At 74.0% G+C, this 57055-nt stretch carries 51 protein-coding genes (2 of these 51 only partly in view); 20 read left to right on the forward strand and 31 right to left on the reverse strand.

The features are described 5' to 3' along the window. The 8 genes from ACI792_RS09895 to ACI792_RS09930 all read left to right on the forward strand — a co-directional run. Positions 1-83, forward strand: the final stretch of a protein-coding gene (locus ACI792_RS09895) for a cupin domain-containing protein (protein ID WP_456602448.1). It extends 280 nt beyond the left edge of the window; the window shows 83 of its 363 coding nt (coding positions 281-363); the start codon falls outside the window, past its left edge; the stop codon is at positions 81-83. A 5-nt stretch (positions 84-88) separates the two neighbouring features. Further along, positions 89-619: a dimethylamine monooxygenase subunit DmmA family protein gene (locus ACI792_RS09900; RefSeq protein ID WP_456602449.1), complete on the forward strand. Its 531-nt coding sequence runs from the start codon at positions 89-91 to the stop codon at positions 617-619. Further along, positions 616-1602, forward strand: coding sequence for a PDR/VanB family oxidoreductase (locus tag ACI792_RS09905; RefSeq protein ID WP_456602450.1), 987 nt, complete (start codon positions 616-618; stop codon positions 1600-1602). Before ACI792_RS09900 ends, ACI792_RS09905 begins: the two co-directional genes overlap by 4 nt. After that, entirely contained in the window at positions 1599-2591 is a 993-nt protein-coding gene (locus ACI792_RS09910) for a heme-dependent oxidative N-demethylase family protein (RefSeq protein WP_456602451.1), read from the forward strand. Before ACI792_RS09905 ends, ACI792_RS09910 begins: the two co-directional genes overlap by 4 nt. Continuing rightward, positions 2588-3133 carry a dimethylamine monooxygenase subunit DmmA family protein gene (locus ACI792_RS09915; RefSeq protein ID WP_456602452.1) on the forward strand — a complete coding sequence of 182 codons (546 nt, stop codon included), beginning with the start codon at positions 2588-2590 and terminating at the stop codon, positions 3131-3133. The genes ACI792_RS09910 and ACI792_RS09915 overlap by 4 nt, the downstream gene beginning before the upstream one ends. Then, positions 3130-4074 (forward strand): PDR/VanB family oxidoreductase, encoded by a 945-nt coding sequence (locus ACI792_RS09920; protein WP_456602453.1) that lies wholly within the window; start codon positions 3130-3132, stop codon positions 4072-4074. Before ACI792_RS09915 ends, ACI792_RS09920 begins: the two co-directional genes overlap by 4 nt. Next, positions 4071-5060, forward strand: a complete 990-nt coding sequence (locus tag ACI792_RS09925; protein ID WP_456602454.1) for a heme-dependent oxidative N-demethylase family protein — start codon at positions 4071-4073, stop codon at positions 5058-5060. Before ACI792_RS09920 ends, ACI792_RS09925 begins: the two co-directional genes overlap by 4 nt. A 181-nt stretch (positions 5061-5241) precedes the next feature. Then, on the forward strand, positions 5242-7770 hold the full coding sequence (locus ACI792_RS09930) for an HAD-IC family P-type ATPase (protein WP_456602455.1): 2529 nt from the start codon (positions 5242-5244) through the stop codon (positions 7768-7770). A gap of 88 nt (positions 7771-7858) precedes the next feature. On the opposite strand, the gene ACI792_RS09935 is transcribed toward ACI792_RS09930, so the two are convergent. Next, a complete protein-coding gene (locus tag ACI792_RS09935) occupies positions 7859-8515 on the reverse strand; it encodes a response regulator (protein WP_456602456.1) in 657 nt (218 codons plus the stop codon). Then, positions 8512-10575, reverse strand: a complete 2064-nt coding sequence (locus tag ACI792_RS09940; protein WP_456602457.1) for a sensor histidine kinase — start codon at positions 10573-10575, stop codon at positions 8512-8514. The genes ACI792_RS09935 and ACI792_RS09940 overlap by 4 nt, the downstream gene beginning before the upstream one ends. 157 nt (positions 10576-10732) lie before the next feature. Here ACI792_RS09940 and ACI792_RS09945 point away from each other — a divergent pair, with 157 nt between their 5' ends. After that, positions 10733-11488: a hypothetical protein gene (locus ACI792_RS09945; RefSeq protein WP_456580546.1), complete on the forward strand. Its 756-nt coding sequence runs from the start codon at positions 10733-10735 to the stop codon at positions 11486-11488. A gap of 100 nt (positions 11489-11588) precedes the next feature. On the opposite strand, the gene ngg is transcribed toward ACI792_RS09945, so the two are convergent. The 4 genes from ngg to ACI792_RS09965 all read right to left on the reverse strand — a co-directional run bounded on the left by ngg (position 11589) and on the right by ACI792_RS09965 (position 18233). After that, positions 11589-13337 (reverse strand): N-acetylglutaminylglutamine synthetase, encoded by a 1749-nt coding sequence (gene ngg / locus ACI792_RS09950; RefSeq protein WP_456602458.1) that lies wholly within the window; start codon positions 13335-13337, stop codon positions 11589-11591. A gap of 588 nt (positions 13338-13925) precedes the next feature. Next, positions 13926-14675 carry an alpha/beta fold hydrolase gene (locus tag ACI792_RS09955; protein ID WP_456602459.1) on the reverse strand — a complete coding sequence of 250 codons (750 nt, stop codon included), beginning with the start codon at positions 14673-14675 and terminating at the stop codon, positions 13926-13928. A 133-nt stretch (positions 14676-14808) separates the two neighbouring features. Then, positions 14809-17520: an ATP-binding protein gene (locus ACI792_RS09960; protein ID WP_456602460.1), complete on the reverse strand. Its 2712-nt coding sequence runs from the start codon at positions 17518-17520 to the stop codon at positions 14809-14811. 359 nt (positions 17521-17879) lie between these two features. After that, the gene (locus ACI792_RS09965) at positions 17880-18233 is read right to left on the reverse strand and encodes a nuclear transport factor 2 family protein (protein WP_456602461.1); all 354 of its coding nucleotides are present in this window, start codon (positions 18231-18233) and stop codon (positions 17880-17882) included. 78 nt (positions 18234-18311) lie between these two features. Between ACI792_RS09965 and ACI792_RS09970 the strand changes: the two genes are divergently transcribed. Continuing rightward, positions 18312-19109 (forward strand): MerR family transcriptional regulator, encoded by a 798-nt coding sequence (locus ACI792_RS09970; protein WP_456602462.1) that lies wholly within the window; start codon positions 18312-18314, stop codon positions 19107-19109. A 346-nt stretch (positions 19110-19455) separates the two neighbouring features. Here ACI792_RS09970 and ACI792_RS09975 read toward each other — a convergent pair whose 3' ends face one another. The 4 genes from ACI792_RS09975 to ACI792_RS09990 all read right to left on the reverse strand — a co-directional run bounded on the left by ACI792_RS09975 (position 19456) and on the right by ACI792_RS09990 (position 23649). Continuing rightward, positions 19456-20286, reverse strand: coding sequence for a DUF2182 domain-containing protein (locus tag ACI792_RS09975; RefSeq protein ID WP_456602463.1), 831 nt, complete (start codon positions 20284-20286; stop codon positions 19456-19458). Positions 20287-20291: 5 nt separating this feature from the next. Then, positions 20292-20894, reverse strand: coding sequence for a DUF1326 domain-containing protein (locus ACI792_RS09980; RefSeq protein WP_456580541.1), 603 nt, complete (start codon positions 20892-20894; stop codon positions 20292-20294). Positions 20895-21491: 597 nt separating this feature from the next. Next, on the reverse strand, positions 21492-23003 hold the full coding sequence (locus tag ACI792_RS09985) for an amidase (protein ID WP_456602464.1): 1512 nt from the start codon (positions 23001-23003) through the stop codon (positions 21492-21494). Continuing rightward, a complete protein-coding gene (locus tag ACI792_RS09990; protein WP_456602465.1) occupies positions 22981-23649 on the reverse strand; it encodes a threonine/serine exporter family protein in 669 nt (222 codons plus the stop codon). Before ACI792_RS09990 ends, ACI792_RS09985 begins: the two co-directional genes overlap by 23 nt. Before the next feature lie 399 nt (positions 23650-24048). On the opposite strand from ACI792_RS09990, the gene ACI792_RS09995 reads away from it, so the two are divergent. Continuing rightward, positions 24049-24204, forward strand: a complete 156-nt coding sequence (locus tag ACI792_RS09995) for a Zn-dependent oxidoreductase (RefSeq protein ID WP_456602466.1) — start codon at positions 24049-24051, stop codon at positions 24202-24204. Positions 24205-24432: 228 nt separating this feature from the next. Then, positions 24433-26169 carry a DUF429 domain-containing protein gene (locus ACI792_RS10000; RefSeq protein ID WP_456602467.1) on the forward strand — a complete coding sequence of 579 codons (1737 nt, stop codon included), beginning with the start codon at positions 24433-24435 and terminating at the stop codon, positions 26167-26169. A 12-nt stretch (positions 26170-26181) separates the two neighbouring features. Here the strand turns inward: ACI792_RS10000 and ACI792_RS10005 are convergent, their stop codons facing one another. Then, positions 26182-27000: a hypothetical protein gene (locus ACI792_RS10005; protein ID WP_456602468.1), complete on the reverse strand. Its 819-nt coding sequence runs from the start codon at positions 26998-27000 to the stop codon at positions 26182-26184. Between the two features lie 317 nt (positions 27001-27317). Here ACI792_RS10005 and ACI792_RS10010 point away from each other — a divergent pair, with 317 nt between their 5' ends. After that, positions 27318-28289, forward strand: a complete 972-nt coding sequence (locus ACI792_RS10010) for a quinone oxidoreductase family protein (protein ID WP_456602469.1) — start codon at positions 27318-27320, stop codon at positions 28287-28289. Between the two features lie 71 nt (positions 28290-28360). On the opposite strand, the gene ACI792_RS10015 is transcribed toward ACI792_RS10010, so the two are convergent. From ACI792_RS10015 to ACI792_RS10045, 7 genes are all read right to left on the reverse strand, one after another. Continuing rightward, the gene (locus tag ACI792_RS10015) at positions 28361-29317 is read right to left on the reverse strand and encodes a VWA domain-containing protein (RefSeq protein WP_456602470.1); all 957 of its coding nucleotides are present in this window, start codon (positions 29315-29317) and stop codon (positions 28361-28363) included. Continuing rightward, positions 29314-30342, reverse strand: a complete 1029-nt coding sequence (locus tag ACI792_RS10020; protein ID WP_456602471.1) for a DUF58 domain-containing protein — start codon at positions 30340-30342, stop codon at positions 29314-29316. Before ACI792_RS10020 ends, ACI792_RS10015 begins: the two co-directional genes overlap by 4 nt. Further along, complete coding sequence (locus ACI792_RS10025; protein ID WP_456602472.1) at positions 30339-31610, reverse strand: AAA family ATPase; 1272 nt, start codon at positions 31608-31610, stop codon at positions 30339-30341. The genes ACI792_RS10020 and ACI792_RS10025 overlap by 4 nt, the downstream gene beginning before the upstream one ends. 268 nt (positions 31611-31878) lie before the next feature. Beyond that, the gene (locus ACI792_RS10030; RefSeq protein ID WP_456602473.1) at positions 31879-33192 is read right to left on the reverse strand and encodes an NlpC/P60 family protein; all 1314 of its coding nucleotides are present in this window, start codon (positions 33190-33192) and stop codon (positions 31879-31881) included. Between the two features lie 155 nt (positions 33193-33347). Next, on the reverse strand, positions 33348-34883 hold the full coding sequence (locus ACI792_RS10035) for a long-chain-fatty-acid--CoA ligase (protein ID WP_456602474.1): 1536 nt from the start codon (positions 34881-34883) through the stop codon (positions 33348-33350). Between the two features lie 204 nt (positions 34884-35087). Beyond that, positions 35088-35846 carry an SIR2 family NAD-dependent protein deacylase gene (locus ACI792_RS10040; RefSeq protein WP_456602475.1) on the reverse strand — a complete coding sequence of 253 codons (759 nt, stop codon included), beginning with the start codon at positions 35844-35846 and terminating at the stop codon, positions 35088-35090. Further along, positions 35843-36856, reverse strand: coding sequence for a phosphatase PAP2 family protein (locus ACI792_RS10045; protein WP_456602476.1), 1014 nt, complete (start codon positions 36854-36856; stop codon positions 35843-35845). The genes ACI792_RS10040 and ACI792_RS10045 overlap by 4 nt, the downstream gene beginning before the upstream one ends. A gap of 263 nt (positions 36857-37119) precedes the next feature. Between ACI792_RS10045 and ACI792_RS10050 the strand changes: the two genes are divergently transcribed. The 3 genes from ACI792_RS10050 to ACI792_RS10060 are packed head-to-tail and all read left to right on the forward strand — an operon-like array spanning position 37120 to position 41455. Then, positions 37120-39987, forward strand: coding sequence for an aconitate hydratase (locus ACI792_RS10050; RefSeq protein WP_456602477.1), 2868 nt, complete (start codon positions 37120-37122; stop codon positions 39985-39987). Then, the gene (locus ACI792_RS10055) at positions 39987-40748 is read left to right on the forward strand and encodes an SDR family oxidoreductase (RefSeq protein WP_456602478.1); all 762 of its coding nucleotides are present in this window, start codon (positions 39987-39989) and stop codon (positions 40746-40748) included. The genes ACI792_RS10050 and ACI792_RS10055 overlap by 1 nt, the downstream gene beginning before the upstream one ends. Beyond that, positions 40745-41455 carry a sirohydrochlorin chelatase gene (locus tag ACI792_RS10060; protein ID WP_456602479.1) on the forward strand — a complete coding sequence of 237 codons (711 nt, stop codon included), beginning with the start codon at positions 40745-40747 and terminating at the stop codon, positions 41453-41455. The genes ACI792_RS10055 and ACI792_RS10060 overlap by 4 nt, the downstream gene beginning before the upstream one ends. Before the next feature lie 190 nt (positions 41456-41645). On the opposite strand, the gene ACI792_RS10065 is transcribed toward ACI792_RS10060, so the two are convergent. After that, positions 41646-41924 (reverse strand): hypothetical protein, encoded by a 279-nt coding sequence (locus ACI792_RS10065; RefSeq protein WP_456602480.1) that lies wholly within the window; start codon positions 41922-41924, stop codon positions 41646-41648. Positions 41925-42053: 129 nt separating this feature from the next. Here ACI792_RS10065 and ACI792_RS10070 point away from each other — a divergent pair, with 129 nt between their 5' ends. Next, positions 42054-42878 carry a DUF881 domain-containing protein gene (locus ACI792_RS10070; protein WP_456602481.1) on the forward strand — a complete coding sequence of 275 codons (825 nt, stop codon included), beginning with the start codon at positions 42054-42056 and terminating at the stop codon, positions 42876-42878. A gap of 7 nt (positions 42879-42885) precedes the next feature. Here the strand turns inward: ACI792_RS10070 and ACI792_RS10075 are convergent, their stop codons facing one another. From ACI792_RS10075 to ACI792_RS10095, 5 genes are all read right to left on the reverse strand, one after another. Beyond that, positions 42886-43350: an SgcJ/EcaC family oxidoreductase gene (locus ACI792_RS10075; RefSeq protein WP_456602482.1), complete on the reverse strand. Its 465-nt coding sequence runs from the start codon at positions 43348-43350 to the stop codon at positions 42886-42888. A 256-nt stretch (positions 43351-43606) separates the two neighbouring features. Further along, positions 43607-45505: an ABC transporter ATP-binding protein gene (locus tag ACI792_RS10080; RefSeq protein WP_456602483.1), complete on the reverse strand. Its 1899-nt coding sequence runs from the start codon at positions 45503-45505 to the stop codon at positions 43607-43609. Positions 45506-45584: 79 nt separating this feature from the next. Further along, complete coding sequence (locus ACI792_RS10085) at positions 45585-46373, reverse strand: enoyl-CoA hydratase/isomerase family protein (protein WP_456602484.1); 789 nt, start codon at positions 46371-46373, stop codon at positions 45585-45587. Then, a complete protein-coding gene (locus ACI792_RS10090) occupies positions 46370-46597 on the reverse strand; it encodes a helix-turn-helix domain-containing protein (protein ID WP_347057180.1) in 228 nt (75 codons plus the stop codon). Before ACI792_RS10090 ends, ACI792_RS10085 begins: the two co-directional genes overlap by 4 nt. A 252-nt stretch (positions 46598-46849) precedes the next feature. Beyond that, entirely contained in the window at positions 46850-48451 is a 1602-nt protein-coding gene (locus tag ACI792_RS10095; RefSeq protein ID WP_456602485.1) for an ABC-F family ATP-binding cassette domain-containing protein, read from the reverse strand. Between the two features lie 84 nt (positions 48452-48535). Here ACI792_RS10095 and ACI792_RS10100 point away from each other — a divergent pair, with 84 nt between their 5' ends. The 3 genes from ACI792_RS10100 (at position 48536) to ACI792_RS10110 (ending at position 51893) form a co-directional block, all read left to right on the forward strand. Then, positions 48536-50347 (forward strand): SCO7613 C-terminal domain-containing membrane protein, encoded by a 1812-nt coding sequence (locus tag ACI792_RS10100; RefSeq protein ID WP_456602486.1) that lies wholly within the window; start codon positions 48536-48538, stop codon positions 50345-50347. A 142-nt stretch (positions 50348-50489) separates the two neighbouring features. Beyond that, positions 50490-50726 carry a hypothetical protein gene (locus ACI792_RS10105; RefSeq protein ID WP_456602544.1) on the forward strand — a complete coding sequence of 79 codons (237 nt, stop codon included), beginning with the start codon at positions 50490-50492 and terminating at the stop codon, positions 50724-50726. Positions 50727-50843: 117 nt separating this feature from the next. Continuing rightward, on the forward strand, positions 50844-51893 hold the full coding sequence (locus tag ACI792_RS10110; protein WP_456602487.1) for a Gfo/Idh/MocA family oxidoreductase: 1050 nt from the start codon (positions 50844-50846) through the stop codon (positions 51891-51893). Positions 51894-51966: 73 nt separating this feature from the next. On the opposite strand, the gene ACI792_RS10115 is transcribed toward ACI792_RS10110, so the two are convergent. The 7 genes in view from ACI792_RS10115 to sufB are tightly spaced (at most 28 nt apart) and all read right to left on the reverse strand, a layout consistent with a single transcriptional unit that may run on beyond the window. Then, complete coding sequence (locus ACI792_RS10115) at positions 51967-52374, reverse strand: metal-sulfur cluster assembly factor (RefSeq protein WP_456580507.1); 408 nt, start codon at positions 52372-52374, stop codon at positions 51967-51969. Next, positions 52374-52862 carry a Fe-S cluster assembly sulfur transfer protein SufU gene (gene sufU, locus ACI792_RS10120; protein WP_236830023.1) on the reverse strand — a complete coding sequence of 163 codons (489 nt, stop codon included), beginning with the start codon at positions 52860-52862 and terminating at the stop codon, positions 52374-52376. The genes ACI792_RS10115 and sufU overlap by 1 nt, the downstream gene beginning before the upstream one ends. A 28-nt stretch (positions 52863-52890) precedes the next feature. Further along, positions 52891-54204 (reverse strand): cysteine desulfurase, encoded by a 1314-nt coding sequence (locus ACI792_RS10125; RefSeq protein ID WP_456602488.1) that lies wholly within the window; start codon positions 54202-54204, stop codon positions 52891-52893. Then, positions 54201-54974, reverse strand: a complete 774-nt coding sequence (sufC, locus tag ACI792_RS10130; RefSeq protein ID WP_456602489.1) for a Fe-S cluster assembly ATPase SufC — start codon at positions 54972-54974, stop codon at positions 54201-54203. Before sufC ends, ACI792_RS10125 begins: the two co-directional genes overlap by 4 nt. Before the next feature lie 13 nt (positions 54975-54987). Continuing rightward, positions 54988-55341, reverse strand: a complete 354-nt coding sequence (locus tag ACI792_RS10135; protein ID WP_456602490.1) for a Rieske (2Fe-2S) protein — start codon at positions 55339-55341, stop codon at positions 54988-54990. Between the two features lie 3 nt (positions 55342-55344). Continuing rightward, complete coding sequence (sufD, locus tag ACI792_RS10140) at positions 55345-56661, reverse strand: Fe-S cluster assembly protein SufD (protein ID WP_456602491.1); 1317 nt, start codon at positions 56659-56661, stop codon at positions 55345-55347. Further along, positions 56661-57055 carry the final stretch of a Fe-S cluster assembly protein SufB gene (gene sufB, locus ACI792_RS10145; RefSeq protein ID WP_456580501.1) on the reverse strand. The gene runs 1045 nt beyond the window's last position, so only the last 395 of its 1440 coding nucleotides appear in the window; its start codon lies beyond the right edge, outside the window — the gene reads right to left on this strand; its stop codon occupies positions 56661-56663. Before sufB ends, sufD begins: the two co-directional genes overlap by 1 nt.

Consider the following 57055-nt stretch of genomic DNA (forward strand, 5'->3'; position numbering starts at 1 on the left):
TCCCGAAGGGCTCGCGGATCCGCTTCGAGACCCCCGACCGGGCGCTGGGCTTCTACACCGGCCAGCGGTCCTTCGCTCCCTGATCGGCATGGGGATCGAGCACACCAGCGTGCCGCGGTGGGCAGCCGCTCCGCCGGCCATCCCCCACGGCATCCGCAGCGCCGCCGTCCTCGGCCTGGACGAGGCCGCCGGCCCCGTCGTCTCCGCCTGGGCGGCGGAGGCGGCGGCCGCTGGGGCGGCGGTGAGCGTGCTCCGGGCGCGCAGCACCACCGAGGCCCTGGCCTGGGTGGACGCCCGCGCGAGCGAGGCCCTGGTCGGCTGGCGGCTGCTCGTGGCGGGCCCGGAGGACGGCGTCCTCCGGGCCCGTGCCCGCGCCCTCCGGCTTGGGGCCGTCCCGGCCGAGGTGCTCACCCACGTGACGGGGATCCCCACCCGCCGGGTCCACTGCGCCCACTGCGCGCACGAGACGGGGACCTCCGCCGCGATCGGCGCGACCTGCACCTGTGGGGGGTGCGGGCGGACGCTGCACGTCTACCACCACGTCTCCCGGCGGCTGGGCGCCTACCTCGGCTTCATGGTGGACGCCGAGGACGCCGCGACGACGGAGGTGCCGGCATGACCGTGGTGGCCCCGCCGGCGCCCGCGGACACCGCGGTGCACGCCCGGCCGGGCACCCGCCGGCTCCGGGTGACCGACGTGCGGGACGCGGCAGCCGGCATCCGGACGGTCGAGTTCGTCCCCGCCGACGGCGGACCGCTGGCCGCCCACCCCCCCGGCAGCCACCTGGTGCTGCACTGCGGCGAGCGGCGCAACGCCTACTCGCTGACCGGCTCGGGCATCGCGCCGGAGAGCTACTCGGTCTCGGTGCTGCTCTGCCCCGACGGGTCCGGCGGCTCGCGGTGGGTCCACGGGCTGGCGGTCGGCGACGTCGTGGCCGCCGATGGGCCGCGCAGCGCGTTCGCTCCGGTCGCCACCGCCCGGCACCACCTGCTCGTCGCCGGCGGCATCGGCATCACCCCGCTGCTGTCGCACGCCCGCGCCGCGGCCCGCTGGCACCGGGACTTCACGCTGCTCTACGGCTACCGCCCTGGCGCCGGGGCGCACCTGGGCGAGCTGCGAGCCCTCTGCGGTCCGCGCTTGGAGGAGCACCCGGACGTGGCCGCCTTCGTGGAACGCATCGAGGGCGCCCTCGCCGCCGCCCCGCTCGGCACACACCTCTACGCCTGCGGGCCTGCAGCCCTCCTCGACACGGTGCTCGGGACGGCGGAACGGCTGGGCTGGCCGGAGGCGCGGGTGCACACCGAGCGCTTCTCCGCCGCCGCGCTCGACCCGGGCGACCCCTTCGAGGTCACCCTCACCCGGTCCGGCAGGCGGATCGCGGTCCCCACGGGGGTGACCCTGCTGGAGGCCCTCGAGACCTCCGGCGTCCCCGTGCCGAACCTGTGCCGGCAGGGGGTCTGCGGCGAGTGCCGCGTCCCCGTCGTCTCCGGCTCCCCCCTGCACCGCGATCTCTTCCTCAGCGAGGCCGAGAAGGCCGCCGCCGACAGCGTCATGTGCTGCGTCTCCCGCAGCACCGGCCCCACCCTGGAGCTCGACCTGTGACAGCCACCGACATCCCCGACCGGACCCTGCCCGCCCGCATCACCTCGTTCCCCTTCCCCTTCCCGACCGATGCCTACCGGTACAGCACCAACGTGGAGCCGGCGCTCGCGCCGCGGCCGACCGCCGCCGGCAGCTGGGGCGAGCACGTGCTGCACGTCGACGAGCACTACGCCTCGGACAGCGCCGAGTGCGCCGCCCTGCTGGCCGCGGACCCGACCCGCCTGCAGGAGCTGCCGCACATGAGGCCGGCCGCCTGGGACGCGATGCTCTACGTCATGGGGGAGCTCCAGCGGGCCCGCCCGGACGCGTTCGCGCTCGACCGCATCGGCGGGGACCGCTGGCGCTGGCGCAACGCGCTGCTGGACGTGGAGCAGGAGTTCACCTTCGGCGACGACGCGACGCTGCCGTCCGGCCCGCTGGAGTTCGTCGCGCCGCAGGTCCAGGACGACCTCGTGCTCCTGGACCAGCGCGAGGGCGCGCTGTGGGCCGACGCCGGCGTCGTCACCGCGGCCGCGGACTGGTCGATGCGCTTCGACGTGGGCATGAGCTTCCCCGAGATCCACGGCCCGGTCCCGCGCGTGCACCCGGAGGGCGTCATCGACCGCGCGCACCAGTTCCTCATGCGGCTGCAGCCCGGTGAGGCCTACCGGCGCACGAACTGGACCATGACCGTCGGCCGGCGGCTGGACACCGCGACCGAGACCTATCCAGAGTGGGGCCCCGACCGGCGCCTGGTACTCGAGCAGGACCTCGGCGCCCGGCTGCACCTGCGCGTGGAGGTCCAGCACCTGGTCCGCCTGCCCAGCTCGGGGACGGTGCTGTTCCTCATCCGCACCTACCTGCTGCCGCTGGAGGACCTGGCGCGGGTGCCCGCGTGGCGGGACCGGTTCGCCGCCGTCCTCGAGGAGCTGCCGGACGACATGGCCGACTACAAGGGCCTCACCCGCTTCCGCTCCGCCGCGGTCGCGTGGCTGCGCGGTGCGGCGTGACCGCCGTCCTGACCGGTGAGCAGCTCCGGCCGCGCCGCACGAGCGTGCCGTCGTGGCCGACGCAGCCGCCGGCGCTGGACCCCGCAGGCCGCGTGTTTCTCCTCGTGCAGGTCGGCGGCCGCGCCGCGGAGGTCATCGACCGGTGGGCGGCCGAGGCGCGGGAGCACGGCCGGCCGGTACGGCGCTGGGGGCTCCCGGGCGTGGACGCGTCGTCCGCTCCCGCGCTCGCCCGCCGCCTCGACGGGATGCACGTCGGCGGCCGGGTGCTGGTGGCGGGGCCCGAGGCCGATGTCCTCGCTCTCGTCGCCCTGGCCCGCGGGATGGGGCTGCTGCCCGAGGAGATCACCGCCTTCGCCGTCGATCGGGGGCTGATCCCGGTGTTCTGCGTCCACTGCGAGACCACCGCGCGGCTGGCGGTCGCGCCCGGTGCGGAGGTCGGCTGCCCCGGGTGCGGCCTGCGGCTCGAGGTGCACGAGCACGCCTCGGGGCACCGGGGCAGCTACCTCGCCTCCGCGGTGACCGGGGCGGGGCACGCCGGATGAGCCTCCTGGCGACGCGTCCGCTGCGGGTCGCACGGGTCGAGGCGGTGACCGACCGGGTGCGGCAGATCGTGCTGGCCGACCCGGACGACCGGCCGCTGCCCGGGTACGCGCCCGGCAGCCACCTGGTGGTCACCGCCGGCGGCACCCGCAACGCATACTCCCTCACCGGCTCGGGCATCGCCCCGCGCGACTACCGGATCTCGGTGCTGCGCACCGGGGACGACGGGGGTTCGGCCTGGCTGCACGACGCCCTGCAGGTCGGCGACCTGCTGCCGGTCGAGCCGCCGCGCTCGGCGTTCCGGCCGGAACTGGCCGCGCGGAAGGCGTTCCTCGTCGCGGCGGGCATCGGAGTCACGCCGATCCTGTCGCACCTGGCGGCTGCCCGGGCGTGGGGACGCCCCGTGGAGGTGGTCTACGGCTACCGACCGGGCGAGGCCGCCCACCTGGAGGAGGTGCGTGAGCTCGCCGGCCCGGACCTGGTGGAGGCGCAGGGCCGGGCGGCCCTCACCGGCGCGCTGCGCGAGCGGATGGCCGTCCAGCCCTGGGGCACGCACGCCTACGCCTGCGGCCCGGCGGCCGTCCTGGACCTGTTCACGGCGACGGCGCGGTCGGCCGGCTGGCCACCGGCCCGGGTGCACCTCGAGCACTTCCAGGCCCCGGAGCGCTCCCCCGGCCGGCCGTTCACCGCCCGGCTGCGGCGCAGCGGCCGGGAGCTCCCCGTGCCCAGCGGCACGAGCCTGCTCGACGCGGTGCTCGGCGCCGGCGTCGACGTCCCGAACATGTGCCGGCAGGGCGTCTGCGGCCAGTGCCTGGTTCCCGTGGCTGCCGGCCGCGTGGAGCACCGGGACCTGGTCCTGGACGAGTCCGACCGGCAGTCCTCGACCCATCTGCTCGCCTGCGTGTCGCGGGCGGCCGACACCCACCTGGAGCTGGACCTGTGAGCGATCTGACGCGGCTGCCCTGGCCCTTCGCCCCCGCCGACCGGACCTTCCGGTACACGGTCAACGTCGAGCCCGCCCGCCGGCGCGTCGAGACGCCCGCCGGGTCCTGGGGCGAGCACGTCGTCGACCTGGGCGACGACTACGTCGAGCAGATGGCGGTGCGCCGCGACGTGCTCGCCCGCGACCCGGGGCGGCGGCAGGTGCTCCCGCACATGGAGCCGGCGTGCTGGGACATGCTCCTGCACCTGCTCGGTGAGCTGGTGGTCGCCCGCCCCGACGCCATGCAGCTGACCGACCTCGGTTCCGGGGCGTTCGGCTGGCGCAACGACCTCCTCGGCATCGAGCAGTCGTTCGTCCTGGGCGACGCCGCCACGCTGCCGACCGACCCGCTCACCTGGATCGGCTGCCAGGTACCCGACGACATCCTCATGGTGAGCGACCGCGGCGGCCGGCTGTGGTTCGACGCCGCGCTGGTGACCTGGGCCGCCGCGTGGTCGGTGAAGTTCGACATCGGCATGCACCTCGACGAGATCCACGGACCCGTGCCGCGGCTCAACGAGGACGGCGTGACCAGCCGCGCCACGCGGTTCATGCGCGGCATCACGGCCGACCAGACCTACCGCCGGGTCAACTGGACCTTCTCCGCGCATGGGTCCCCGCGCCGGGACATCAGCCTGGAGGTCAAGCCGGAGTGGGACGCCGACATCCCCCGACTGGTGCGCGACGGCGACTTCGGGCGGCTGCAGCTGCGCATCGAGCTGGAGCACCTGACTCGTCTGCCCCTGACCGGCACGCTGACGTTCAACATCCGCACGTACATGGCGCCGCTGGACGAGATCGTCATGGTCCCCGGCTGGGGCGAGCAGCTGGCGGCGATCGTCGACGAGCTCCCGGCCGACATCGCGGAATACAAGGGCATCGCCCCCTACCGCGACGAGGTCGTGGCCTGGCTCGGCGACGCCACGCGCGCCACCGCCGCGGCCTGACCTTCTTCCGCCCACGGCTCGAGGAGGACTTCGGTCGTCCGAGCCGGAGGAAGTGGACGTCCCCTCCCCCCGTGCCGGCGCACACCGGCCGAGAACCGGCGCCGGGCGGCGGCTGCCTGCCGCGCCCGGCAGACTCGGGAGGAGCGCGGCCGGTCGGGCCGGATGACGGAGGTCGAGCCGCATGGCTGTGCAGGAGTCGGGCTCCGCGCTGGGCGACGACGTCTCCCTGGGCCTGACCCAGCGGGAGGCCGAGGCCCGACGGCGGCGGGGCGAGGGCAACGTCGCCGTGAGCGCCTCGTCCCGCGGCTACGCCCGGATCATCCGCACGAACGTCTTCTCCTTCTTCAACATCATCCTGTTCGTCATCGGCGCCGCGCTGCTCGCGCTGGGCCGCTACAGCGACGCCTTCACCAGCGTCGGCCTCGGCCTGCTCAACGCCGCGATCAGCGCCGTGCAGGAGATCCGCGCCCGGCGCAAGCTCGACCGGCTGCAACTGCTCGACCGCAGCCGGGTCACCGTCGTGCGCGACGGGCGGGACGTCGAGGTGGCCCCGGAGGACGTCGTCCGCGGTGACGCCGTCCACGTGCGCCCCGGCGACCAGCTCGTCGTCGACGGGCGGGTGCTCGACGGCGGCCGGGTCGACGTCGACGAGTCACTGCTGACCGGGGAGTCCGAACCGCTGCACAAGGTTCCGGGTGACGACCTCCTGTCGGGGAGCTTCTGCGTCGGCGGCGAGGGGTACCAGCTGGCGCGGGACGTCGGCGCGGCCAGCTACGCCAGCCGGCTGACCGCGGACGCACGGCGGTCCAGCACCGACCGGACGCCCCTGCAGGACCGCATCGACTTCGTCGTCCGGCTGGTGATGCTCCTCGTCGCGCTGATGAGCGTGACGATCCTGTTCCAGGCGGCGCTCGAAGGGTTCTCCCTGGTCCGGGTCGTGCAGACCACCGCGGTGCTCTCGGGGCTGGTCCCCTACGGCTTGTTCTTCCTCGTGACCGTCGCCTACACCGTGGGCGCGGCCAGGAGCAGCGGCCGCGGCGCCCTCGTGCAGCAGGTGAACGCCGTGGAGTCGGTCAGCAACGTCGACGTCGTCTGCACGGACAAGACCGGCACGCTGACGACCGGTCGGCTCGGCCTCGCGGCGGTGCAGCCGGTCGGCGGGATGACGTCCGAGGCGGCCGGCCTGCTGGTCGGCTCCATGGCCCGCAGCACGTCGGCGCCCAACCTCACCACCACGGCGCTGGCCGGCGCCCTGCCCGGCGAGAGGTGGGCGGTGCGCGACGAGATCCCCTTCTCGTCGGCCCTGCGGTGGAGCGCGCTGCGCACCGATGAGGGGCTCTACGTGCTGGGCGCGCCCGACCGGCTGGGTCCGCACCTCTCCGGTCCCGCGCTGACCGACACCGTGGGCGACCTGACCGCGCAGGGGCTCCGGGTCCTCGTCGTCGCCCGCGCCGCCGCGGACACCCCTGTCCGAGACCCCGCCGGGCGACCGCAGCTCCACGCTCTCGAGCCGGTCGCCGTCGTCTCCCTCGCCGACGAGCTGCGCCCCGACGTGCCGGAGACCATCGCGGGGTTCGCGCGGGACGGCATCGACCTCAAGGTCGTCTCCGGCGACGACCCGCGCACGGTGGCGGCCTTGGCCCGGCAGGCCGGCCTGGACGCCGGGGTCCCGGTGGCCGGTGCCGAGCTCGACGGTCTGTCCGACCCCGAGCTGGACCGGGTCGTCCGGCGGGCGGCGGTCTTCGGCCGCATCGCCCCGGAGCAGAAGGAGCGGCTCGTCGAGTCGCTGCGCCGGCAGGGACGTTACGTCGCCATGATCGGGGACGGCGTCAACGACGCCCGCGCCCTCAAGCGGGCCCACGTCGGGGTGGCGATGAAGAGCGGCAGCGCCGTCGCGCGCGACGTCGCCGACATCGTGCTGACCGACGACTCGCTCGCGGCGCTGCGGCCCGCACAGCACGAGGGGCGCCGGATCATCAACGGCATCGGCACCTCGATGCAGGTGTTCCTGGCCCGGGTCAGCACCCAGGGTCTGGTGATCCTCGCCGTCACCATGCTGGGGCTGGGCTTCCCGTACTCACCGGCCAACGTCGGGCTGACCCTGCTCACCGTGGGGGTGCCGACGCTGTTCCTGACGGCGTGGGCGCATCCGATCGCACCCGACCCGCACCTGCTGGCGAACCTGGGGCGGTTCGTCGTCCCCGCGGCGGTGACCACGGCCGCCGGCGGGGTGGCGCTGTACGCCTACCACTACACGTTCCTGTTCGAAGGGCTGAGCCGCTCCGGCACCCCCGAGGAGGTGCTCGCCGCGTTCGAGCGCTACACCGGGCTCTCGTCGGACGACGTCGGGTTCGCCGAGGCGGCGGCGACCATCGGCGCCCAGACGGCCCTCTCCACGTTCGTCTCCTTCGCCGCGTTCCTGCTCATCCTGTTCCTGCGGCCACCGAGCCGGTTGTTCGCGGCGTGGACCCGGCCCGACGGCGACAGACGCCCGGCCGTGCTCGTCGCCGTGCTGGCCGCGGTCTTCACCGGCAGCCTGTTCATCCCTGCCGTCAGCGACTACTTCGGGCTCACCGGCGCCGCGGACCCGGTGTTCTTCACCGTGCTGCCGGCGTTGCTGGTCTGGTTCGCCGTCCTGAGCGCGGCCTACCGGTTCCGCGTTCTGGAGCGCACCCTCGGGCTGGCGCGCGTCGGCGTGGCCCCGCGCTGATCCGCCTCGGGCCACTTGGAGGTGCCGGCCGGCAGGGCAGGCGCTCCGGCGGCCGACCAGCCCTGGGGAAGAAGGGGCCGCGCGCCTCTCAGGGGAGTTCCGCACCGCCGAGACCGGCGTCACGAGCCATCGCGATCGCCTGGGGCCGGGACACCGCGGGCAGCTTCGTTAACACCGTCGACACGACGTTGCGCACGGTCTTCTCCGACAGGTAGAGGCGGCGGGCGATCTCCCCGTTGCTCAACCCGCGGGCGACCAGGTCGAGCACCTCGTGCTCCCGCTCGGTCAGCTGCGGGAACGGCGTCAACCGCTCGGTACGGGTCATGAGCCGCGTGAGCACCGCTGGACCGACCGCCGCGCCGAGGATCACCTCGCCGTGCCCCACCGCCTCGAGCGCCCGGGTGATCTCCTGCCGGCTCGCCCCCTTCAGCAGGTAGCCGCGCGCGCCCGCACGGAGGGCCGCGGCGACGGTGTCGTCGTTCTCGACCATCGTGAGCACCAGGCACGCCGCAGCGGGCAGTTCGCTGGCCAGCGTCCGGATCGCCTCGAGCCCGTTGGTGCCCGGCATGTGCAGGTCCATCAGGACGACGTCGGGCCGCTCGGTGAGGGCCAGCGCGATCGCTTCGTCGCCGTCGGCCGCCTGCCCCACCACGCGGGCCCACGGCAGCGCGTCGACGAGCGCGGCGATGCCGGCGCGGAACATCGGGTGGTCGTCGGCCACGAGGACGGAGAGCTGCGCGGTCACGTCGCGACCTCCGCGAGCCGTTCCGGGACCGGAGCCGTGGGGTGGTGGTCCGCAGGCAGCGTCGCGACGACCGTCGTGCCGCCGCTGCCACCGGTGACGGTGCACGTCCCGCCCAGCTCGGTGGCCCGCTGGTGCATCGAGGTGAGCCCCACCCCGGCCGTCGCCTGCCGCGGCAGCCCGATCCCGTCGTCGGCTACGCGCACCGTGATCACCCCGTCCTCGTGCGCGAGGTGCACGTCGACGTGCTGGGCCCCCGAATGTTTTGCCACGTTCGCCAGCGCCTCCGCGGTGATCCGGTACGCCGCGACCTCGGCCGCCGCCGACAGTCCGGTCAGCGGTCCTTTCCCCGTCACCGTGACCTCCACCCCGGCGGTGCGCAGGCGTTCCGCCATCTCCTGCACGGCCGACACCAGGCCGAGGTCGTCGAGCGCGGCCGGCCGCAGGTCGTCGACGATGCGCCGGACGCCGGAGACGCTGTCCCGCAGGTATCCGGCAGCGGCCTCGAGAACCGCGGCGGCGCGGTCGGGGTCGGTGTGCACGAGGTCGGCGGCGACGTCCAGTTGCATGGCGGTGGCGGCCAAGCCGGGGCCGAGGTCGTCATGCAGGTCGTGGCGCAGCCGCCGGCGCTCCTCCTCGCGCGAGGTCACGATGTGCTCGCGGGAGCGGTGCAGCTCCGCCTGGAGCGCGGTGGCGTGCGCCGCCACGGCGGTGTGGCGGGCCAGCTCCTCCAGCAACCTGCGCCCGCGCTCACCGAGGCCACCGGGTGGCACGGCGACCACGAGCTCCCCCACCGAGCGGCCGGAGTAGACGAGCGGCACGGTGAGCGTCTCCGCCCGCGGGTCGCGGCGTCCGTGCACCACCACGCCGTGGTGGGCGACGCGCAGTTCGGCGTACGGGAGCCGCAGGGTCCGCGCCACCACGTCCACCACCGTCGGGAGCACGGCGCTCGGTGAACTGGCGGACGCCAGCCGTTCCGCCAGCCGGGACACGCCCGCGTGCGGCTCGTCGGCCTGGCCGTAGAGCAGCCGGTTCACGGTCCGCTGCACGCGGTCCTTGAGCGGCTGCACCACCATCGCGGCGAGCACGAACAGGAGGAGGTCCCAGTCCTCCGTCACCCGCTGCGCCAGCCCGGTGAGCACTGCCAGGAGGCCGCCGTACGCGGCCAGCGTCAGCACGGAGAGCGCTCCGTAGACCAGCGCCCGGTTGACCACGACGTCGAGGTCCCACAGCCGGCGGCGGACCATGGCGTAGGTGATGGCGGCCGGGAGCGGCACCATGGCCGCCGCGACGAAGGCGGCCGAGGCGACCGGCAGGAACCAGCCCGCCACCAGCAGCGCCAGCGTCGCCACGGCGCCGGCGGCCACGAGGACCACGTGGTCGCGCTCCTGCCCCGACGCCCGGCGCAGGCGCAGCACGAGCGAGGCGATCCCGAGCAGCGCGGCGAGCACCACGACGGGCAGGGTGGCGCTCACGACGGTCCAGGCGCCGTCGACGGCCACCGGGTGGTCGAGCTCGCCGTAGAACACGGGGGGTGGGATGTCGCGCTGGTCGTAGGGCGTCACCGCCCACGCCACGGTGGCTGTGACCGTGGCGAGGACCGACACGCCCGCCACCCATCGCCAGCGCGGTGACGGCAGGGATCCGGTGGGCAAGAAGAGCAGGAGCACCGAGGGCACCAGCGTGTAGCCCGGCACCCAGGTGAAGCCGGCGACCCAGTACAGCAGCGCGCCCACCTGGTCCCCGGGGGTGCCGGTGAGCAGCAGGTGCGCCAGCGAGCCGCTGAACGACGACACGGCGTTGCTCAGGCCCACGACGACCATCAGCCAGCCGACCGGCGTGCGCGGCAGGCGGGCCGCGACGACGGCGCCGAGGGCGCCGTAGGCGATCCCGGCCAGGACCCCGCGCAGCGCACCCCCGGCTGGGTAGTCCGGCCCGTCAGCCGGCAGCAGCTGCAGCACCAGGGTGGCCGCCGCCAGCGCGACGCACGCCGCACCGCCGGCGGTGGCCAGGCGGTGCCACGGGTGCCGGCGGCGATCACCGGACGCGGAGCGCGGGTGCATGCCGGGATGTTCTCAGCAGAGGGCGTCCCGAGTGGGAGGGACGGCGGTCCTGCACCCGATCGGGACCGGCGTCCGATGACGGCAGGACGTCGCGGCCCGGAGCCTTCCGGCAGCTCGCACGGCACCCCCGCCGTCGAGACGACCTGGAGAGTTCGCCATGACCCAGCACGTCAGCACCCCCGCACCGACGACCGAGATCCGGATGGGCTCGGAGCTCAGCGCACCGGACCAGGCGGTCGTCACCGGCGCCAGCACCCGGGACGCCGCGCCGGCCGCACCCACCCACCGCGCCCGGGGATGGCGGCGGGCCGCCCTGGCCGGCGCCGCGCTGGTGTCGCCGGTCGCCATGGCCGCGCAGTACGCGCTCAACAGCGCCGGGCTACCGCGCCAGGACGCCGAGGTGTACCTGACCGCCGTCGCCGCCGACAGCGGCGCGATGGTCGCCTCGACGCTCGCCTACGCGCTCGCGATGACCACGATGGTGGCCGTCGGCGCGCTCGCCGCGGTGGTCCTCCGGCGCACCTCGCCGATCGCCTCCGCGCTGTCCGCGGCGCTGCTGGCCCTGGGGGCGGTCGGTGGGGGCGCGTTCGTCGGGCTCCGGCTGGCCGCGCTCGCCATGGTCGAGGACGGCGCCGTCCGGCCGGGCGGGGTCGCTGCCTTCGTCCGGCTGCAAGGGGCGATCATCGACCCGGTCGGGTGGCTGCTCGTCTGCGCCATCGTGGGCACCGTGGCGCTCGCCGTCGCCATGCACCGCTCCCGTCGCGCGATCGGCTGGTGGCCGGCGGCGGTGACCGTCGTCGGGTTCGTGCTCGCCAGCGGCGAGTTCCCGAACGCCGTCAGCGTCACCGGGGCCGTCGTGCAGGGCGCCGCACTCGTCCCGCTCGCACGGCTGGCCCTCGCGACCCGGGGCTGACGGAGCCGGCCGTCCTCCGTCGCGGGGCGGCGGTGCCAGGCAGGAGGCGTCCCCACGGTCACCGGCCGTGGGGACGCCGTCCCGCTCGTCGTGCCCGCCCTCAGCGGCGCGTCTCCGGGAACAGCAGGTCGATGAACCGTTCCGCGGTGGGCCGGGGCTCGTGGTTGGCCAGGCCCGGCCGTTCGTTGGCCTCGATGAACACGTGCTCGGGCCCGTCGAGGTCGGGGACGAGGAAGTCCAGGCCGGTCACGGGGATGCCGATGGCGCGGCTGGCGCGCGTGGCGGCTGCGGCGATCCGGGGGTGCAACCGGTCGGTCACGTCCTCGATCGTCCCGCCGGTGTGCAGGTTCGCCGTGCGGCGCACCTGGACCCGCAGTCCCGCGGGCGGGACGTCGTCCATCCCCCAGCCGGCCGCGCGGACGTCGGCACGGGTGGTCTCGTCGAGGGGGATGCGCGACTCCCCTCCCGTCGCCCGCTCCCGCCGTCGGCTGGCCGCCTGGATCAGTGCCGTGACGTCCCGCTCGCCGTGCCCCACCACCTGCGCCGGGCGCCGGACTGCCGCGGCGACGACCTCGTGGTCGATGACCACGACCCGGAGGTCGGCGCCGGGGACGCACTCCTCGACGAGCACGTCGGGGCAGTGCCGGAGCGCCAGCGCCACCGCCTGCTCGAGGTGCCCGCGCTCCCGGACGCCCACCGTGATGCCCTTGCCCTGCTCCCCACGGGCGGGTTTGACGACGACCTCCGCGCAGCGTTCCAGGAGCTCCGCCGCGGGCCCCAGGTCGCCGTCGCGCGCCTCGGCCGCTGCGGCGACCCGCACCCCGGCCCGGTGCACGATGCGGCGGGTGACCCGCTTGTCGTCGCACCGGCTCATGGCGACCGCGGTGGTGAGCTCGGACAGGGACTCGCGGGTGCACACGCTGCGCATGCCGAGGGTCAGCTGCAGCTCGCCGAAGGCGGCGTCGGTGACGTCCACGCGGATGCCCCGACGGAGCGCCTCGTCGGCCAGGATGCGGGCGTACGGGTTCAGCTGGTCGAGCTCCGGCGGCTCGCCGACGAACAACGGCGCGTTGAACCGGCTCTTGCGCTTGACGCAGACCGCGGACGTCTGCCGGAACCCGAGCTTGCGGTAGAGGCCGATCGCCCCGTCGTTGTCGTGCAGCACCGAGAGGTCGAGGTAGGCGCGACCGCGCGCGGCGTAGCGCTCGGCGAGCACGCGGACCAGCGCCTCCCCGGTCCCCGCAGGCGCGCCCGCCCGGTCCACGGCCAGGCACCAGAGACTGCTGCCGCCTTCCGGATCCCCGAACGCGGCCAGGTGGTCGACGCCGGTGACCGTTCCGACGAGACGGCCCGTGTGACGGTCCTCGGCGACGAGGTAGGTGACGGCCCGCCCGTGGAGGTTGCGCTCCATCACCTGCTCGTCGCCCGGGAGCATGCCGTTGACCGCCTGCAGCCGGTTGATGTCGCACAGGTCCGCGGGGCGCGTCGCCAGCCGGACGAACACGTCGGGCACCAGCTCGCGACGAGGGCGGTACCGGTGCAGGTCCAGCCGCATCGTGTACGAGGGGTCGATGAACAGCTCGTCGGGAGCCAGCCCGACGAGCACCTGGGGACCCCGCGGGTAGATGCAGATGTCCCGCAGCCCCTGTTCTTCCCGCCGGGACTCCTCCAGCAGCCGCCGCAGGGACGGGTAGGTCTGGCCGAACAGCAGACGGCCCCAACCCAGGTCGACCGTCGATTCGGGCCGCATCCCGCGGAGCTGGTGGTCCGACGGTTCCCGCCACCAGGACCCGGTCATCACCGGCTCCGGCAGGACCGCTGTCCGGCGCACCTCGGGCCGCATCACCATGACGGAGTCCCGGGAGAGACGCTCCGGCCGCGCACCGTGCCCATGTCGTTCCCTCGGTCCTGCACCGACGAGCCGCGCTGGCCGCTGCGCGTCATCGATGCGCGGAGGAACCGGCTCGTCAGGGGGCCGCTCCCGGTGCGGCTCTTTCCACCCGGGCGCGTTCCGGCACTGTGCCCCCGGTAGGGGCCGCGAGACCCCGTGGGCGCATGCGTGGCCATCCGGAACCCGTTCCCGGGGACCGAGGGTCCTCGGCGTCGTCGGCCCCCCGAGCCGGAGGCGGGTCCAGGTCAGCAGCTCTGCGACGTCCCCGCCGCCGACATCGACTCCGCCGGCACCCACCACCGCACGTACTGAGCGGTTCGCCGCCCAGCGCGGTGACCACCGCCACGAACGGGACCCCACCCCGTCGTAGTCGCGGCCGATCACCATCAGCCCACCCGGGATCCGCGAAGGGGTAGATGCCGATCCGGTCGAGGACCTGCATGTCGCTCCGGCCTACTCACGGCTGGATGGCGCAGCGTTCCCGACCGCGCCGAGCCCGCTCCGTCAGCTGGGGCCCGGAGCGGGCGGGACGGTTGCGGGCGGGTCTCAGCCGGCTGTCGCGCGGGCGGCCTCGACGATGAGGTCGGCGACCGCGCCGGGCCGGGACACGGCGACGGCGTGGGAGGCGTCGACCTCGACGGCCGTGGACTGCGCCCGCTGGGCCATGAAGATCTGCGCCTCGGCCGGAACGGCGAGGTCCTGCCGCGTGACCAAGGTCCAGGACGGGATCGTCCGCCAGGCCGCCGCCGTCGCCTTCTCCTCCAGCGCCTCGCTGGTGATGGGCCGCTGCGTCGCGACCATCAGCTCGGCGACCTCCGGCGGAACATCGGCGGCGAACACCTGCCGGAACTTGCCCGGCTGGATGTACAGGTCGGTCACCGTGCCGCCGTTCCCGTCGCGGACGGGAACGGGCTCTAGCGCGGACCCCAGCTCGTTGCCGGGGAACTTCCCCGCCAGCTCACCGGTGCTCTCCCCTTCCTCCAGCAGGAAGCTGCCCACGTAGACGAGCGCCCGGACGCCGGGGTGCCCGTCGGCGGCCACGCTCATCACCGAGCCGCCGTAGGAATGACCGGCCACCACGATCGGGCCGCGCACCCGGTCCAGGACGCTGCGCAGCTGGTCGGCGTCGTCGCGCAGGCCCCGGAGCGGGTTGGCCGCAGCGATGACCGGGTAGCCGTCGCTCCTGAGCTGCTCGATCACCCCGTTCCAGCTGGCCGATTCGGCGAACGCGCCGTGCACGAGGACCACGGTCGGCTTCTCCTGGGCCGTCGTGCCCGCGTCGGTGTCGATGGTCATCGTCGTTCCTCTCGATCCGCAGCGACCGGGACGACCGGTTCGGCCGCGTCAGCGCTGATGGATCGACCGTAGGAAGCCAGGCCCCCTCGTCGCGTACGTCAGATGACCGTCGTGCCGACGGTGGACCAGCCGGTCACGGACCGATGGCGGCGCGCAGGGCGACGCGCGACGTGATCCCCAGCTTAGGGAAGATCCGGTGCAGGTGCGTGCCGACCGTCCGGTGCGAGAGGTACAGCCGCGCGCCGATCTCCCGGTTGGTCAGGCCCTCCGCGGCCAGCTGCGCGATCAGCAGTTCCTGCGGGCTCAGCTGCTCGCGCGCCTCCGGGGTGCGCGGCCTGCTCTGCTCCCCCGAGGCCCGCAGTTCCTGCCGGGCCCGGTCGCCCCAGGCAGCTGCTCCCACGGCATCGAAGGTGTCCCGCGCGGCCCGCAGCGGGGCCCGGGACTCCGCCGCCCGCCGGCACCGCCGCAGCCAGGCCCCGTGGGCCAGCTGCAGGCGGGCACGGGGGAAGGGCCAAGAGCCCAGGTCGGCCGCCAGGGCCGCCGCGAACAGCTCCTCGGCCTCGTCGTCAGGGGCCAGGAGTGCTCGGCCGTAGCGCAGCCCGATGTGGAGCACCGGTGAGGGCGTGCGCGCTGCGAGCGCCTCGAGGTCGGTCAGTACCGGCTCGACCTCGGCGCGGTGCCCGCTGTGGACGGCGGCCTCCACCAGGTCGCCGACGGCGAAGCTGCGCACCACGGGGTGGTGGCCAGGGTCGGCGGGGTCGGAGAGGCGGACGAGGTGGTCCCAGGCGGCCTGGTGCCGCCCCTGGCTGAGCGTGACCATGCCCCGGGCGAGCTGCACACCCGCCAGGACGGCGTTGGAGTCGACCTGCAGGCCGAGCCGGGCCGCGGCGGTGAGGCGTTCCTCGACGTCCTCGCCACCGCAGACAGCGGAGACGACCGACCGGACCACCTGGGCGACGGCTCCCATCAGCGGCTGGGCGGAGTCCGCGGCGAGCCGGGCGGCCTCGTCGGCGGCCGTGGCCGCCAGGTCGAACCGCCCGACGTTGAGCGCGCTCCACGCCTGCACGGCCAGGGCCCGGCCCAGCAGCCCGAGCCGGCCGTCGCCCCGGAGGCCGGTCACCGCCGACGTCAGGAACTCGACGGCGAGCGGGAAGTCACCCACGACGCTGGCCGCCTCGCCGGCGGCCTGCGCCCGCGCCGTGTCGAGCGGACCGTCGGACACGGCCCGCAGCCGTGCGTGGAGCATCGCCCCCCGGTCGAACGGCGCCACGTAGGAGAGCACCTCGAGCACGAGCACGTCTTCCGCGTCGAGCGTCTGCTCGACGACCTCCAGCAGGTGGTCCCGCGCCTCGGCGCCCGGCTCGGCCCACCAGCACCGCAGCGCCGCGGCCCGGAGGAACCTCAGCGCCTGGTCGGCCCGGCCGTCGGCCGCGGCCGTGGCGGCGACCTCGGTCAGCATCCGGGTGCCCGCCCGGACGTCGTGGACGCCCTCCTCGAACCCGTCCCGGATCACCGTCATGCGGGCCCGCTCCCGGGCGGGAACGTCGAGGCCCGCCGTCTCGCGCAGGAGGCGGTCGACGACGTCGGGACGCCCCCACTCGAAGGCCAGCTCGGCCGCTCGCAAGAAGCGCCGCGCCCGCTCCGCCGGGTCAGCGGTCAGTCGGGCGGCGCGCTCGATCGCCGCCTGGGCCGCCGCCACGCCACCCCGGCGCTGGGCGCGGGCCGCAGCGTCCTCGAGTTCGGCGGCGACCGCGTCGTCCGGCGCATCGGCGGCGGCCGCCCGGTGCCAGATCTGCCGGTCGGCGCCGCGCAGCGTCCCGGCCAGCGCGATGTGCGCGCGCTGCCGCTCGGCGAGGGTGGCTCGCTGCCGGATCGCGTGGCGGACCAGCGGATGACGGAAGACCAGCTTCCCGCCGTCCGCGGCGACCAACCCCACATCGACGGCCGGGGCCAGTGCCTCCGCGGTGACCTCGGCGCCGCGGAGTGCGGACGCCGCGACCAGGGCCTCCCCCAGGTCGCCCTCATCATCCAGGGCAGCGACCAGCAGCAGGTCCCGGGTCGCGTCGGCCAACCCGGGGAGTCGGGCCGCGAACGCCTGCTCCAGTCGCGCGGGCAGCGTCAGGGGTGCCCAGTCGTCCCGCGCGCCTCCCAGGGGCAGCTCGGCCAGCGCGAGCGGATTGCCCGCGGCCGCTGCCAACAGGCGCCGGCGGCCGGCCGGATCGAGCTGGGGTGCCCGACGCGCCAGCACGTCCTCGGCGGAGCGACGGTCCAGGCGTTCCAGGTGGTGCTCCTCCAGCGCCGCACCGGAGAGGACGGGCGGGAAGCCGTCGCGCTGGGCCGCCACCATCACCACCGCCTCGGACTCCAGCCGCCGTGCGACGAAACCGAGGACGTCGGCGCTGGGCCGGTCGAGCCAGTGCGCGTCGTCGACGACGAGCACGAGGGGCTGGTCCGCGGCGCTGTCGCTGATCAGGGTCAGGGCCGCCAGACCGATCAGGAAGAGCTCCGGTGCAGCGTCGTCGGTCATGCCGAACGCCGCCTTCAGCGCGCGCCGCTGTGGGGCGGGCAACGCGGAGAGACGACCGAGCAGGGACCGGACCAGCTGGTGGAGGGCGGCGAACGGCAAGGTCGTCTCGGACTCCACGCCGGTGGTGGCGAGCACCCGCAGCCCGCTGTGGGCCGCGGCTTCGCACACGTGGCGGAGCAAGGCGGACTTGCCGATCCCGGCCTCCCCGCGGACGAGGACGGCGGCGCCGCGGTACGGCAGGCCGCGGAGCAGCCGGTCGAGCGCCTCGATCTCCGCGTCCCGGCCCACCAGGCCGGCTGTCGCCATGTTCGCGCCCATCAACGCTCACCACCGTTCGGCTGCCGCGCGATCCGCGCCGCCCTCGACGACGGCAAACTAGTGCGGCGGGACGTTCCCGGTAAGGGGCCGGGACGACCTCTCCGGTTCGCGGTACGGCGAGGCAGTTGTCGCAGTCGTGGATCTGCCGTCGCTTCGCGGCGAGCTGGCGGACGACGTTGAGCGGAGCCGACTCCCTGCTCTGCGATGGCGTCGCCGGGTCGTCCTGGTCTGCAGCCATGCCCGGATGCTCGCCGGGCGCCGGGCCACGCACCTCCGTCAGCTGAGTCGTCGTCGACGTCATCCGGCGCACGCAGCGCGGCCCGTTCCGGCGCAGACCGACGACGACGAGGCCACCGTGGTCACGGCGCGATGACGAGGTCCGCCACGAGGTCGCCGTCCATCGTGAAGCGGTAGCGCAGGTCGATGACCCCACCGGGAAAGTTGCCCTCCAGGTGCTTGATGGCGACCCAGTACGCGTCGTCGGTGCGCTCCGCGGCGACGAGGGCGCTCGTGTACGTGAACTCGGCCCCGGCCTTGGCCAGGAAGCGGCGGATCTCCTCGGTCCCGCGGTAGGTGACGCCGTCGTCGACGACCACAGCGGTGGGCGTGAAGGCGCGGAGCGCGGTGTCCGCGTCGCCGTCATCGTGCGCAGCCAGGTAGCTGCGGATCGTGGCCGGGAGCTGGTCGGACTGGATGCTGGTCGGTGTGGTCATGGCCCCACGGTGCGGCCGTCCGATGAGGGAAGGTCAAGCGCTGGACTCTCCCCCGGGGAGAGGGTGCACAGTTCACCCATGCTGGCGATCGGGGAGTTCTCGCGGCTGACCCACCTCAGCGTGCGCACCCTGCGCCGCTATCACGACGCCGGCCTGCTCGAGCCCGCGGCGGTGGACGCCACGACCGGATACCGCTACTACGGCGCGGATCAGATCCCGATCGCCCAGGTCATCCACCGGCTGCGGCAGCTCGACCTCCCGCTGTCCGACGTCCAGCGCATCCTGCGCTCCCCCGACCCGGGCACCCGTGCCGGCCTCGTCGCCGACCATCTTCAGCGACTCGAGACGGAGCTGGAACGGACTCGCGCCACGGTCGTGTCGCTGCGCCGGCTGCTCCGACCGGAGCCGGCCCCGTTGGACGTCGAGCTCCGCACGGTTCCGGCGACGACGGTGGCAGCGGTCGAGGACGACGTGGCGTACGAGGAGGTGCTCGGCTGGTACGCCGGCGCCATGGCCGAGCTGGACGCCGTGGTTCGCCGGCCGACCGGTGCTCCGGGCGGGCTGTACGACAACGCCTTGTTCGAGGACGGCCGGGGGCACGTTCTCGTGTACCGGCCGACGGCGGAACCGCCGCGCAACGGCCGGGTGCACCCGGTCACCCTGCCCGCCGTCGAGCTCGCCGTGACCACCCACGTCGGCGAGCACGACGACATCGACGTCACCTACGGCGAACTCGGCACCTGGGTGGTGAGCAACGCGCTGGCCGTCGCCGGGCCCGTACGGGAGACGTATCTGGTCGGCCCACGAGACACCGCCGACCCGGCTGCCTGGCGCACGGAGATCGGCTGGCCGGTCTTCCGGATGGCCCCGCGATGAACGGTCGGCCCGGCCCGTACGGCGAACGTGCGACGACGCCGACTCTTCTTTTGCGGCCGCGGCCCGGACAGGCTGGAGCTCGACTCAGGACGGCGCCACCAGGACGCTGCGGTGGCCCGGCCGCTGGCATCGACGGTATCCCGACGTCCTCGGGTGATCCTCCGGCGTCGCCCATGAACCCAGTCCAGATCACCCGCTTCGGCGTGCCCGAGGTCCCGACGTCGTCGACGTCCCCGAGCCTGCGGCCGGCAGATCAGCAGCTCTACGACGTCCCGGCCGCCGGCAGCACCTTCGCCGTCACCCACCACGCCCAGTCGTGCGAGTCGGCGACTGGCCTCCCGCCCCCTCAGGAGTTCATCGGACTCATCGTGTCCATCTCCCCCGCCCCGGGGACCGTGAGGGCCGGGATGGCTTCCGGGGCGACGAACAGCAGCAGGCCGAGCGCGAGCAGCACCGCCGCTGTCCCGTACGTCGCGATCCTGCGCCACGGCAGGGTCTTCTCGACCGCGATCAACCCGGCGACGAACGCCATCCACATGATGCTCATGACGCCCAGGGCGAACAGCGAGGCCATGAGTGCCCAGCAACAGCCGACGCACCAGGCACCGTTCTTCGCGCCCATCAGGAACGCACCCCGGCGACCGTCCCGCCACGAGCCGAGCAGAAACCCGAGCGGGCTGCGGCACTTGCCGAGACAGACGTCCTTCAACGGGGTCAGCTCGTACACCGCCGCGACGACCAGCGTGCCACCCGCGATCCATCGGCCCGCCCGATCCCAGCCGAGAATGTCACCCGGCACCCGGCCGAGGATCCCGGCGAGCGCGAAGGCGAACAGTCCGGCGCCGGCCCACGTGGCCAGATAGCCCCCGGCGAAGAGCAGCGGTCGGAGTGGAGACCGCTGCCTGGTCATGCGCGAGTACAGGGCGATCGTCGGTGCGACCGACGGGAACATCATCGCCGCCATCATCAGGACCCAGACCCCCAGGAACCACCCGAGCGTTCCCAGGCCGGTCCAGGGCCCCTCGTCCATGCCCCGCATCTGGTCGGCGGTCCACCACCACCCAGCGCCGGCCAGGATGACGAGCGCGGCGACCAGGACGAGCCGCACCCGCACGGCGGCGAAGGCGGGCCCCATCCCCCCGCCAGCGGTGAGCCGTTCCCGGGTGGGCGCGCTCATGGCGGTCAGGCGGCCCAGGAGAAGTCGGAGGTCGACAGGCCGGTCTTGCCCTCGTACCTGATCCCGAAGGCGTCGATCCGCGAGCTCCGCGCCTCGGCCATGGTCAGGTTCGCCCCGGCCGGATGGAACATCCCGTCGAACCGGACCGGCTGCCCGTCTTCCTTGCCGAACGGCACGATGTCCTCGACCTGGAACTCGATCACGTCGCCGACCCGGACGCGGTGCAGCAGCCCCTCGTGGCCGATCTCGATCTCCGCCCGCTCGACACCGACGATCTCGCCGACGAGAGGAGCCAGCGCGGCCATCGGGCCGCCGAGCTGCCCGCCGAAGACCTTGACCAGCTTGTCGAACTGGTCGTCGTCGGCCTGGTCGTCGACGAACACGCCGAGACGCCAGCCACCGTCGGTCATGACCTTCGGGGTGTCGATGATCGCCACGACACGACGGCCCCGGACATCGGTGCCCTCGACCTCGCCCTCGCGGATGTCGAAAGCCAGGGTCGCGCGGCAGTAGTCGTAGGTGGCGCCGTGGTCGAAGGAGAGGTTGCAGGGGCACATCAGCTCGCACGAGCACGTCTCGGCGTAGCTGCCTTTGACGTTCCATGACATCTCCGGCTCCCTCCACAGGAGGTGGCCAGTCTCGGACCCCCATGACTGGCCGGTCAACCACGTCGGGAGCGGACCGCCCACTTCTCGTCCGTCATCCCGGCTCGGGTGGTCGACGAGCCACGCCCTGGCCTCCCTGCATGCGTGCCGTGCAGATCACCCGCTTCGGCGGCCGCGAGCTCCTCGACATCGCCGACTGCCTGACCACACGCCAGGGCCTGGTCAGCAGCTCTACGAGTGAGCTCGGCAGGAGTCAACTTCGCCGACACCCACCACCGACTGTTCTGCAACTGACCTCACTGCTGGAGTGGGGAACACCAGGCCCACCGACGGGAACGAGGTGATCGACCGGCCCGCCCTGCAGACGGCATGGTCAGCAACACGCAGGCCAGCACACGGACGAGGTACACCAATCCACGCGACACGGCAGTCCGGCCGGATGCCACACACAGCACCGTCCCTGCGGACCGGAGATCCCCGACGAACCCGGGCCCGGAGCGACGATCCGTGCGTTGCCGGCTTCCTGCCCCGAGACCTACCAACCGCATCGCTCAAGTCCAGTGAATGGGCCGAGCGTGGAGCCGGAGACGGACGTGGAGGTCAGGCCGAGGGTCCCAGGGCGCGATCGCGCGGTGCGTGGTAGCTGTCGGCCCAGGGACGCAGCGACTCGAAGGTGCCGCTGGCGGCGAGCACGTCGCTGTCGGCGTACCGACGTCCCTGGATCTGCATGCCCACGGGCAGCCCGTCGACCAGCCCGGCCGGGATCGATGCGGCCGGGTGACCGGTGAAGTTGGTCAGGTACGTCGGGCACCAGCCGATGTAGGGGTCGACCTCGACACCTTCGACCTCGCTCGGCCCAACAGTCGTGCCTGGAACCTCGGAGTTGAGGACCGGCATGGCGCTGAGGGTGGGGGTGACCAGCAGGTCGAAGTCGGCGTACACCGCCTGGACGGTGTCGTAGACCGCGGAGCGCATCACGTAGTCCTGGTCGAGCTCGCTGATCGTCATCCCGTACACGTGGTCGGCCCAGCGCAGGTAACCGTCAGGGAAGTCGTCGCGGTGCTCGCCGAGCAGGTCCAGACCGTTCTTCTTCATGTTCTCGAAGGCGCCCACGTTGACCAGCATGATCTGCCGGCACCACAGGTCGCTGAGCTCGCGCTGGCCATAGGGCAGCGTCAGGTCGATCTCCTCCACGACGGCCCCGGCGTCACGGAAGGCCTGAACCGCCTGGCCGACCGTCTCGCGGATACGTCGGTCGACGGGAAAGACCCCGAAGTCAGGGGTATAGGCGATCCGCATGCCGGAGATGTCCCGGCGCACATCGCGGGTGAACTCGTGCGGTTGGCCGTCGATGCTGAACACGTCGCCCGGGTGGTAGCCCGACAGCACGTCGAGCACCAAGGCGGCGTCCTCGACGGTGCGCGTCAGGGGTCCCTCGAAGAGGAAGGGCATCGTGCTGCCGAACGCGTTCGGCCGGACGACCGAGGGAACTCGCCCGAACGACGCCTTGTACCCGTACAGCCCGCACCAGGCGGCGGGGATCCGGATCGATCCGCCACCGTCCGTTCCCTCGGCGAACGGCACGAGCCCGTCGGCCACGGCTGCGGCGCTGCCACCGGAGGACCCCCCGGGGTTCCGGGAGGTGTCGAAGGGGTTGGCGGTCGCCCCGAACAACGGGTTGTCGCAGGTGCCCCGGAAGCCCATGACCGGCGAGTTGGTCTTGCCGACGATGATTGCGCCGGCCCTCTCGACGCGCTCTGCGAAGATGCAGTAGGCGTCGAGGGAGAAGTCGGCCAGCGCGCGGACGCCGCCGAAGGTGGCCGGCCAGCCGGGCTTGAAGTCGAACAGGTCCTTGATCGCGGTGGGTACGCCGTGCAGCGGGCCGATCTCCGAGCCGTCGGCGAGCGCCCTCTCCGCCTCCCGGGCGGCCCCCCGGGCGCCGTCGACGTCGGTGAAGACGAAGGCGTTCAGGCTGGGGTTGCGCTCCTCGATCCGGGCGGCGCAGGCATCGACGAGCTCCGTCGGTGACACCTCTCGGTCCCGGACGCGCCGGGCGAGCTCCGTCGCACTGACATAGGCGAAGTCGGCGTCATCCAGCACTGATTCCTCCACGGTCGGAGCAGGCGGTGCGCTCGATGCTAGGGCCCCGGCGGTCGGGCCGCCTCACCCCAGATCCTCGATCCAGGGAGACGAGCCCCGGCTCTGCCGCCCAGCGGCCGGCCGACGTACCTGCCCAGCACGACGCAGGCGGCGAGGCCAGCCCGATCGTCGCGGCCCCCACGACGACCGCGAAGAGGCCCCGGTAGATGGCGAGCCCGGGCAGCAACGGGACGATGCCGCAGACCGCGACGAGCAGGGGCGGGATCCGCAGCCGATCGGACAGCGCCTCACCGCAGGACCCGACGACCACGGCCGCCGTCGCACTCGCCACTGCTGGGCCGGCACTCAACGCGGCAGCCGTGGACGACGTCGTCCACGCCAGCGCGCCGGCCACCGTGGCCACTCCGACGGCAAGCGGGCGGGCATGTGACGCCACCGCCCAGACCCCGACCATCCCAGCTGCGGCGGCCGACGCCACGGCGAACGGCACGGTGAAGGTGGACGGGTCTAGCGCGCTCAGCGGGACCTGCGCCCGATGCCCGTGGTGCAGAACTCCGGCGACGCCAACGACGATGCCGGTCGTCGAGGTGAGCACGTCGAGGGCCCGCGCCGCGGCGGTGAGGGGAAAGCCGCTGATCGCGCCCTCAGCAGCGCCCACAAAGGGAGACCTGCCAGGAGCACCACGATCCCGGCGACGACCAACGACGTGCGGACCTCGACCTCCCACACGGCGAGGAGGGCGTCACGCCCGCATAACGCCTGAATGACACCAAGGCGCGGTTCCCCTCACTTCCGGCGGCGCCCGCGTCCCATGGGGACGTCCAGCGCGCGAAGGACGGGGGCGACGAGCTGTCGGGAGCCCGGCCCACCCGGGTTCCCGTTCGGCGCATCACCGCGACCCCATGAGCGTGCGCGACCAGGTGTCCGGCCGGTCACCTGAGCGAGGGGCGGCGGGCTCACGGAGACGGGTCGGTTGTCCTCGGCTCGGCCGACCGCGCGGCCGTACTCGTCAGGACTGCGACCCGCGCGACGTTGGCGAGGCCCTGTCCTGCTGCTCATGCGTGCCGTGCAGATCACCCGCTTCGGCGGTCCCGAGGTCCTCGACGTCGTCGACGTCCCCGAGCCGGAGGCCGGCCCCGGCCAGAAGGTCTACGACGTCTCCACCGCTGGCGTGAACTACGCCGACACCCACCACCGGCTGTCTCGCAACTGACCTCACGGCTCGCGGGCGGGCGTCTCGGGGAGCCGCGCATGCGGCGACTCCGTGTCGTCACGCTTACGCGCAACTGGTCCATGTCCCCGCGGTTCGTCCACCCGGTGAACAGCCGGCCAGTGGAACGGCGCTCAGCCGAGGGATCTCGGGCAGATCGTGACGCGCACACGCCAGGCAGATCTCACGGGACGAGCCCCGACCAGCTGCGGGGCCGGGCATGCTGACCTCGTGCACCACATCGGGATCGACCTCGCCTGGGGGCTCAAGCAACCCACCGGCCTCGCCGTGCTGGACGACGCCGGCCGGCTGGTGCACGTCAGCGCGGTGCGCACCGACGAGGAGATCGAGACCGCGCTGGCCCCGTTCACCGCCGGCCCGTGCATTGTGGCGATCGACGCCCCGCTGGTGGTCACCAACGCCAGCGGGAACCGGGCCGCCGAGCGGGCGCTCAACGCCGACTTCGCGAGGTTCGAAGCCGGAGCGCACCCGACGAACACCGGCAAACCCGAGTTCACCGATGGTGACACCCGCGGCGGGCGGATCGGCCGGCGCTTGAAGCTGGACCTCGACCCCCGCTCGGGCCGCGACCGCCGGGCGATCGAGGTCTACCCGCACGCGGCGACGGTGGCGCTGTTCCGGCTGGGCCGCACGCTGAAGTACAAGAACAAGCCCGGCCGGATGCTCGAGCAGATGCGCGCAGAGCTGCTGCTGCTCATCGATCTGCTGGCCGCGGTGGCCGAGCTCGACCTCGGCGCACCGTTCGCCGCGCTGCGCCGGCAGGTGCAGGCCGCCACCCGCAAGAGCGAGTTGCGGGCGGCGGAGGACCAGGTGGACGCCGTGGTGTGCGCCTACGTGGGATGGATCGCCGCCCGGCGCCCGGACGAGGTGACCACCTACGGCGACGCGGCCGGCGGCGCCATCGTGACCCCGACCCTGCCGCCGGACCTGCAGCCCGGCCCCCGGGTCGCCGCACCCCCGGCCGACCCGGTGCAGCAAGCCATCCAGGCGTACGCCGACGGCCGGCCCGAGACCCTGGTCGCCGGCGCGCAGGCGCTCGCGCTCGTCACCGGGGTGCTCGACGACGCCGGGATCAACTACCTGTCGGTGACCGGGCGGACCAAGAGCATCGCCTCGTTCGCGGAGAAGGCGGCCCGCACGGTCGACGGTGTGCCTGCCTACCCGGACCCGGCACGGGAGATCACCGACCAGATCGGCGTGCGGGTGATCACCTACGTGCAGAGCGACGTGGAGGCGGTCGCCGAGCTGCTGGCCGCGCAGGTGCAGGTGATCGACGACCTCGACATGGGTCGGCGGACCGCGCAGCAGGGCCGGTTCGGCTACTCCAGCCGGCACCTGCTGATCGGCGTGGACCCGGGCCGGGCGGACGAGCTGCCAGAGCTGGTCGGGCGCGTGGTGCAGGTGCAGGTGCGCACGGTCCTGCAGCACGCGTGGGCCGAGTTCGAGCACGACATCCGCTACAAGGGCACGGTGCCGGACGAGCACGCTCCCGAGTTCGACCGCCGGTTCACCCTGGCCGCCGGGTTGCTGGAGCTGGCCGATCAGCAGTTCACCGCGATCCGCGAACGCCTCCGGGCACCGGTTCCCAGCGACGAGGCCGACGACATCGACCCCGACGACCCTCGGATCGCGCCCCGGGAACTGGCTGCCTTCCTGGCCGGGCAGTACGCCGACGCCGGCTGGTCGCGCCCGGACCACTACACCTGGATCTCCGGCCTGCTGCTCGAACTGGGCGTGACCAGCCTGGTGGAGCTGGGTGAGGTGCTGCGCGGTGTCGACGACAGCGGCATCACCGCCCGGATGGACTACCGCTATCCCCCGGGCGCCGTGCGCCGGCTGGACGACACGCTGCTGGCCGGCTTCGGGCAGCGGTACGTGGACCTGCACGGCAACGCCGACCGGCGGTCCGCGCTGACCACCCGGCTGCAGCGCCTCACCGTCGGCTGATGGCGCCGTCCTCTACGAGCTGGTCGCCGTGCGCGCCGACGCCCTCGCGCGCGCGAACGGCCAGAGCGGGACGAGCAGGACGGCGGCGACCGCAAGGAAGGGCGCGATGCGTCCCCACGGCGAGCCGGTGGGCACGAGGAGCACACCGGACACCAGGCTGGTCGCCACCGCGAAGCATGTCGACGGGTCCGTGAACGTGCTCTGGAAGCGCCCCGCGTACCACCGGCCCCAGCGCGGCAGCGGCCGAGGACGGGCCCGCACGATCTCGTCCATGTCCCTGCGCACCACGAAACCGAAGTGCAACGACGTCCGGCAGACCAGCACGGTCAGCCACCCGAAGAGGACGGCGCACAGGAACACCGTGAGCGCGGACTCCCACCCGGGTTCGCGGAAGAGGTGCTGTGACTGGGCGACGCCGAGGAACGAGAGCAGCCAGAAGGCTATCGCGCTGATCTGGTCACCGGCGCTCATGTCCGCGAGGCGGTGGCTCCGCCGGGTGCGGGCGTCGAACGCCACCGTGAGGGCGAGCGCCCAGACGAGCGGTGCGACGAACCAGCCACCGTCGACGCCGGGATCCCCGAGCGCCCCGACGAGGAACGCGTTCGCCGTCGTGGCGAAGACACCGGCCAGGTTGACGAGGCCGTAGACGTTCCGCCGGAGGAACACGTGCCGGTAGAGCGCCGACGCGGCGGTCGGGACACCTACGACGGCGACTGCGATGACGGCAGTCGCCACGCCGGGACGCAGCGGCGGTGCGAAGCGGCCGTAGGCGACCGCGAGCCCGAACGCCGCCCCGAGGCCCAGGCCGACCAGCCACATGTTGCCCGTCACGGGATCGCGCAGCTGCTCAGCGAGCTGGGCTCGCACCGACCGCGGCGCCGGGCGCTCCGGCCCCACCTCTGGCGGCCCGCCCTCTGCGCCGTCGACCGGTGGGACGGCAGTGCGGGTTCGGTTCTCGGGCCGGGCCCACGCACCGACGACCAGCACCACCGCGAGACAGCAGGCCGACGCGACGCGGTGCGCCCGGCCCGGTTCTCCTGCGCGCATTCCTGCCTTCCGCCGTGGGTGGCTCGTCCGTCGACCAGCATGACCGCCGCTGCGGGTGGCCGGCGGCGACACGCCCCAGGGCCCTTGCCTAGCCTCGGGGCATGCGTGCTGTGCAGATCACCCGCTTCGGCGGTCCCGAGGTCCTCGACGTCGTCGATATCCCCGAGCCGGAGGCCGGTCCGGGTCAGAAGGTCTACGACGTCTCGACGGCGGGGGTGAACTACGCCGACACCCACCAGATCGAGAACAGCTACCTCGCCGAGCAGAAGCTGCCGCTGATCCCGGGTGCGGAGTTCGTCGGCACCCCGGTCGGCGGCGGGCAGCGGGTCGTCGGCCTGCTCGACGGCGGCGGCTACGCCGAGAAGGTCGTGGCCCACGACTTCCTCACCTGGGCCGTGCCCGACGGCGTGAGCGACGAGCAGGCCCTCGCCGTCGTCCTCCAGGGCTCGACCGCCTGGCACCTCCTGCGCACCAGCGCGCACCTCGCCGAGGGCGAGACCGTCGTCGTCATCGCCGGCGCCGGTGGGGTCGGCTCGCTCGCCGTCCAGCTGGCCCGCCGCTGGGGCGCCGGCCGGGTGATCGCCACCGCCTCCAGCCCGGAGAAGCGGCAGCTCGCCGAGGAGCTCGGCGCGCACGCGACCGTCGACCCGGCGCTCGCCGACGACGACCCGAAGGCCTTCACCGGCGCCCTCCGCGAGGCCAACGGCGGCAAGCCGGTCGACATCGTGCTGGAGATGACCGGCGGCAACGTGTTCAGCGGCTCCCTGTCGGCGCTCGCGCCGTTCGGCCGGCTGGTCACGTACGGCATGGCCGCGCGGCAGCAGACCCACGCCGTCCCGCCCGGCATCCTGATGCAGAAGAGCCGCGCGGTCATCGGCTTCTGGCTGGCGCACTGCATGGCCCGCCCGCAGATGATGGACGCCGCCATGACCGACCTGCTGGCCATGGTCGACGCCGGTGAGCTGAAGCCCGTCGTCGGCGGCCGCTACCCGCTCTCCGCCGTCGCCGACGCCCACCAGGACCTGCTCGCCCGCCGCACCACCGGCAAGCTCGTCCTCGACCCCGCCCGGTAACCGGCTCGAACGGCCCCGCCGCAGGGGCCTGCCGCGAGCGAAGCGAGCGGTGGGGGCGGCGGGGCCCGTTCTCAGATCAGGCGGTTGGTCCAGAACAGGCTGAGGACGGCGCCGATCAGCACCACCAGGACGCCGGCCCGCACGAACCACGGGCTGATGTCCTTCGGCTCGGTGGTGTAACCGATCTGGCTGCCCAGGTCGGCGTACACCTGCTCCAGCTCCGCGGCGCTGGCGGCCTCGCTGTAGCTGCCGCCGGTCTGGTCGGCGATCTCCTCGAGCGCCGCGCGGTCCACCGGCACCGGCACCCGCTCGCCGTCGATGTCGAGGGTGCCGTAGTCGGTGCCGAACGCAATCGTGGAGACCGGCACCCCGGCGGCGCGCGCGGCCTCGATGGCCTGCGTGTCGTCCCGGCCGACGGTGTTGGTGCCGTCCGACAGCAGCACGATCCGGGCCGGCGGCGGCTCCTGGCCGCTGCTCTCCAGCGAGGCCTGGAAGTTCTCGATCGCGGCCAGCGAGGTGAAGACCGCCTCGCCGATCGCCGTCGCCTCCGCGAGGTCCAGGTTCTCGATGGCGACCGCCACCTGCGCGCGGTCGGTGGTCGGCGGCACCACCGTGGTGGCCGTACCGGCGAAGGTCACCAGGCCCAGGTTGATCCGCTCGGGCAGCACGTCCACGAACTCGGTCGCCGCCCGCTGCATCGCCTGGAACCGGGTCGGCTCGACGTCCTGGGCCTCCATGGAGAGCGAGACGTCGACGGCCATGACGACGGTCGCCCGCTCCCGCGGCACCCGCACCTCGGTGCTGGGCACGGCGAGCGACACCACGAGCGCGGCCAGGCCGAGCGCGACCAGCCCGAACGCCAGGTGCCGCTTCCAGCCGGGCCGCTTGGGCACCAGCGAGCCGAGCAGCGCCACGTTGGTGAACCGGGCGGCGTAGGCCTTACGCCGCAGCTGCAGCACCACGTAGACGGCCACCAGCAGGGCGACCACCAGCAGGGCCAGCAGCCACCACGGGGACTGGAACGTCATCGAGAGGCCCCTCCGCTGCCGGCACGCCGGCGTTCGGCGACGAAGCGGACGACGTCCATGAGCCAGTCACGGTCGGTCCGCAGTTGCAGGTGGCCGGCCCCGGCCCGGCGCAGCGCCGCGGCCACCCGCGCGCGCTGGGCGGCGGCGCCCTCGGCGTACCGGGCGCGGAACTCGGCGTCGCCGGTCGGTACCTCGAGCGTCTGGCCGGTCTCGGGGTCGACGACGGTGAGCAGGCCGACGTCGGGCAGCTCCAGCTCGCGGGGGTCGACGACCTCGACCGCCAGCAGATCGTGCCGGGCGCCCAGGCCGCGCAGCGGCCGCTCCCAGTCGTCGTCACCCAGGAAGTCGGAGATCACCACCACCAGGCCGCGCCGGCGCGGGGGGCGGCGCAGGGTCTCGAGGGCCGCGGCGAGGTCGCCCCGGCGGCCGGTGCCGGCCCGCGGCGTCGCCACCACCGAGCGGAGCAGCCGCTCGGCCGCGAGCCGCCCGGGCAGCGCCGGGTACCGGTCGACCCGCTCCCCCGTGGTGACGACGGCGCCCAGCCGGTTGCCGCCGTGCACGGTGAGGTGCCCGACCGCCGCCAGCCCGGCGATCGCGAGGTCACGCTTCTGGCAGTTCGCGGTACCGAAGTCCAGGCTCGCCGAGAGGTCGACCACCGCCCACGTCTCCAGCTCGCGGTCGGCGATGGTCTCCCGGACGTGCGCCACCTGGGTGCGGGCGGTGACCGGCCAGTCCATGCGGCGGACGTCGTCGCCGGGGTGGTAGGTGCGCGAGTCGCCCGCCTCGCTGCCCGAACCGGGGACGAGGCCGAGGTGGTCGCCCTGCAGCAGGCCGTCCAGCCGGCGACGCACGGTGAGCTCGAGGCGGCGGAGCAGCACGTCCGCCGGCCCGTCGGTGAAGCGCGGCGGCGCCCCGTCCTCACCCCCCGGGCCGGCGCCCGAGCTCGGCGTCGCCGGGTGCAGCAGCAGCCCCTTGTGCTCGGGCGCGGCCGGCGGCGGCTCCGCCCGGCGACGGCGGCCGATCACGTCCGCTGCGACCCGGGTGCGCCGTTGGGGCTGCCGTGCGCGCCGTGCTCACCCGGCGCCGGCCGGCCGGGACCCTGCGGTCCGTGGCCGTAGTGCGGGCCGGCCTGCGGCTGCGGCCCGTTCTGCCCCCACGGCCCACCCTGCGGCATGCCCTGCGGCGGGCCGAAGAAGGGCCCGGCCTGCCCCTGGGGCACCGACGGCCCGCCCGGCACGCCGGGGCCCCCGCCCGAGGCGCCCTGGCGGGGCGCCACCTGCGGCAGCGGGACGGTCTGCACGATCCGCTTGACGATGTGGTCGGCCGGCACGCCGTCGGCGAGCGCGTCGTAGGAGAGCACCAGCCGGTGGCGCAGCACGTCGGCGGTGACGTCGAGGACGTCCTGCGGGAGCACGTAGTCCCGCCCGCGCACGAGCGCCAGCGCCCGGCCGGCCGCGATCAGCCCGAGCGAGGCCCGGGGGCTCGCGCCGTAGGAGACCCACGTCGCGACGTCCTCCATGCCGTGCTCGCGCGGCGACCGGGTGGCGACGACGAGGCGCACGACGTAGTCGACGAGGGCGTGGTGGACGAACACCTGCGAGGCGGTCCGCTGCAGCCGGCGGAGCTCGTCGGGGCCGAGCACCGTCTCGGCCACCGGGGGCTGGGAGCCCATCCGGTAGATGATCTCGCGCTCCTCCTCGGAGCTCGGGTAGTCGACCAGCACCTTCATGAGGAAACGGTCGCGCTGGGCCTCCGGGAGCGGGTAGACGCCCTCGTTCTCGATCGGGTTCTGGGTCGCCAGCACGAGGAACGGGTCGGGCAGCGGGTGCGACACGCCACCGATGGAGACCTGCCGCTCGGCCATGACCTCCAGCAGCGCCGACTGCACCTTGGCCGGGGCCCGGTTGATCTCGTCGGTGAGCAGGAAGTTGGCGAAGACCGAGCCGAGCTCGGTGTCGAAGGCGTCCTGGCCGGCCTTGTAGATGCGGGTGCCGATGATGTCGGCCGGCACCAGGTCGGGGGTGAACTGCAGCCGGGAGAAGGTGCCGCCCACGACGGTCGCCAGCGTCTCGACGGCGAGGGTCTTGGCGACCCCGGGCACGCCCTCGAGCAGCACGTGGCCCCGGGCGAGGAGCGCGACGAGCATCCGCTCGACCAGACGGTCCTGGCCGACGATGACGCGCTTGATCTCGAAGAGCACCCGTTCCAGCCGGGCGGCGTCGACCGAGGGGGGCACGGGCGCCTGCGGGTGGGCGGGCGCGCTCTCGGTCGGTGTGCTGGCAGCGCTGGACACGTGGCTCCCTGGTCGTGCCGGGCCGCGACCACCCGGCTCGGGCAGGCCGTCGACGGGGCCGTGCCGTGCCGGCCCCGGCCCAGTGTCCTACACCGGAGCCGTGTGCCGCCGCGCCGTCGCGACCCGCCGCGCGTCCCCGCCTGGAACGACTGCGGAGGGAGCGCGATATCCCTGCCCACGGCAGGCCGGGACTGCTAGCGTGTGCGGTGCGTCGGGCAGCTCCCCCCGTGGCTGCCCGACGCCTCACGTCCGGCGGTGGGTCCGCCGCTCAGCGGGCGCTGGGGCGCACGGCGCCCACGTAGCCGCGCCACCACATCGCCGACACCTTGACCACGTCGCCGCTCTGCGGGGCCTGCACCACCTGGTTCCCGCCCAGGTACAGGGCGACGTGCGTGATGGAGCCCGGGTTGCCCGGGTCGGTGCCCCAGAAGACCAGGTCACCGGGGCGCAGGTCGTCACCGGCCACCTTGGGCAGCGCGGCGTACTGGTCCCGGCTGTTCCGGGGGATGCGGATGCCGGCCTGGGCGTAGGCGTACTGGGTGAGGCCGCTGCAGTCGAAGCCCACGACGCCCGCGTCGGGGTCCTGGCCGGGGCCGGGGCCGCGCGTCCCGCCGCCGCCCCAGGCGTACGGCAGGCCGAGGTGCGCCATGGCGGCGTCGATGGCCTGCTGCGCCGCGGAGGCGTCGCCGGAGCCGACGGGCGCCGGGGTGCTGACCGGCCGGTCGCCGCCCCCGGGGGCCGGGGCGGGAGCGGGGGCCGGTCGCGGCGCCGGGGCCGGGGCCGCGGCCGGGGCCGCGACGGCGGTAGCCGTGAGCTCCGCCGCCTCCCGCTCGCCGACGAGGTCCTGCAGCTCCTCCTGGGCGGTGGCGAGCTCCTGCTGGAGCTGCTGCTCCTCGGTGGCGAGGTCGGCGGCCTGGGCGCGGGCCGAGATCTCCGCGGTGCGGGCGATCTCCAGCGTGGCCGTCGCCTCGGCCTGCAGCGCGTCGGCCTCGACCAGCGCGGTCTGCGCCACGGCGTCGGCGCGGTCGGCGCTCACCTTGAGCTCGGCGACCCGGACGAGGACGTCGGTCCGGTGCGCGCCGGCCGCCTCGAGCAGGGCGGCGCGCTCGACCAGCTGGCCGGGGTCGCCGGCCGTGACCAGCGCCGCCGCGCCGGAGTAGGTGCTGCCCTCCATGTAGCTGCGTCGCGCGAAGGCCACCACGTCGTCCCGGGCCACGCCGAGTTCGGCCGCGGCCTGCGCCGAGGCGGCCGCGGCGGCGTCGGCGTGTGCCCGCGCCGCCTCGAAGGCCTCCTGCGTCGCCTGGTACTCGTCCAGCGCGATCGCCGACCTGGCGCGGGCGGCGTCCACCTCGGCCTGCGCGTCCACCAGCTGCCCGCTGAGCGCACCGATGCGGTCGGCGACGGCGGCGGCGCGCCCCTCGGCGGCGGCGATCTGGCTGTCGCTGGGTCGGCGGGGCGCCGCCTCCGCGACCGCCGGGGTCAGCCCGAGCAGGACGAGACCGGCGAGCGCCGTCCCGGCGACCCGCAGCACCGTGCGGGCCCCCGGGGTGCGCGCCGTACCGCTCCGGATAGCGCTGTCCACGTTGTCCGACCTCTTCCAGCACATCGACGACCGGCGCCCGGGCAGGGCGCCACCGTGCTGGTGATCGGTGCGGACGGGGACGTCGTTGAACGCCTCTCACCCCGACGGGTGGGACCCCAGGTCGGGTGAGACGGCGGGAGGTGGGACGACGGCGGCTAGTTGACCTTGCGCTCGCTGCCGGCCCAGAAGTCCTCGCGCAGCTTGAACTTCTGGATCTTCCCGGTGGCGGTGCGGGCCAGCTCGTCGCGGAACTCGACCCGCTTGGGCGCCTTGTACCCCGCGATCCGCGCCTTGCAGTGGGCGATGATGTCCGCTTCCGTGGCCTGCTCCCCCTCGGCCAGGACGACGATGGCGGTGACCATCTCGCCCCACTTGTCGTCGGGGATGCCGATGACCGCGACCTCCGCGACCGCCGGGTGGCTGAACACCACGTCCTCGACCTCGATCGAGGAGACGTTCTCGCCGCCGGTGATGATCACGTCCTTCTTGCGGTCGGAGATCGTCAGGTAGCCGTGCTCGTCGAGCGATCCGCCGTCGCCGGTGTGGAACCAGCCGCCCTCGAGGGCCTCGGCCGAGGCGTCGGGGTTCTCCCAGTAGCCGGCGAGCACGGTGTTGCTGCGCGCCAGCACCTCGCCGCTGTCGCTGATCGCCATCCGGGTGCCGATCGACGGCACGCCCGCGCGGGAGAGCCGCTTGGCGCGCTCCTCGGGGTCGAGGTCGTCGTACTCGGCGCGCGGCCGGTTGATGGTCAGCAGCGGGGCGGTCTCGGTGAGGCCGTAGATCTGGTTGAACTCCCAGCCGAGCTCGGCCTCGACGCGGGCGATCGTCCGGGACGGCGGCGGCGCACCGGCGACGATGATCCGGACCCGGTCGCGCCCGGGGATCTCGCCGTCCCAGTCGGCGGCGGCGTCCAGGACGGCGTTCCAGACGGCGGGTGCCCCGGCCATCACCGTGACGCCGTGCTGGTCGACGCGGCGCAGGATCTCCGCGCCGTCGATCTTGCGGATCACCACCTGGCGGGCGCCGACGCCGGCCATGGCGTAGGGCAGGCCCCAGCCGTTGCAGTGGAACATCGGCAGCGTGTGCATGTAGACGTCGCGGTCGCTGACCTGCATGTGCATGCCGAAGGTGACCGCGTTGACCCAGATGTTGCGGTGGGTCATCTGCACGCCCTTGGGCCGCGCCGTCGTCCCGCTCGTGTAGTTGATCGTCGCCGTGGCGTCCTCGTCGGGCTCCGACCACGGCCGCGCCTCGTCGTCGAACCGGAGCAGCTGCTCGTACTCGTCCCCCGTGCCGAACCGGTGGTCGGTGCGCACGCCCTTGAGCGAGGTCTCCAGCTCGGGGTCGACCAGCAGCACCCGGGCGCCGGAGTGGCCGACGATGTACTCGACCTCCTCGGGCTGCAGCCGGAAGTTGATCGGGACCGCGACGCGGCCCGACGACGGCACCGCCAGCAGCACCTCGAGGAGCCGGGCGGCGTTGTGGCTGACGATCGCCACCCGCTCCCCCTCCCCGACGCCCAGCGCGTCGAGCCCGGCCTGCAGGGCGCGGCCGCGCCGGGCCACCTCCCGGTAGGTCACCTCGCCCAGGGACGGCGCGGGCTGCGCCGGCTCGTCGACGATGCCGACGCGGTCGCCGTAGACGAGCTCCGCGCGGTCGAGGAAGTCGCGACTGGTGAGGGGTACGCGCATGCCGGCTCCCGGGCTGCTGGGCCGGCGCGGGCCGGCCGTCGACGTGGTCCCCGTCACGCTAGCGGTCGGCGGGGACGGCGACGAGCGGCGAGGCGCCCGGCCGGCCCGGCGCCGCTCCAGCCGGGATCAGGGGACCTGATCATGGGGCGTCCTCCCGCACCGCGGGCCGTGCGGCAGGACGCCCGGCGGTGAGGGAGGACGCGGTCAGCCGCCGGCGACCAGCCGGGGCAGCGCGGTGCCGATCGGCTCGCGGACGACCAGGTCGGCGACGTCGTCGTAGGGCGTCGGCTCGGCGTTGACCACCACCACGCGGGCCCCGTGGCGGACGGCGACGTCGACCAACCCCGCCGCCGGGTGGACCTGGAGGGACGTCCCCACCGCGAGCAGCACGTCGCAGTCGGCGGCCGCGTCCACGGCGGCCTCGACGACGTCGGGGTCCAGCAGTTGCCCGAAGCTGATCGTCGCCGACTTGAGGATCCCCCCGCAGGCCCGGCAGGCCGGGTCGGGCTCCCCCGCCGCCACCCGGTCCAGCGCCTCGGCCATCGTCGTCCGGGCGTGGCAACCCAGGCACTCGACCTCGTGCACGGTGCCGTGGATCTCCACCACCCGCGCGGGGTCCGAGCCCGCCGCCTGGTGCAGCCCGTCGACGTTCTGGGTGACCAGCGTGCGCAGCCTGCCCTGCCGCTCGAGGTCGACCAGCGCGGCGTGCCCGGCGTTGGGCCGCACGTCCTGCGCGCCCAGGTCGCGGCGCATCAGCCAGGCGCGGCGGCGGATGTCGGGGTCGGCCACGTAGTAGGAGAGGGTGACCAGCTTCTCGGCGTCCGGGTCCCGCGTCCACACGCCGTTCGGGCCCCGGTAGTCGGGGATGCCGCTGTCGGTGGAGATGCCCGCGCCGCTGAGCACGGTGATCCGGCGCGCGGCGGTCAGCCAGCCGGGCAGCGGGTCGGGAACGGTGCCGCTCACCCCTGCCACGGTAGGGGTACGCGCAACGCCGCGGCCGCGCGCCGAGAGCCTGCCCGGGCCAGGCGCCCGGCCGGCGGCGCCAGCAGCACGACGGCGCACGCGTAGGCGGCGCCGAGCAGGGTGTCGACGACGTAGTGCTCCCCCGACCAGACCAGCACCAGGGGCATGAGGACGGCGTAGGCCACCAGCGCGGCCCGCTGCCATGCCCGCCGGGCCAGCGGCAGGAGCACGAGGCACATGAGGACGGCGAAGGCGGTGTGCAGCGAGGGGACCGCCGCGACCAGGTTGACCTGGCCCTGGCTGGTGTCCAGCAGCACCCCGGCGCGGGGCAGCCCCAGCACCTCCCACCCGGCGCTGCTGATCCGTGCGACCGGCTCGATGACGCCCTGCTTGGCCGCCAGCCACGGCGGCGCCGCCGGGTAGAGCACGTAGGTGACGAGCCCGGCCAGGGAGAGCGCCACCACGAGGCGGGCGCAGTGCGCCCAGCGCGCGCGGTCGCGCAGCCACAGCACCGCGAGCACCACGGGTGTGAGGACGAAGTGGCTGCTGTAGACCAGCGTCGCCACGGCCTTCCACCAGTCGGCCTGCACGTGCTCCTGCAGCCAGACCGTGGGCAGCACGCCGCCGGTGAGCCAGCGGTCCGCGTCGGCCACCTCGCGGACGTGCACCGGCACCCCGAGCCCGTCGGCCAGCCCGCGGGTCGCGTCGTAGGCCAGCAGCACGGCCACCAGCGGCAGCCAGTCGGCCAGCAGGCGGAGCACCCGGCGCCAGCCCTGCGTGGCGGCGTGCACGGCCAGCCCGGCGAGCACCCACCCGAGCAGCACCACGCGGTCGGTCGGCAGGCCGCGCGCGGCGCAGGTCAGCGCGAACGCCACCAGGAGGCCGCCCCAGAGCCCGCCGGCGACCACCCGGGCTCGGGTACCGGGCGCGCCGGCCGCGGCATCCACGGCGTCCCGGAGGACGGGCGGGGCCGCCGCCAGGGCGGGTGCCGATGGGTCGACCGCGGTCATGGCGCGGGACCGTAACCGCACCGCGACCCACGGTCGGCACACGCGGCCGCGGCGCGCCGTCGGCCGCCGAGCGGTGGGGCTGCTGCGGCTGCGCGGACGGGAGGGTCACGAGCCACCCGGAGCTCCCGGCCCGGTTTCCCGACCCGTGACAGGGGTCACCGGGTGAAGGAAGGGTCGCCTGACTCGGTGCTCCCGGCCGCGGGCTGGGATGATCGGGGGTGGTCAACGACGCGTGATGAACCACGAGGGGTAGGCGCAGAGAAGTGGCAGCCAGCAAGGACAGCTTCGGGGCCCGGTCGACGCTCGACGTCGACGGCACCCAGTACGACATCTACCGGCTCGACGCGGTGGAGGGCGCGGAGAAGCTGCCCTTCAGCCTGAAGGTCCTCCTCGAGAACCTGCTGCGCACGGAGGACGGCGCGGACATCACCGCCGACCACATCCGGGCGATCGCCAACTGGGACCCGTCGGCCGAGCCCGACCAGGAGATCCAGTTCACCCCGGCCCGTGTGGTCATGCAGGACTTCACCGGCGTGCCCTGCATCGTCGACCTCGCCACCATGCGCGAGGCCATGGCCGAGCTCGGCGGCGACCCGCAGAAGATCAACCCGCTCGCCCCCGCCGAGCTGGTCATCGACCACTCCGTGATCGCCGACATCTTCGGCACCGAGGACTCGTTCCAGCGCAACGTCGAGATCGAGTACGAGCGCAACGGCGAGCGCTACCAGTTCCTGCGCTGGGGCCAGGGCGCCTTCAGCGACTTCAAGGTCGTCCCCCCGGGCACCGGCATCGTCCACCAGGTCAACATCGAGCACCTGGCCCGCGTGGTCTTCCCGCGGCAGGAGGGTGACCGCGTCGTCGCCTACCCCGACACCTGCGTGGGCACCGACAGCCACACCACCATGGTCAACGGCCTCGGCGTGCTGGGCTGGGGCGTCGGCGGCATCGAGGCCGAGGCCGCGATGCTCGGCCAGCCGGTGTCGATGCTCATCCCCCGCGTGGTGGGCTTCAAGCTCTTCGGCCAGCTGCCGGACGGCGCCACCGCGACCGACCTCGTCCTCACCATCACCGAGATGCTCCGTCAGCACGGCGTGGTCGGGAAGTTCGTCGAGTTCTACGGCGAGGGCGTCTCCGCGGTGCCGCTGGCCAACCGCGCCACGATCGGCAACATGAGCCCCGAGTTCGGCTCCACCGCGGCGATGTTCCCCATCGACGAGGAGACCATCACCTACCTGAAGCTCACCGGCCGCGACGAGCAGCAGGTCAAGCTGGTCGAGGCCTACGCCAAGGAGCAGGGCCTCTGGCACGACGCGTCCCGCGAGCCGGCCTTCTCCGAGTACCTGGAGCTCGACCTCGGCTCCGTCGTCCCCTCGATCGCCGGCCCGAAGCGCCCGCAGGACCGCGTCGCGATCACCGACGCCAAGCCGGCCTTCCGCGCGGCGCTGGCCGACTACGTGGCCGACGACGAGACCGGCGGCGAGGACCGCAAGCCCGGCGTCCCGTCGCAGGAGAAGCCCTACGGCGTCACCTCCTCGGTCGACGAGGCCGTGGCCGAGACCTTCCCGGCGTCCGACCCGATCGCCGAGACCCACGGCAACGGCGAGGCCGGCAAGCCGCACCACTACGACGGCCACGACGTCGGCCGACGCCCCTCCAAGCCGACCCGTGTGGTCATGGAGGACGGCACCGAGACCGAGATCGACCACGGCCACGTCGTGATCGCCGCGATCACCTCCTGCACCAACACCTCGAACCCGCAGGTGATGATCGGCGCCGCGCTGCTGGCCAAGAACGCCGTCGAGCGCGGGCTGACCAGCAAGCCGTGGGTGAAGACGACGCTGGCCCCCGGGTCCAAGGTCGTCATGGACTACTACGAGAAGGCCGAGCTCACCCCGTACCTGGAGAAGCTGGGCTTCTACCTGGTCGGCTACGGCTGCACGACCTGCATCGGCAACTCCGGCCCGCTCCCCGAGCCGGTCAGCCAGGCGGTCAACGAGGCCGACCTCGCCGTCGTCTCGGTGCTCTCCGGCAACCGCAACTTCGAGGGCCGGATCAACCCGGACGTCAAGATGAACTACCTGGCCTCGCCGCCGCTGGTCATCGCCTACGCGCTCGCCGGGTCCATGGACGTCGACCTGAACAACGACCCGCTGGGTCAGGACACCGACGGCAACGACGTCTTCCTGCACGACATCTGGCCGTCGCCGCAGGAGGTCCAGCGGGTCATCGACCACGCCGTCTCCGCGGAACAATTCGGCCGCAGCTACGAGGACGTCTTCGCCGGCACCGAGCAGTGGCAGAACCTGCCCACGCCGACCGGTGACACCTTCGAGTGGGCCGAGGACAGCACCTACGTGCGGCGCCCTCCGTACTTCGAGGGCATGCCGGCCGAGCCGGCCCCGGTCGAGGACATCACCGGCGCCCGCACCCTGGCGGTGCTCGGCGACTCGGTGACGACCGACCACATCTCCCCGGCCGGCTCGATCAAGGCCGACAGCCCCGCGGGCAAGTACCTGCGCGAGCACGGCGTGGACCGCCGCGACTTCAACTCCTACGGCTCCCGCCGCGGGAACCACGAGGTCATGATCCGCGGCACCTTCGCCAACATCCGGCTGCGCAACCAGCTGGTGCCCGGCACCGAGGGTGGCGTCACGAAGAACCACCTGACCGGCGAGACGACGACGATCTACGACGCCTCGCGCGCCTACATCGACGCCGGCATCCCGCTGGTCGTGCTGGCCGGCAAGGAGTACGGCTCCGGGTCCTCCCGCGACTGGGCCGCCAAGGGCACCGCGCTCCTGGGCGTCAAGGCCGTCATCGCGGAGAGCTACGAGCGCATCCACCGCTCGAACCTCATCGGCATGGGCGTCCTGCCGCTGCAGTTCCCCGAGGGCCAGGACCGCGAGTCGCTCGGCCTGACCGGCGACGAGGAGTTCACCATCACCGGGATCACCGCGCTGAACGACGGCGAGGTCCCGCGCACGGTGAAGGTCAAGGCTCAGGCATCGGACGGTCGGACGACCGAGTTCGACGCCCGGGTGCGCATCGACACCCCCGGCGAGGCGAACTACTACCGCAACGGCGGGATCATGCAGTACGTCCTCCGCTCGCTGCGCGGCTCGGCCGCCTGATGGACCTGGGTCTGGGCGGCCGCGGGTACCTGCTCACCGGCGCGAGCCGGGGGCTGGGCTTCGCGACCGCCCGGACCCTCGTCGACGACGGCGCCCGGGTGCTGGTCAGCTCCCGGACGCCGGAGTCCGTGGACGCCGCCGTCGCCTCCCTGGGTGGGGCGCCGGCGGCGTCCGGCATCGCGGCCGACCTGGCCGACACCGGCGCCGCCGAGCGGCTGGTCACCTCCGCCCGGGAGCACCTGGGCAGCATCGACGGCGCGCTGATCTCCGTCGGCGGCCCGGCGCCCGGAAGCGTGCTCGACGTCGCCGAGGAGCACTGGCGGACCGCCGTGGAGAGCGTGCTGCTGGGCCCGCTGCGCCTGGTCAAGGCGCTCGTCCCGCACCTGTCGGACGGCGCCGCGATCGTCTTCGTCCTCTCCGTCTCCGCGCGCCAGCCGATCGGCCACCTGGCGATCTCCAACGGGCTGCGCCCCGGGCTGGCGATGACCGCCAAGGCCCTCGCCGACGAGCTGGGGCCGCGCGGCATCCGGGTGCTCGGGCTGCTCCCCGGCACGATCGCCACCGACCGGATCGCCGAGATCGAGGCCGCATCCGGTGACGCCGCCGCGATGCGGGCCCGTACCGAGGCAGCCATCCCGCTGCGCCGGGTCGGTCGCCCGGAAGAGTTCGGGCGGGTGGCGGCCTTCGCCCTCTCCCCCGCCGCCTCCTACCTGACCGGGACGATGGTCGCCGTCGACGGCGGCGTCACGCGCGCCCTGTGAACGCCCCGGTCCTCGTCGCCTGCGCCCACGGCACCCGCAACCCGACCGGCCGGCGGCTGATCGCCGAACTGGCCCTCGCCGCCCGCGCCCAGCGCCCCGGGCTGGTGACGACCGCGGCGTTCGTCGACGTGCAGCCACCCACCGTCGTCGACGTCGTCGCCGGCCTCTCCGCCGAGGGGCGCCCCGCGGTCGTCGTCCCGCTGCTGCTGTCGGGCGGCTACCACGTGCACGTCGACATCGCCGGGGCCGTCGCCGCGCACGACGCCGCGGTCGCCGCCCGCCCGCTGGGCCCCGACCCCCGGCTGGCCGCGGTGCTGCACGACCGGCTGCGGGAGTCCGGTGCCGACCCGGGCGACCCCCGTACCGCCGTCGTGCTGGCCGCCGCCGGCTCCAGCGACCCGCGGTCGGTGGCCGACGTCCAGCGCACGGCCGCCCTCCTCCAGGGCTCCTGGGCCGGTCCGGTGACCACCGGCTACGGCTCGGCCGCCACGCCGCCGGTGCCCGACGCCGTCGCCGCGGCGCGGTCCCGGGGCGCCCGGCAGGTGGTCATCGCCGCCTACCTCCTCGCCCCGGGGCACTTCCACGACAAGCTCGCCGGTGCGGGGGCCGACGTCGTCACCGCACCGCTGCTCCCCGACGAGCGGATCGCCGCCGTCCTGCTCGACCGCTACGACGCCGCGCTGCCTGCCGTCGCACCCGGCCGATGACCTCGCCGCGGTGACCTCGCTGATCGGCCTGCGTCTGTCTCGCCCTCGTGGCGCACACCCTGCACGCCCTCTACCGGTGGTGGACCGGGCCGTGCTGCACGCCCTCCGCACCCACCACGCCGAGTCCGCGCCGCCGCGGCGCCGGACGACTTCCACCGCGGGCGGGTGAGCCCCCGGCGCACGGCCCGGCTCAGGCCTGCCAGCCGAGCAGACCGCCGCCGACCGCGACCGTGAGGACGAGCACCGCGGCGGCGACCACCGGCACCAGCGGCGTCCACCAGGAACGGGCGAGCGCGAGCCGGATCAGCCACGCCGCGAGCACCAGCCAGAGCACCCAGAGCGGGAGCAGCGCGTACGACGGCACGGCGAGCCCGCTCACCAGGTAGAAGTAGCCGACCACCAGGTGGGCCGCCCCGGCCACCGAGGCGAGCGCCAGGGCACCGAGGTCGCGGGCGGTCGAGGTCGGCACGGCAGGAGTATGGCCCCACCGGGCGGCCCCTCGGGTCGGTCCGGGGTCCGATCCGCACGTTTCCGTTGCAGTGGCTGGAAGCAGCGGGCGTCGCCGGCGGACCGGACCGCTGACCTACTGTGGAGTGCGATGGACGGGGACGAGCGCAGGGACGCCGATCCCGCCGGCGAGGTGCCGCCTCAGGTCGCAGGGGACCTCGGCGCCGCGGACGGCGCGGCGGCGGGCGCCGAGGACGGCACGGCTGACTCGGGCCCGCCCACCGCCGCGCAACCCTCGACCTCCACCGGAGGGTCATGGTCGGTCCGTTCGTGGAGCCGGCCCGTCGCCGTGGCGGCCACCGCGGCGCTCACCGTGGCGCTGGGGTTCTCCCTCACCGTCCAGATCCGCAACACCGCCGAGCCGACCGACCAGGACGTGCGCCGGGAGGCCGACCTGGTCCTCCTCCTGGACGAGCTCAACGCCCGCGAGGAGGCCCTCCGCCAGGAGATCGGCGACACCCGGCAGACCCTCGACGACCTCGGCAGCGGCCAGGAGGAGTCGGGCAGCGTGCTCGAGGAGGCGCGCTCCCGCGCGGAGGCCATCGGCATCCTGGCGGGGACCCTCCCGGCGAGCGGTCCCGGCGTGGTGCTGACCGTCCAGGACCCCGACGGTACGGTCCCCGCCTCGGTGGTCCTCGGCGCCATCCAGGAACTGCGGGGCGCGGGCGCGGAGGCGATGGAGGTCGACGGCGTGCGGGTGGTGGTCTCCAGCGCGGTGACGGGCTCCCCCGGCGCGCTGCGCATCGACGGCCAGCCGCTGACCTCGCCCTACGAGTTCCGCGCCATCGGCCCGCCCGCCGCCATGGAGATCGCCCTCTCGGTCTCCGGCGGGGTGATCGCCGACATCGGCCGCGAGGGCGCGCGGGCGCGGGTGGAGCAGGTCGACGAGGTCCGGGTGGAGGCGATCGTCGGCTGAGCCGGGCTCACTGCGGGATGAGCAGCCCCCGCAGCTCCTCGGTGAGGGCCTCGCGCGCCTCGGGGTGCTGGTGCCACGCCGCCGGGGTGACCTGGAACAGCGAGATCCGCCACCGGCCGCGCCCCTCGTCCACGGCGACCATCGTGTGGACGGCGTTGAGCTCCGGGTCCAGGTCGGTGGCGCCCGCCGGGATCATGCCGGCGTGCGCGGTGAGCATCGCGACGCCGTCGCCGACCGGGCGGACCGAGCGGACCACGGCCACGTAGGCGGGGGTCTGGTGCGACGCGAACACCTGGCGCAGGTCCGCCGCGATGGAGAGCCGGCCGCGGTGGTGGCTCCCGTCGAACCCGATGATGTCGCCGTCGTCGGCGAAGCCGGCCGCCACCCCCGCGCCGCTGCGCCGGTTCCAACCGTCGATGAACTCCGCGTACAGAGCCTGGATCTGGGCGTCCTGCGGGTGCGCTGCGGTCACGTCTCCTCCTCGCTGGCGTTCGCCGGTGCGTGCCGACGCCTGCTGCGGTCCTGCGTGGCCGCGCCAGCCCGGCCACGTGTCCCGGCTGCGGCCGCCTGGGACAGGTGTGACGCTAGTGGTCCGGGTGACCTCACCGTTCGACGCTCGCCGGTGTTCCGCGCCGCCCGATCAGGTGCGACGCGCCAACCACCGAGCGCCCGCCACGATGCGTGCCCGGTCGTGCGCGCAGCGCCATCGGCACCGGGGCCCGATCGGGTCAACCGACGACGACGGAGCGTCGCTCCCTCTGCGCGAACTGGGTGCGGTGCAGATCGGCGTAGCGGCCCTCGCGCGCCAGCAGCTCCTCGTGCGTGCCCGCCTCGACGATGCGGCCGTCGTCGATGACCAGGATCTGGTCGGCGCTGCGGATGGTCGAGAGGCGGTGCGCGATGACCAGCGACGTCCGGCCGGCCAGCGCGGTGTCCAGCGCGCGCTGCACCGCGGCCTCGGACTCGCTGTCCAGGTGGGCGGTCGCCTCGTCGAGGATCACGATGCCAGGGGCCTTCAGCAGCACCCGGGCGATCGCCAGCCGCTGCTTCTCGCCGCCCGAGAGCCGGTAGCCGCGGTCGCCGACCACCGTCTCCAGCCCCTCGGGCAGCGAGCGCACGAGGTCGGCGATGCGGGCGCCGGTGAGCGCGTCCCACAGCTGCTCCTCGGTCGCCTCCGGCCGCGCGTAGCGCAGGTTGGCGCCGATGGTGTCGTGGAACAGGTGGGCGTCCTGGCTGACCACCCCGACCGCGTCGCGCAGCGAGGCCAGCGTCGCCCGCCGCACGTCCACGCCGCCCACCCGCACGGTCCCGCCGGTCGCGTCGTACAGCCGCGGCACCAGGTTGGCGATCGTCGACTTGCCCGCACCCGAGTGCCCGACCAGGGCGACGAGCTGCCCGGGGGCGACGCGGAAGGAGATGTCGTGGAGGACGTCGACCGGGCCGCCGTGCTCGGGCAGCGACACCTCCTCCAGCGACGGCAGCGAGACGTCCGCGCCGGCCGGGTAGCTGAAGGAGACCGACTCGAACTCGATGGACCGGTCGTCGGCCGGCACCGGCACGGCGTCGGGTGCCTCGCGGATCATCGGCGGCAGGTCGAGCACCTCGAAGACGCGGTCGAAGCTGACCATCGCGCTCATGACGTCCACGCGGATGTTCGACAGGGCGGTCAGCGGCCCGTAGAGCCGCGACAGCAGCAGCGCGAGCGCCACGACGTCGCCGGCGCTCAGCTGCCCGGTGAACGCCAGCCAGCCACCGAGGCCGTAGACCAGCGCGGTCGCCAGCGCCGCCACCAGTGTCAGCGCGGTGAAGAAGGTGCGCCCGTACATGGCCGACAGGACGCCGATGTCGCGCACCCGCGCGGCCCGGCCGCGGAAGGACTCCGCCTCGGCGGTCGGCCGGCCGAAGAGCTTGACCAGCAGCGCGCCGGCGACGTTGAACCGCTCGGTCATCGTCGCGTTCATCGACGCGTTCAGGGAGTAGGACTCCCGGGTGATCTCCTGCAGCCGGCGGCCGATGCGTCGGGCGGGCAGGACGAACAGCGGCACGAGCACCAGCGACAGCAGCGTGATCTGCCACGAGAGCGTCAGCATGACGCCGGCGGTGAGCACCAGCCCGATGACGTTGCTGACGACGCCCGACAGCGTCGAGGTGAACGCCTGCTGCGCGCCGACGACGTCGTTGTTGAGCCGGCTGACCAGCGCGCCGGTCTGCGTGCGCGTGAAGAAGGCCACCGGCATGCGCTGGACGTGCTCGAAGACCTGGCTGCGCAGGTCGTAGATGACGCCCTCGCCGATGCGCGCGGAGTACCACCGGGTGCCCAGCGAGATCCCGGCGTCGACCACGGCCAGGCCCGCGATGACCAGCGCGATCTGGACGATGTCGCCGGCGGTGCCCTCCAGCCCGGCGATCCGGTTGACGATGTTGCCGGCGAGCAGCGGGGTGATCACGCCGATGACCGAGGAGCCGACGACGAGCAGCAGGAAGAGGGTCAGCTCGCGCCGGTAGGGCCGGGCGATGCCGATGATCCGGCGGACTGTCCCCTTGGGCAGCTGCCGGGCGGTCACCGACGGGTCCCGCCTGAACGACCGCATCGCCGCCATGGAGGTCATGGACTGGCTCACGTCCATGCCACCTCCCTCGTCCCCGGGGCCACGCCCCGGCGGCAACTGCAACCGGGGCGCGACCGCGCTTGTTCCTGGGAGTGTCTCAGCGGCCGCTGACGAGATCGTGCAGCCGCTGCACCTGGGCAGCCCGCTCGGCGGCGTCCTGGCTCTCCGGGTCGTTGCGGACGGCGGAGCGGACCAGCGCGGCGGTGGCCCGGCTGGCGCCCACCGGCGGCGCCACCAGCGCCGCGGCGAGGTCGGCGACGGCGTCGTCCAGCTCCCCCCGCGGCACGACGACCGTGGCCAGGCCGATCGCCTGGGCCTCCGTGGCGCCGACCGCGCGACCGGTCATGCACAGCTCCAGCGCCCGCGAGTAGCCGACGAGCTCGACCAGGGTGCTGGTGCCGGTCAGGTCGGGCACCAGGCCGAGCGTCACCTCGGGCAGCCGGAGCTGGGCGTCGTCGGTGAACACCCGCAGGTCGCAGGCCAGGGCCAGCTGCGCGCCGGCGCCGATGGCGTGGCCCTGCACCGCGGCGATGGAGACGACGCCCGGTGAGCGGAGCCAGCGGAAGCCGGCCTGGTAGCCGCGGATCCGCTCCTGGGCCTCGTCGACCGGCAGCCGGGCGAGCTCGCCGAGCCCCCCGCCGCTGCCGTTGCCGGTCTCGAACATGCTGCGGTCCAGCCCGGCCGAGAAGGACCGGCCCGAGCCGCGCAGGACCACGACGCGGACGTCCTCGTCCAGCGCCGCGCCGACGTCGGCCAGCGCCTGCCAGGTGGCCGGCGTCTGGGCGTTGAGCTGCTCCGGGCGGTCGAGGGTGACGGTGAGGACGGCGCCGTCGCGACTGCTCCGCACCCAGCCGGGCGCGGGGGGATCGGTGGGGTCGGGGGTCACGCCTTCTTGCTGTTCCGGTTGGCCCCGCCGCGGCTGCGCAGCGAGGCCCCGGACTCCGAGAGCAGCCGGTGCACGAAGCCGTAGGACCGGTTCGTCGAGGTGGCCAGGGAGCGGATGCTCTCCCCCTCGTCGTACCGCTTGCGCAGCTCGTCGGCGAGCGTCGACCGATCACCGCCGGTGATCCGCTTGCCCTTGCCGAGGTCCGCAGTGCTCGTGTCGGCCATGGCTCCCCTCCGTGTCGGCCACCGACCGGCCCACCGGCGTGCCGATGGGGGGTGGCGGCCCGTAGTTGGCTGTCACCGTCGTCCCGTCGACCACGGCGCCCGCCTCCCCATGATCACCCAGACGCGTGACGTCGGCCATGTGAAGCGGCCTTCCGAGCGGGGCCCGAGGAGCCCCGACGAGCGCCAGGGACGCGCTCCGCGCAGCACGGGGACGGCACCTGGCCGCGGTGTCGGCCGGAGGCCGACGGAGCGTCAGGCGAGCTCGACCAGGTCCGCGAGGTCCTCGCTCCAGGCGTCCTCGGTGCCGTCGGGCAGCAGGATCACCTTGTCCGGGTCCAGCGCCCGCACGGCGCCCTCGTCGTGGGTGACCAGCACGATCGCGCCGGCGTAGGTGCGCAGCGCCTCGAGCACCTGCTCGCGGCTGGCCGGGTCCAGGTTGTTGGTCGGCTCGTCGAGGAGCAGCACGTTGGCCCCCGAGACGACCAGCGTCGCCATCGCCAGCCGGGTGCGCTCGCCGCCGGAGAGGGTGCCGGTGCGCTGGTCGACCGTCTCGCCGGAGAAGAGGAAGGCGCCGAGGATGCGCCGCAGCTCGGTGTCGGTGCTGTCGGGCGCCGACGAGCGCATGTTCTCCAGCAGCGTCCGGTCCATGTCCAGGGTCTCGTGCTCCTGGGCGTAGTAGCCCACCCGCAGCCCGTGCCCGGCCTTGACCTCGCCGGTGTCGGGGCTCTCGGTGCCGGCGAGCATCCGCAGCAGCGTGGTCTTGCCCGCCCCGTTGAGCCCGAGGACGACGACGCGCGCGCCCCGGTCCACCGCGAGGTCGACGTCGGTGAAGATTTCCAGGGAGCCGTAGCTCTTGGAGAGCCCCTCCGCGGTGAGGGGCGTCTTGCCGCACGGGGCCGGCGTCGGGAAGCGCAGCTTGGCGACCTTGTCCTGCACCCGCACGTCGGCCAGGCCGGCGGCCAGGCGCTCGGCCCGCTTGTCCATGCTCTTGGCGGCCTTGGCCTTGGTGGCCTTGGCGCGCATCTTGTCGGCCTGGGCGTTCAACGTGTCGATCTTGCGCTCGGTGTTGGCCCGCTCCTGCTTGCGGCGCCGCTCGTCGGTCTCCCGCTGCGCCAGGTAGGGCTTCCAGCCGAGGTTGTAGACGTCGACGGTGGCCCGGTTGGCGTCCAGGTGCCACACCTTGTTGACGACGGCGTCGAGCAGCTCGACGTCGTGGCTGATGACGATGAGCCCGCTCTTGTGGCCGCCCAGGAAGCCCTTGAGCCAGGTGATCGAGTCGCCGTCGAGGTGGTTGGTCGGCTCGTCGAGCAGCAGGGTCTCGGCGTCGGAGAAGAGGATGCGGGCCAACTCCACCCGGCGGCGCTGACCGCCGGAGAGGGTGCGCAGCGGCTGGGCCAGCACGCGGTCGGGCAGGCCCAGGTTGGTGCAGATGCGCGCCGCGTCGCTCTCGGCGGCGTACCCGCCCAGGGCGGCGAACTGGTCCTCGAGCCGGCCGTAGCGGCGGACGGCGCGGTCGCGCTCGTCGTCGTCCGCGGGCTCGGCCATGGCGATCTGGGCCTTGACCAGCTGCGCCTTCAGGACGTCCAGGCCCCGGCCGGAGAGCACCCGGTCGCTCGCGGTGATGTCGAGGTCGCCGCTGCGCGGGTCCTGCGGCAGGTAACCGATCTCGCCGCTGACCTCCACCTTCCCGGCGTGCGGCAGGCGCTCGCCAGCCAGGGTGGTGAGCGTCGTGGTCTTGCCGGCGCCGTTGCGCCCGACGAGCCCGATGCGGTCGCCGGGCTGCACCCGCAGGGAGGCCTCGCTGATGAGGATGCGGGCGCCGGCACGCAGCTCGAGGCCGGTCGTCGTGATCACTGCACCCAGGGTAGGCGCTCGACCGCCGGGTTCCGAACGGATCGGCCGTGATTCGGGCGGCACCCCCGCGGGCAGGGTGCTCCGGTGACCCCGGAGGCGCGGACGACCCGCCCGGTATCGCCGCCGTTCCCGTACGCGGCCCGCCCGCCGCAGGTGCTCCTGGCCGTGGGGGCCGTGCTGCTGGTGAGCGGCGCCGCGGCGCTCGCCTCCGCCCACGGCGGCCCGCTGCTGCAGGGGGCGCTCGTGGTCCTCGCCGCGGTCGCTGCCGCGGTCTCCGTCCGGGCCGACCGCGTGCGGCTGCGCAGCTCGGCCGAGACCTTCGCGGCCAGCGCCGCGGGCCTCGCCCTGGCGGCCGGTGACGTCGCCGCACTGGGCACCGGGGACGCGCTGCTGCCGCTCGCCCTCGCCGGCGCCTTCGTCGGGCTGCAGCGCGTCTCCCCCGCCACCGCCGCCTGGCCGCTCGCCGCCTGGGCCGGCCTGCAGCTCGCCGTCCTGCGGCTGCTGGACGGGGTCGCGGCCGCCGTGCGCACCGAGTTCCTGCTCGCGGTCGCGCTGGCGGGGCTCGCGGTCGCGCTCTGCGCCCGGCCGCTGGTGGCCCGGCTGGTCCTGGCGACGACGGCTCCCTGGTTCGCGGCCGGGGTGCTGGCCGGCCTGCGCGAGGCGTGGACGGCCACGGCCGGAGAACGCTGGATCGCCGCGGCCCTGGTGGCGGGCGCCGCGGCCGGTCTGCTGCTCGCCCGGCTGCGCGAACCGCTGGACGTGCTGCTCGGGCCCCCACGCCTGGTCCCCGTCGCCTCCGGGGCGGTGACCGGCGCCGCCGTCGCGGGGGCGTCCGCCGCCGGTGGGCCGGTCGCCGTCGCCGTGGCCGGGTTCGCCGGCGTGCTGGCCGCCGCCGTGCCGGCCGGCTCCCTGAGCGGGTGGCGGCGCGGCCTGCTGCTGCCGTCGGCGCTGAGCGGGGGCGTGCTGCTGGCCGTGCTGTCGGTGCTCCGCCTGGTGGCGGGCGCCCACTGGTCGGCGCTGGCGCTCCTGCTGCTCCTCACGGCGGCCCCGACGGTGTGGGTGGCGGCGCTGCGGCCCGACGACCGGGAAGTGGCGGCGCCGACGGCGGTCGGCTGCCTGGCGGGGGCCGCCGTCCTGGGCATGCCCGACGGCTGGGCGTCCTCCGCGGGGGCCGCCGTCCTGCTGACCGCGCTGTACGTGGCCTCGCTGGGCACGGCCGCGGTGCTGGACCGCGGCTCCCGGCGGGCCACGGTCACCGCCGCCGGGCTCGTCGCCGCCCTGGCCGTGCTGCTCCTCGTGGTGCAGGGTGACCGGGCCCAGGTGCTGGTGCACCTCGCGGTCCAGGGCGCGGCCACGCTCGCCTGGGCGTGGTGGACCAGCCGGTCGGCCGCCCGCGACACCGGCATGGGGACCGACGCCACGACCGCCTGGCGGGTGGGCGCGGCGCAGCTGGTCCTGGCCTGCTGGATCGCCGCGGCCCTCGCCGGGACCGGCACCGTGGAGGCCTACACGCTACCGGCCGCCGGAGGTCTGCTGCTGGCGGCGGGGCGGGCCCTCGGGCGGGAGGCGTCGTGGCCGTCGTGGGGCCCGGGCCTGCTGGCGGCGGCGGTCCCGTCGACCGCGCTCGCCGTCCTCTCCCCCGACGACCCGCGAGCCGTGCTGGTGCTGGCCGCTGCCGCGGTGGCGATGGTGGCGGGGAGCCGAGCCGGCATCCGCGCCCCGATCCTGGTCGGGGCCGGGTCGGCGCTGGTGCTGGCGCTGGGCCTCGCGGTGCGGGCACTGCCCTGGCCGCTGGCCGCCGCGCTGGCGGTCGGGACCGTGCTGCTGTTCGTGGGGGTGGTGCGCGAACGCGCGCCGGTCGCGGGCTTCGCCGCCCGCCTCGCCGACCTCCGGTGACCCGCGTCGGCCGCAGCAACACGAGCGGGCAAAGAAGCTGCGGCTGCAGGGGCTCATCGCCCGCATCGACACGGAGGTCTGGGCCGGCGCCGCCGTCGACTGGCTCGAGGCCCGGAGCGACGTCGACGCGGCAGGGATCGGCATCGTCGGCTGGTCGCTCGGCGGCTACTACGCCCCGCGCGCAGCGGCCTTCGAGAAGCGGTTCGCCCTGTGCGTGGCCTGGGCCGCCAACCACGACTGGGGCGCGGTGCAGCGCCGCCGCAAGGAGCGCGAGGGCGAGCGGCCGGTCCCGCACTACTGGGAGCACTCGACTTCGCCGACGCCGTGGTGCTGGAGGGCGTGGTCGAGCACATCGGCCTGGACCACCTGCCGTACGTGAGCACGTTCATCGCCGACCGGGACGCCGACACCTTCGCCGAGCTGGCGGGCCGGCAGGGCTGACGCACACGGCCGCTCGCACGGACCACACCGGACGGCGGCAGGAGAGGATGGCGACATGAGCTCGCCCGACCCGATGCCCCCCGTCCGAGTCGGCCTCGTCGGCTACGGCTTCGGTGGCCGCTGGTTCCACGCCCCGTTGCTGCGGTCGGCTCCCGAGATCGAACTCCTCGGGGTGGTGACCTCGTCCCCCGCACGGAAGGCGCTGGTGGCGCAGGACGGGCACGCCCGGCGCACCTTCGACTCGATGGAGGAGCTCGCCGCCGCCGGCGCGGAGGCGGTGGCGATCTCCACCCCCGCGAGCACGCACAGCGAGCTCACCGACCAGGCCTTGGAACTGGGCCTGGCGGTGGTGTGCGACAAACCGTTCGCGCTCGACGCCGCGGCGGCCACCCGGTCGGTGGAGCTCGCCGACCGGCTGGGGCTGCGGCTCGCGCCGTACCAGAACCGCCGCTGGGACTCGGACTTCCTCACCGTGCGGCAGCTCGCCGGCGACGGCACGCTGGGCGAGCTCCTCCGCTTCGAGTCGCGGTTCGAGCGACTGGCTCCCGGTGACGGGCCGGGCGCCTCGGGCGGGGGCACGCTCCTCGACTTCGGCAGTCACCTGGTCGACCAGGCCCTGGTCCTCATGGGCCCGGTCGCGTCCGTCTACGCCGAGTGGCGGCTGCGCGACGACGGGCTCGACGACGACGTCTTCGTCGCCCTCACCCACGTCGCGGGCGGGCGGTCGCACCTGTGGGGCAGCTGGATCCAGGGGGCGCCCGGCCCGCGCTTCCGGGTGACCGGGACGGCAGCCAGCTACGTCAGCGGCAGCCCCATGGACGTGCAGGAGGAGCTGCTGCTCGCCGGCCACACGCCTGCGTCCCTCGGTCCGGCCTGGGGTGCCGAGCCCGCCCTGCACTGGGGCAGGCTGCACCGGGGGGACGCCGGTGAGCACGTCCCGAGCGAGCGCGGCAGCTGGGACGGCTTCTACCCGGCGTTCGCGCGCGCGGTCCGGGGTCTGGGGCTCGCTCCGGTGGACCCGCGTGACGCCATCGCGTCGGCGACGGTGCTCGACGCCGCCCGTCTCAGTGCGACCGACGGCGGCACCGTGCGGTTCCGCGGCTGAACCCGGCCCCGTGGTGCGCGAAACGGGGCCATGGCAGCTGCCATGACCCCGTTCAGCGCACGGTCGCGGGTCGCTACACCCGGAAGCCGAGGGCGCGCAGCTGCTCGCGGCCGTCGTCGGTGATCTTGTCCGGGCCCCACGGCGGCATCCAGACCCAGTTGATCCGGATGTCGTCGACGAGGCCGGGGCCGGGGCCACCGGTCAGCGCCTGGCGAGCCTGGTCCTCGATGACGTCGGTCAGCGGGCAGGCCGCGCTGGTGAGCGTCATGTCGATGATCGCGACGTTGCTCTCGTCGACGTCCAGGCCGTACACCAGGCCCAGGTCGACGACGTTCACGCCGAGCTCGGGGTCGACGACGTCACGCATCGCCTCCTCGAGGTCCTCGATCAGCGCCGACTTGTAGGCCGGCAGGTCGCCGGGCGCACCGTCGGTGGCGGGCGTCGCGTTCTCCGTCGTGGCGTTCTCGGTGGTCTCGCTCATCACTGGCCTCCGGCCGGGGTGGTGGGGTGGGTGGCCGACACGGTGGTGGACAGGGCTCGGGCGGACGCGTCCTTGAGGGCCATCCAGCTCATCAGCGCGCACTTGATGCGAGCCGGGTACTTGGAGACGCCGGCGAACGCGACGGCGTCCTCCAGCTCGTCCTCGAGCTTCTCGGCGACCGCCGGGTCACCCTTGGCCTGCATGAGGGTCATGAAGTGCTCGCCGGTCTCCAGCGCCTCGGCCACCGGCTTGCCGACCACGAGGTCGTACATCGCCGACACCGACGCCTGGCTGATCGAGCACCCCATGCCCTCGTAGGACACATCGGCGACGGTGTCGCCGTCGAGCTTCACCCGCAGGGTCACCTCGTCACCGCACGTCGGGTTGACGTGGTGGACCTCGGCGTCGAACGGGTCGCGCAGACCGCGCCCGTGCGGGTTCTTGTAGTGGTCCAGGATGATCTCCTGGTACATCGACTCGAGTTGCATCAGATGGCCATCTTCGTGTGCACGGACCTCACACCGTTCCGAAGAACTTCTGAGCCGCGCGAATTCCGTCGGCCAGCGCGTCGACGTCGTCGTACCCGGTGTGCACGTAGAACGTCGCGCGGGTGGTGGCCGGGACGCCGTAGCGCCGCACCACCGGCCACGCGCAGTGGTGCCCCACGCGGACGGCGATGCCGAGGTCGTCGAGCACCTGGCCGACGTCGTGCGGGTGGATGCCCTCGACGGTGAAGGAGATCGCACCGCCGCGGGCGACGGTGTCGGGCGGGCCGATCACCGTGACGCCGGGGATCGCGGCCAGCTGCTCCAGCGCGTACCCGGTGAGCACCCGCTCGTGCTCCTCGACCTTGTCCATGCCGAGGGCGGTCAGGTACTCGACCGCGGCACCGAGCCCGATCACCTGCGCGGTCATCGGGACGCCGGCCTCGAAGCGCTGCGGCGGCGGCATGAAGGTGGAGCCCTCCATGCGCACGACCTCGATCATCGAGCCGCCGGTCAGGAACGGGGGCAGCTTGTCGAGCACCTCGTAACGGCCCCAGAGCACGCCGACGCCGGTGGGCCCGAGCATCTTGTGCCCGGAGAACACCAGGAAGTCCGCGCCCAGCGCCGCCACGTCGATCGGCTGGTGCGGCACCGACTGTGCGCCGTCGACGAGCACCAGCGCGCCCACCTCGCGGGCCCGCGCCACGATCGGCTCGATCGGGTTGATGGTGCCCAGGATGTTCGACTGCTGGGTGACGGCGACGAGCTTCGTGCGCTCGTTGACCACCGTGGCGAGGTCCGACAGGTCCAGCCGGCCGTCGTCGGTGAGCCCCAGCCAGCGCAGGGTCGCCCCGGTGCGCTCGCAGAGCTGCTGCCACGGGATCAGGTTGGCGTGGTGCTCCATCTCGGTCACCACGATCTCGTCCCCCTGGCCGACGGCGTAGGTCCGGAACTCCGGCTCCTTCGCCGTGGCGGCGTTGGACAGCGCGTAGGCGACCAGGTTGATCGCCTCGGTCGTGTTCCGGGTGAAGACCACCTCGTTCTCGGGGGCCCCGATGAACGCGCCGATCGTCGTCCGCGCCTGCTCGTAGGCGCCGGTCGCCTCCTCGGCGAGCTGGTGGGCCCCCCGGTGGGGCGCGGCGTTGACGTTCTCGTAGAACCAGCGCTCGGCGTCGAGCACCTGGCGCGGCTTCTGCGAGGTGGCCCCGGAGTCGAGGTAGACCAGCCGCTTCCCGTCACGGACGGTGCGGGTCAGGATCGGGAAGTCCGCCCGGATCGCCTCGACGTCCAGAGGCAGGGGCGCTCGCTGCGCCCCGGCTCCGGGACGCGAGACGGTCGTGGTCATGCGGACGCGACCTCCGTGATGCCCTTGCCGTAGGCGGCGTAGCCCTCGTTCTCCAGCTTCTCCGCCAGCTCCGGGCCGCCCTCCTCGACGACCTTGCCGTTGACGAAGACGTGCACGAAGTCGGGCTTGATGTAGCGCAGGATCCGCGTGTAGTGGGTGATCAGCAGGACGCCGACGTCACCCTCCTCGCGGGTGCGGTTGACCCCCTCGGAGACGATCCGCAGCGCGTCGACGTCGAGGCCGGAGTCGGTCTCGTCGAGGATCGCGATGCCGGGCTTGAGCAGCCGCATCTGCAGGATCTCGTGGCGCTTCTTCTCACCGCCGGAGAAGCCCTCGTTGACGTTGCGCTCGGCGAAGGCCGGGTCCATCTCGAGCGCTGCCATCTCGCTCTTGACGTCCTTGACCCACGTCCGCAGCTTCGGGGCCTCGCCCTTGATGGCGGTGGCAGCGGTGCGCAGGAAGTTCGACACCGAGACGCCGGGCACCTCGACCGGGTACTGCATGGCCAGGAACAGGCCGGCGCGGGCGCGCTCGTCGACGCTCATCGCGAGGACGTCCTCGCCGTCGAGCGTGACGGTGCCACCGGTGATCGTGTACTTCGGGTGGCCGGCGATCGAGTAGGCCAGGGTGGACTTCCCCGAGCCGTTGGGGCCCATGATCGCGTGGGTCTCGCCGGAGCGGACGGTCAGGTCGACGCCGCGGAGGATCTCCTTGGCGTCGTCACCCTCGCCCACGCTGACGTGCAGGTCGCGGATCTCCAGAACGGACACTTCTTCTCGCTCCTCAGTTGGCGGCCGCGGCGGGGAGGGCGCCGTCGGCCTCTGTGTCGACGTACACGTCCTCCCCCTCCACGCGGACCGGGTAGACGGGGACCGGCTCGGTGGCCGGCAGGTTGGTGGGCGCGCCCGTGCGCAGGTCGAAGCACGACCCGTGCAGGAAGCACTCGATCGTGGGTGCGCCGTCGAAGGTCTCGACGTCACCGTCGGTGAGCGGGACGTCGGCGTGCGAGCAGCGGTCCTCGAGCGCGTAGACCGCGCCCTCGTACCGGACCACCGCGATGTCGATGTCCGCGAGCTCCACCCGCAGCGACCCCGGCTCCTTGATGTCGGACAGGGCGCAGACGCGCTCGAAGGCCATGGCTCAGGACACCTCGACCGGCTGCTCGTGCAGGGCGGGCAGGGCGCCGAGGCGCTCGTCGATCGCGGCCATCAGCCGGTCCTGCAGCCCGTCGACGCCGATCCGCTGGACGACGTCGGCGAAGAAGCCGCGGACCACCAGCCGGCGGGCGGTCTCGGCGTCGATCCCGCGCGAGCAGAGGTAGAACAGCTGCTCGTCGTCGAACCGACCGGTGGCGCTCGCGTGACCGGCGCCGACGATCTCGCCGGTCTCGATCTCCAGGTTGGGCACCGAGTCGGCGCGGGCGCCGTCGGTGAGCACCAGGTTCCGGTTGAGCTCGTAGGTCTCGGTGCCGGTGGCCGCGGGCCGGATGCGGACGTCGCCGATCCAGACCGTGCGGGCGCCCTCGCCCTGCAGCGCGCCCTTGTAGAGCACGTTGCTCGTGCAGTTGGGCACCGCGTGGTCGACCCAGAGGCGGTGCTCCTGGTGCTGCGTCTCGTCGGAGAAGTAGACGCCCAACAGCTCGGCGCTCCCGCCGGGGCCGGCGTACTGCACGTTGCTGACCAGGCGCACGAGGTCGCCGCCGAGGGTCACCACGACCTGGGTGAAGGTGGCGTCCCGGCCGACGACGGCGTCGTACTGACCGCCGTGCACCGCGCCCGGGGCCCAGTCCTGCACCGAGACGAGCCGCACCTGCGCGCTGTCGCCGACGAGGACGGAGACGCCCCCCGCGTACTTCGCGAGACCGCTGTGGTCGAGCACGATCGTCGCCTGGGCGAAGGCGCCGACCTCGATGACCAGGTGGCCCCAGACGACCTCGTCGGAGCCGGAGCCGGCCAGGCCGAGCGTGACCGGCCGGTCGAGCTGGGCCTCGGCGGGCACCCGGACGACGGCGGCGCCGCCGCTGCGCTGGCGGGCCAGCGCGGCGAGCCGGTCCACCGGCTCGGGCAGCTCCTTCAGCAGCGGGTCACCGGCCTCGGCGCTGGTGAGCTCGACGCCCTCGGGGAGGTCGGTCGTCCAGGTCAGGTGGGCGTCGGACGGGGCGCCGTCGAGCAGCGCCCGGACCCGCTTCATCGGGGTGAAGCGCCAGGTCTCCTCGCGCCCGGTGGGCACGCCGAAGGCGTCCGGGTCGGTCGAGGTGAACCGCTCGGCCGGCGAACCGGTCGGCGCGGGACCGCCGTGCGAGTGCGCACCAGGCTGCACGTCACCGGCGGTGCCGGTCTCAGAAGCCGGGGTGGTCGGCGGACCGGCCTGTGCGCCCACGCCCGGAGCGAAGAGCTCCGAGGCGAGGGTGCTCGGCTGGCTGGTGAGGTCGGTCGTACCGGTGTTCTGGTCGGTCATCAGCCGACGGCACCTTCCATCTGCAGTTCGATGAGCCGGTTCAGCTCGAGGGCGTACTCCATGGGCAGCTCGCGGGCGATCGGCTCGACGAACCCGCGCACCACCATCGCCATGGCCTCGTCCTCGGAGAGGCCGCGGCTCATCAGGTAGAAGAGCTGGTCGTCGCTGACCCGCGAGACCGTCGCCTCGTGGCCCATGGCCACGTCGTCCTCGCGGACGTCGACGTAGGGGTAGGTGTCCGACCGGCTGATCGTGTCGACCAGCAGGGCGTCGCACTTCACCGTGGACTTGGAGCCGTAGGCGCCCTCGTCGATCTGGACCAGGCCGCGGTAGGAGGTGCGGCCACCGCCACGCGCCACCGACTTCGACACGATGGTCGAGGAGGTGTGCGGCG

The organism is Blastococcus sp. SYSU DS0669 (assembly GCF_054050895.1).

Coding starts and splice junctions, on each gene's coding strand:
- ACI792_RS09900 (WP_456602449.1), top strand. CDS start 89: ATGGGGATCGAGCACACCAGCGTGCCGCGGTGGGCAGCCGCTCCGCCG.
- ACI792_RS09905 (WP_456602450.1), top strand. CDS start 616: ATGACCGTGGTGGCCCCGCCGGCGCCCGCGGACACCGCGGTGCACGCC.
- ACI792_RS09920 (WP_456602453.1), top strand. CDS start 3,130: ATGAGCCTCCTGGCGACGCGTCCGCTGCGGGTCGCACGGGTCGAGGCG.
- ACI792_RS09930 (WP_456602455.1), top strand. CDS start 5,242: ATGGCTGTGCAGGAGTCGGGCTCCGCGCTGGGCGACGACGTCTCCCTG.
- ACI792_RS09940 (WP_456602457.1), bottom strand. CDS start 10,575: ATGCACCCGCGCTCCGCGTCCGGTGATCGCCGCCGGCACCCGTGGCAC.
- ACI792_RS09945 (WP_456580546.1), top strand. CDS start 10,733: ATGACCCAGCACGTCAGCACCCCCGCACCGACGACCGAGATCCGGATG.
- ngg (WP_456602458.1), bottom strand. CDS start 13,337: ATGGTGATGCGGCCCGAGGTGCGCCGGACAGCGGTCCTGCCGGAGCCG.
- ACI792_RS09955 (WP_456602459.1), bottom strand. CDS start 14,675: ATGACCATCGACACCGACGCGGGCACGACGGCCCAGGAGAAGCCGACC.
- ACI792_RS09960 (WP_456602460.1), bottom strand. CDS start 17,520: ATGGGCGCGAACATGGCGACAGCCGGCCTGGTGGGCCGGGACGCGGAG.
- ACI792_RS09965 (WP_456602461.1), bottom strand. CDS start 18,233: ATGACCACACCGACCAGCATCCAGTCCGACCAGCTCCCGGCCACGATC.
- ACI792_RS09970 (WP_456602462.1), top strand. CDS start 18,312: ATGCTGGCGATCGGGGAGTTCTCGCGGCTGACCCACCTCAGCGTGCGC.
- ACI792_RS09975 (WP_456602463.1), bottom strand. CDS start 20,286: ATGAGCGCGCCCACCCGGGAACGGCTCACCGCTGGCGGGGGGATGGGG.
- ACI792_RS09980 (WP_456580541.1), bottom strand. CDS start 20,894: ATGTCATGGAACGTCAAAGGCAGCTACGCCGAGACGTGCTCGTGCGAG.
- ACI792_RS09995 (WP_456602466.1), top strand. CDS start 24,049: ATGCGTGCCGTGCAGATCACCCGCTTCGGCGGTCCCGAGGTCCTCGAC.
- ACI792_RS10010 (WP_456602469.1), top strand. CDS start 27,318: ATGCGTGCTGTGCAGATCACCCGCTTCGGCGGTCCCGAGGTCCTCGAC.
- ACI792_RS10015 (WP_456602470.1), bottom strand. CDS start 29,317: ATGACGTTCCAGTCCCCGTGGTGGCTGCTGGCCCTGCTGGTGGTCGCC.
- ACI792_RS10035 (WP_456602474.1), bottom strand. CDS start 34,883: ATGCGCGTACCCCTCACCAGTCGCGACTTCCTCGACCGCGCGGAGCTC.
- ACI792_RS10045 (WP_456602476.1), bottom strand. CDS start 36,856: ATGACCGCGGTCGACCCATCGGCACCCGCCCTGGCGGCGGCCCCGCCC.
- ACI792_RS10055 (WP_456602478.1), top strand. CDS start 39,987: ATGGACCTGGGTCTGGGCGGCCGCGGGTACCTGCTCACCGGCGCGAGC.
- ACI792_RS10070 (WP_456602481.1), top strand. CDS start 42,054: ATGGACGGGGACGAGCGCAGGGACGCCGATCCCGCCGGCGAGGTGCCG.
- ACI792_RS10080 (WP_456602483.1), bottom strand. CDS start 45,505: ATGGACGTGAGCCAGTCCATGACCTCCATGGCGGCGATGCGGTCGTTC.
- ACI792_RS10090 (WP_347057180.1), bottom strand. CDS start 46,597: ATGGCCGACACGAGCACTGCGGACCTCGGCAAGGGCAAGCGGATCACC.
- ACI792_RS10110 (WP_456602487.1), top strand. CDS start 50,844: ATGAGCTCGCCCGACCCGATGCCCCCCGTCCGAGTCGGCCTCGTCGGC.
- ACI792_RS10115 (WP_456580507.1), bottom strand. CDS start 52,374: ATGAGCGAGACCACCGAGAACGCCACGACGGAGAACGCGACGCCCGCC.
- sufU (WP_236830023.1), bottom strand. CDS start 52,862: ATGCAACTCGAGTCGATGTACCAGGAGATCATCCTGGACCACTACAAG.
- ACI792_RS10125 (WP_456602488.1), bottom strand. CDS start 54,204: ATGACCACGACCGTCTCGCGTCCCGGAGCCGGGGCGCAGCGAGCGCCC.
- ACI792_RS10135 (WP_456602490.1), bottom strand. CDS start 55,341: ATGGCCTTCGAGCGCGTCTGCGCCCTGTCCGACATCAAGGAGCCGGGG.
- sufD (WP_456602491.1), bottom strand. CDS start 56,661: ATGACCGACCAGAACACCGGTACGACCGACCTCACCAGCCAGCCGAGC.